Raw genomic sequence first — 53,783 nt, 5'->3', positions numbered from 1 at the left:
TCTCGTCGAGCGCCAGGGCGCCATCCAGATCATCCGCATGAACCGTCCCGACAAGAAGAACGCACTGACGCGCGCCATGTACGCGACAATGTCCAAGGCGCTGGCCGATGGCGATGCCGACCCGGCGGTTCGCGTCCATGTCTTCCTCGGTGTGCCTGGCGCCTTCTCTTCCGGCAACGATCTCGCCGATTTCCTGGTCATCGCCACCGGCGGTGAGGGCGGCAACGAGGTCTGGGACTTCCTGATGGCGCTGGCCAAAACGGAGAAGCCGATGGTCTCCGGCGTCGACGGCATTGCGGTCGGCATCGGCACCACGCTCAATTTGCATTGCGACCTGACTTTCGCCACGCCGCGCACGGTGTTCCGCACACCCTTCGTCGACCTTGGCCTGGTGCCGGAGGCGGGCTCCAGCCTGCTGGCGCCGCTCATCCTCGGCAGGCAGGGCGCCTTTGCGCTGCTTGGACTCGGCGAAGGTTTTTCCGCCGAACGCGCCAAGGCCGCCGGCCTGATCTATGAGGTGGTCGAGGAGGACGGGCTAGAAGCCGCGGCACTCGCCGCGGCCGGCGCGATCGCCGCCAAGCCGCCGCAGGCGCTGAAGATCGCTCGTGACCTGATGCGCGCCCCGCGCGACGAGCTTGTCGCCCGCATCAAGGTGGAGAGCGAGCGTTTCTCCGAGCGGCTGAAGTCCGACGAAGCGCGCGCCGCGTTGACGGCCTTCATGACGCGCAAGAAGGCCTGAACTTATCCTCAGGGATAAAGCCGTGTCTTGTCCCAGCCGCCTTCGGCGTTGCGCGAAAAGACCAGCCGATCGTGCAGCCGGAATGGCCGGTCGTGCCAGAACTCGATCGCCTGCGGCACGATGCGGAAGCCCGACCAGTGCTTTGGCCGCGGGATTTCGCCGATAGGGTAGCGCGCCGTGTATTCGGCCACCGCCTTCTCCAGGGCAAAGCGGCTTTCCAGCGGCCGCGACTGTTTCGAAGCCCATGCGCCGATCCGGCTGCCGCGCGGCCGCGTCGCGTAATAGGCGTCGGCTTCAGCGTCGCTGACGATCTCCACCGGACCGCGTATGCGCACCTGGCGGCGCAGCGATTTCCAGTGGAAGCACATCGCCGCCTTCATGCTGCCAAGAATCTCGCGGCCCTTGGCGCTCTCGAAATTCGTGTAGAAGACAAAGCCGCTTTCATCGAAACCCTTGAGCAGCACCATCCGCACATCCGGCATGCCGTCGGCATCGACGGTTGCAAGTGCTACGCCGTTGGCGTCGTTGATTTCGCTTTTCTTGGCGTCCTCCAGCCACTCGGCAAAGAGCCGGAACGGCTCGGCGGCTTCGGTAAAGTCACTACTTGTTAACTCAGTGTCACTCATAGTTTTTCTCAAATTGTATCGAGCTTCAGGAGGTTGCCGATTGTCGCGTATCGCGCAAGCTTTTGACAGCGGGCAATGGAGCGTTATCGCTTCGGCCAGTTCGAAAGCCGTGATCGTGATTATCGCACTGCCGCTTGCCGCCTGCGGCGCCGGCGGCTTCAGCCTGGAAAAGGCCGAGGTCGATCGTTCCATCGTCACCTCAAGCGCGCCGGCCAGGGTGACATCGACGGACGCCGACAGCGCTTCCGACCAGACCACGATCGGCAATGCGGTGTCTTCGGCCGACATCGAGGAGCTTCGCGGCCAGGCCGTGCCCTGGGCGAATGCCGACACCGGCTCGCGCGGCTCCATCACCGAACTCGCCGAAGTGCAGGACAACGGCCAAGACTGCCGCAGCTTTACCGCCTCGCGCGAAAGCTTCGACGGCGTCGCTTTGTTCAAGGGGCAATTGTGCATCGCCGCGGCCGGCGGCTGGCACATGCAGGACTTCAAACCGCTCTGATTTTTCGAGGTTTGCGGGCGCTGCAATTTCAACCCTCGATAAGCCTGTGCGCCACTGGAATTTCTTCCTATGGGAGCGCATATAAGGGCCAACGTGGATTTAACTCATTTTCCAGGGCAGGACGCATGCGCGACCCCTATGAGGTGCTGGGCGTGGCCAAGAACGCATCGGCCAAGGACATAAAATCGGCCTACCGCAAGCTCGCCAAGAAGTATCATCCGGACCAGAATCCGAATGATCCAAAGGCCAAGGACCGTTTTGCCGCCGCCAATCAGGCCTATGAGGTCGTCGGCGACGAGAAGAACCGTGCGGCCTTCGACCGCGGCGAGATCGACGCCGACGGCAAGCCGAAATTCCAGGGCTTCGAGGGCGCGGCCGGTGGCGGCGATCCGTTCGGTGGCTTCCGCCGCCAGCAGGGCGCCGGCGGCTCGCGCTTCGAATTCCGTTCGGGCCGCCCGGGCGGCGATCCTTTCGACGGCAACAGCGACATCTTCAGCCAGATCTTTGGCGACGCTTTTTCCGGTGCGCGCGGCGCTGGCGCCGGCGACCGCCGCCAGCAGGCGACAGCCGCCGATCTCAACGTCACGCTCGACGTCACCATCGAGGAGATAGCGACCGCCGAAAAGGTGACGGCGATGTTCCCCGACGGCCGCAAGATCGCGGTCAAGCTGCCGGTCTATGTCGAGGATGGCCAGACCATCCGGCTGAAGGGCCAGGGCGAGCAGGGGCCGGGACAGCCGGGCGATGCGCTGGTCAAGATCCGTATCCGCAGGCACCCGCGCTACCGCATCGAAGGCCGTGACCTGCATGCCGATCTGGAGGTAGCGTTGGCCGACGCGGTGCTGGGCGCCAAGGTGCCGGTCGACACGCCGACCGGCAGGCTGGCGGTCAACATTCCGGCCTGGTCGAGTTCCGATAAGGTGCTGCGCCTGAAGGGCAGGGGCTTGCCGGAAAAGGCCGGCGGCCATGGCGATCTCTACGCCCATGTCCGCATCATGCTGCCGGAAGGCGGCGACAGCGAACTCGAAGCGCTGATGCGCAGCCGCAAAGGCTGATGCGGCTCGACTTGGCTGGCTAGCTGCCGGGCGCCGCTTCCTCCATCCGCCGGATGGTTTCGCCGAAGCGGCGCAACGCCTGCCGCACCGGGACATGCGGGCTCTCGATCTCCAGCAGGATCATCGTCTCGCTGCCGAGGAATGCGGCGCTGACCAGGCTGGTTACTTCGGCGGCGGAGAATGGCCCGAGGCCGCCGAACCGACGCTCCGCCTCTTGCGCCAGTCCGTCCAGCAGTTCGAACCAGCCGCGCAGGTCGCGGCGCACCGCCTTGGCGATCTCGGGGCTCGACAGGCTTGCCGCGATCATCTCGTGCAGGATCCGGACATAGCCGGACGCCAGATCATCGTCGAGGAAATCGCAAGCGCGCTCCCAGCGTTGCCACAGCGGCATCGGTGCCGCAAAGGTCTCCGCCTGGCGCTTCAGCAGGCCCTCGTTCAGATGGTCCAGCAGGGCCAGGAACAGCCGTTCCTTGGAGCCGAAATGGTAATGGATCTGGCTGAGCGGAACGCCGGCGATCTCGGCAACGCGGCGCGTCGACAGATCGGCATAACCGCCTCGATGGAGGCATAACTCGGCGGCCGAAATCAGTTCGGCGCGCGTGTCGCGCTTTTGCTTGTTCTGCGGCGGGGTAACGGCTTCGGCAGCGTCCGTCATGCGGCGTGGCTGCCGCTGTTAGCGGTGCAATCTGGGCGGATCATAGCTTCTCCTGTCCGGGGCTGGACGTCCCTCCACTCTATCTCGGTCGAGCGACCGATCAAGTTGACTCGCTAGAAAATTTATGGTTTTTGACGCTGAATTCGGTCGACCGACCGAATCCTGATGCTTGCATGGAGGGCACTCATGGCGGGCGTAATCACCCTTATCTACGGCGTTGCCGCATACCTGATTTTTCTCGGTTCGTTTCTCTATGCGGTCGGTTTCGTCGGCAACATGGTCGTGCCGAAATCCATCGATTCCGGAGTCGCTGGAAGTCCGGTCGAAGCCGTCATCGTCAATGCGCTGCTGCTCGGCCTTTTCGCCGCCCAGCACAGCATCATGGCGCGGCCGGTTTTCAAGCGCTGGTGGACACGGATTGTCCCGCACGCGGCCGAACGCAGCACCTATGTGCTTTTGGCCAGCCTCATCCTGCTGCTGCTCTACTGGCAATGGCGGCCGATTCCCGGTCTCGTCTGGACGGTCGAGAACCCGGTCTGGGTCGCCGTCATCCATGGCGTGTTCTGGCTCGGCTGGGCGGTATTGTTGACCAGCACCTTTCTGATCAACCATTTCGAACTGTTCGGCCTGCGCCAGGTTCTCGCCGCTTTGCGCAAGAGCGAACCGGCGCCGCCCGTGTTCAGGACGCCGCTGTTCTACAAATGGGTCCGGCACCCGCTCTATGTCGGCTTTCTCCTGGCCTTCTGGGCGACGCCGTCGATGACATGGGGCCATCTTCTGTTCGCGGCGGGCAGCACCGGCTACATCCTGCTCGGCATCTTCCTCGAGGAACGCGATCTCGTCGCGATGTTTGGCGATCAGTACCGCCTCTACCGCAAGCAGGTGGGAATGCTCATTCCCTGGCGCAAAATGGCTGGATAGGGCCGATGCGGTGCCCACCTGCCTAGTGGGCTGGTCGGCCGGGCCTGGGCCATCAAGGCGCGCTGGCCGCAGTGAGGCGTCCAAATCTCACAACAACGTTATTATCCCCCATTCGTTGTCACGCCGAGTGTCTGAATTGAACGCGCGCCCCGTCTGTGCTTGATGCGCCTTTCTGCCTGTGCGATAGGCACTCCAAAGCAGAAAACCTTTCGGAGAGCGCTGACATGGCGGGTGGACAGGGCCTAATGGCCGGCAAGCGCGGGCTTATACTGGGCGTCGCCAACAACAGATCGATTGCCTACGGCATCGCCAAGGCCTGCGTCGACCATGGCGCCGAGATCGCGCTGACCTATCAGGGCGAGGCGTTCAAGAAGCGCGTCGAGCCGCTGGCTGCGGAATTGGGCGCCTTTGTCGCCGGTCATTGCGATGTCACTGATCCGGCGAGCCTCGACGAGGTGTTTGCCAATGTCGCCAGGCATTGGGGCGGCAAGCTCGACTTCCTCGTCCATGCCATCGCTTTTTCCGACAAGGACGAGCTGACCGGACGCTATGTCGAGACGACGCGCGACAATTTCCTGCGCACCATGGACATTTCGGTCTATTCCTTCACCACCATCGCCAAGCGCGCCGAAGCGTTGATGACCGATGGCGGCTCGCTGCTGACGCTGACCTATTACGGCGCCGAAAAGGTCATGCCGCATTACAACGTCATGGGTGTCGCCAAGGCCGCGCTCGAAGCCAGCGTGCGCTATCTCGCCGTCGACCTCGGCGGCAAGAAGATCCGCGTCAACGCTATCTCGGCCGGGCCGATCAAGACCTTGGCTGCTTCGGGCATCGGCGACTTCCGCTACATCCTCAAGTGGAACGAATACAATTCGCCGCTGAAGCAGACCGTCACCCAGGAAGAAGTCGGCGATTCCGCCGTCTATTTCCTGTCGGACCTGTCGCGTGGCGTCACCGGCGAGGTGCACCATGTCGATTCCGGCTATCACGTCGTCGGCATGAAGGCGGTCGACGCGCCGGATATTTCGACCGTCAAGGAATAGTTCTGCCGCGGTTTCCGCCCGCCTGTCCTGATTTCCGGAAGACCTGATGGTTCCGCTCGTCTACATCGTGCGCCATGGCCAGACGCAGTGGAATGCCGAGTCGCGGCTGCAGGGCCAGGCCGACACCGATCTCAACGCGCTCGGCCGCGAGCAGGCGACCCGCAATGGACGGCGGCTGGCCGAACTGATCCAGAATCCTGAGGATTTCGACTTTGTCGCCAGCCCGATGAAGCGGACGCGCGAGACGATGCAGCGGCTGCGCTTGGCGATGCAGCTCGATCCCGATGCCTACCGCATCGACCCGCGTCTGGTCGAGGTGCACTTTGGCGACTGGCAGGGCTTTACCTATGCCGAACTCGATGCGCGAATGCCGGGCTCGGCGAAGGCGCGACGGCGCAACAAATGGAATTTCCAGCCGCCGGGTGAGGGCGCCGAAAGCTACCAGATGCTGCTCGAACGGGTGAAGCCGTGGTTCGACGCGCTCGACCGCCAGACGGTCTGCGTCACGCATGGTGGCGTCGTGCGGACCCTGTTTCGGATGGTCAAGGGTGTTTCCGAACACGAAGCGGCAAACCTGGAAGTGCGGCAGGACCGGGTGCTCAGGCTGCAGGACGGGCGCCTGGATTGGCTTTAGATTCGAGCGGATAAACAGGACGACTGTCCTGTTTATCCGGGCAGGGCTCCGCCGAGCGGCAAGACCCTGTTCGGCGTCGGTCTTATTCGGTGTCGGGCAGTTCCATATCGGTGACGACGTTCTCGCCATTCGTCACGTCATAGGCAATGACGATATCCATGCCCGGCTTTAGCGAATCGAGATCGGTCTCGGCGTTGAGCTTGAAGGACTTGCCGTCCTCCAGCGTCAGCGTCAGCGCGTCCTTGTCGACCTTCTTGATCAGGCCTTCGGTCTGGCCGGCATAGGCGGCGGTGGAAATCAGCAACATGGCGGCAGCAGCGCCAATCAGGGTACGCATCGTCGTCCTCTTTGTCATTGCGCCTGCACGGATGGCGGCGAGCTTTCAACGGGCGGATGGAAGAGAGCAGAAACCAACCGAATGTGTCAAAACTAAAACCGCCGGATCACAGTTTGACCGCTGTGGAAAACGCCAATAGAACGCACCCTTGATCCGGCTCCGCTGCCGGGCAGGGCTAAAATTCATGTCTCACAACACGTTCGGCCATCTCTTCCGCGTCACCACCTGGGGCGAAAGCCATGGCCCGTCGCTCGGCTGTGTCGTCGACGGCTGCCCGCCCGGCATCCGCTTCACACGGGCCGAAATCCAGGCCGAACTCGACAAGCGCCGTCCCGGCCAGTCGCGTTTTGTGACCCAGCGCCGCGAGCCGGACGAGGTGAACGTGCTATCCGGCTTCATCCTCGACGAGGACGGCGAGACGATGATCACCACCGGCACGCCCGTCTCGATGCTGATCGAGAATGTCGACCAGCGCTCCAAGGACTATGGCGTGATCGCCCGCCAGTACCGGCCCGGCCACGCCGACTACACCTATGACGTCAAATACGGCCTGCGCGACCATCGCGGCGGCGGCCGCTCCTCGGCCCGCGAGACGGCCGCGCGCGTGGCCGCCGGCGCGCTCGCCCGTAAGGTGGTGCCCGGCATGGTGGTGCGCGGCGCGCTGGTGTCTATGGGCGAGAAATCGATCGACCGCGCCAACTGGAACTGGAATTTCATCGGTGACGCCGAAAACCCGTTCTTCACCCCCGATCCGGCCTCCGTTCCGGTCTTCACCAGCTATCTCGACGGCATCCGCAAATCCGGCTCCTCGGTCGGCGCGGTTATCGAGATCGTCGCCGACGGCGTGCCGGCCGGCCTTGGCGCGCCGATATACGCCAAGCTCGACCAGGACATCGCGTCCGGCCTGATGTCGATCAACGCCGTCAAGGGCGTCGAGATCGGCAACGGTTTCGAAGCCGCCCGCATCACCGGCGAACAGAATGCCGACGAGATGCGCATCGGCAATGACGGCAAGCCGGTCTTCTTGTCCAACAATGCCGGCGGCATTCTGGGCGGCATCTCGACCGGCCAGGCGATCGTCGCCCGCTTCGCCGTCAAGCCGACCTCGTCGATCCTGACGCCGCGCAAATCCATCGACAAGGACGGCAACGACGTCGACGTCATGACCAAGGGCCGCCACGACCCCTGCGTCGGCATCCGCGCCGTGCCGATCGGCGAAGCCATGGTTGCCTGCGCCATCGCCGACCATTATCTGCGGCACCGGGGACAGACAGGCCGGGGATTAGGCAGTAGGGATTAGGCAATAAGCCAGCCCGTACTTCCTTCCCTAACTCCTACTGCCCAACCCCTATTCCCTGCGAGCGAAGCGAGCCAATGCCATACGATCAGAAGAAAATCGTCGAAGCCATCCGCGCCTTCGAGCGCGGCGAGATCGTCGTCGTCATGGACGATGACGGGCGTGAGAACGAGGGCGACCTGATCGTTGCCGCCGTGCATTGCAGCCCGGAGAAAATGGCCTTCATCATCCGTCACACCTCCGGCATCGTCTGCACGCCGATGCCGCGCGAGGAGGCCAAGCGGCTCAATCTGCAGCCGATGGTCGCCGACAATGATTCCGCCCACACCACGGCCTTTACCGTCAGCGTCGATTTCAAGCATGGCACCACCACCGGCATTTCGGCCGAGGACCGCACGCTGACCGTGCGCAACCTGGCCAACGGCAATGTCGGCGGTTCGGATTTCGTCCGGCCCGGCCACATCTTCCCGCTGATCGCTAGGGAAGGCGGCGTGCTGATGCGCTCGGGCCATACCGAAGCCGCGGTTGACTTGTGCAAACTTGCCGGCCTGCCGCCGGTTGGCGTGATCTCGGAGTTGGTCAATGACGACGGCACCGTCAAGCGCGGCCCGCAGGTGGCGAGCTTTGCCGAGGAACACGGCCTCAAGCAGGTCTCGGTCGCCGACCTCATCGCCTACCGGCAGCGCAAGGAAACGCTGGTCGAACGCGTCGCCTGCTCCGAAATCGACACACTCGGCGGCAAGGCACAGGTCTTCACCTACACGCTGCCCTGGGACTCCATGCACCATGTCGCGGTCGTTTTCGGCGACATCCGTGACGGCGAGGACGTGCCGGTGCGGCTGCATTCGGAGGATGTGGTGACCGACGTGTTCGGCACCAGCCACCGGCTCGACGCCATTATGAAGGCGATGGGCGAACGCAAGCGCGGCGTCATCGTCTATCTCCGGGAGGGTTCGGTCGGCGTCGCCCATCAGGAGCGCAACCGGCCGATGAGTGCCGACCGTGAGGACCACGAAGAGGCCCGCCGCCGTGAGAACGAGTGGCGAGAAATCGGCCTCGGCGCCCAGATCCTGAAGGATCTCGGCATTTCCTCGATCAACCTGATCGCCTCGCGCGAGCGCCACTATGTCGGGCTTGAAGGCTTTGGGATTCACATCGCGAAAACTGAGATTATCTAGTTCGTCGCGCAAGAGCGACGCTGCCGAAAAAATTGCGCGGGCAGGTCGCCTGCTTCTGCGATTTGCTGAAGCCTCCACGCGTTCGTCATCCTATGGCGAAGCAAGGAGCGAAGCGACGCGGCGCAGACCATAGGATCCATGCCGCGACTTCGACGCGTTGCAACGGTGCAGAAGTCTGCTCCGCTGCACCCTTCGGTCAAGGTAACGGAATGGGTCCTCGGGTCTGCGCGGCCGCTTCGCTCCCGCTCGCGCGTGGATGACGACACCAGAGGCCTCACCTAATTCCGAACGTTTGCGATCGTCTCCAAAGCCAACGTCAGGCCATATCCTCACTCCGCGGGAACGGCGGCCGCGTCGCATCCGTCCAGCTCGCATGTGTGGGTGGCCAGGCTGCGCTGGCCCAGCAACACCGTCACCAATGCGATGACGCCGGCCGCCACCGAGACCCAGAACCCGTTGCGGGCGCCGAATTCATCCACCACCGCACCGGCGGCAAACGAACCGAGCGCCATGCCGATGCCGATGCCTGTCATCACCCAGGTGATGCCTTCGGTCAGCATCGCTTCCGGCACGTGGCGTTCGATCAGGCCGAAGGCGGTGATGAAGGTTGGCGAGATCGCCACGCCGCTGATGAAAACGGTCAGCGCCAGCAGCGGCACCGTGTCGGCGGTGAGCGGCAGCAGCGTGCCGAGCGCAACGAGGGCGACCGCGAGGGCCAACTGGCGCTGCAGCGGCGCTTTCAGGTTGAGCGCGCCGACGATAAGGCCGAGCACGAACGATCCCAGCGCATAGACGCCGATGACGAGGCTGGCGGCGCCCGGCTGGCCGAGTTCCTTGGTGATCGCCACCGTGCTCACTTCCGTCGTCGCGAAGGTGGCGCCGACGAAGATCAGGGCGAAGGTGATGATCTGCACCGGCCTGAGCCGGATTGCCGAGCCGCTCGAGACATGATTCACCGGCCGCACTTGTGGTTCGGTCGAACGCTGCAGGATGAAGGCTGCCGAGCCAAGGGCGAGGAATAGCGTGCTGACCAGGACACCGGCTTCCGGGAACAGAGCGGCACTCAAGCCCACCGACAGCGATGCGCCTGCAATGTAGACGAGTTCGTCCGCCGCCGATTCGAAGGCGAATGCGGTGTTCATCTGCGGCCGGCCGCGAAAAATCTCGGTCCAGCGCGCGCGCACCATCGCCGGCATGCTGGGCATGGCGGCGGCCGCCAGTGCCGACACAAACAGCGTCCACACCGGCCAGTCCTGATTGGCTGCGGCAATCAGCACCGCGAAGGCGAGCACGGTGAGGATGGTGGTCGGAATCACGATCCGCGTCTGGCCGAGGCGATCGACCAGCCGTGATATATTCGGCGCCACGAAAGCGTTGCTCAGCGCGAACGTCGCCGAGACAGCTCCCGCCAGCCAGTATTCGCCACGCGTCTGCGAGAGCATGGCCACGATGCCGATCGGCGCCATGGCGATCGGCAGCCGCGCGAGGAAGCCCGCGGCGGCAAACCCCTTGGCTCCAGGGGCACGAAAGATTTCCGAGTATGGGTTTTGCATGGCTGGTTCCTCGACAAAGGCCAATTCGACAATTACATACGATGCGTATGAATATAGGTAGTCGATACGCCGCGTATGTCAATTGGCATACGAAGCGTATGTGAATAAGGCCAGAACCATGCACAGACCCCGCAAGGAGATGATTGCCGAAACGCGCGCCAAGCTGATCACGGCGGCCCGCCACGCTTTCGGCACAATCGGCTATGCCGACGCGTCGATGGACGACTTCACCGCCTCGGCCGGGCTGACGCGCGGCGCGCTCTATCATCATTTCGGCGACAAGAAGGGCCTGCTGCAGGCCGTCATCGCCGAAATCGATGGCGAGATGGCCGTCCGCATCCATGAGATTGCGTCGCGGGCGCCAAGCCGTTGGCAGCGTTTTGTCGACGAATGCACGACCTATATCGAGATGGCGCTGGAGCCGGAAATCCAGCGCATCATGTTTCGCGACGGTCCGGCCGTGCTCGGCGATCCAGCGCAATGGCCGAACGCCAATGCCTGCGTCGGCTCAATGACCGATCATCTGACCAGGCTGCAGCAGGAGGAGGTGGTCGTCTCCGGCGTCGACCCGGAAACCGCCGCACGGCTGATCAACGGCGCCAGCAGCCAGGCAGCACAGCGGATCGCCAATTCGAACGACCCCGAAGCGACGTCGAAGACCGTGGTGGCGGCCTTCCAGCAACTGCTCGAAGGGCTGCTCAAGAAGCAGGGTCCGCAGCCGGTCTGAAGTCTCAACGGCCACCCGGCATTTGGTAGTGTCTCAGTTTGAAATCTTGTCAGCAGTGTAGCCACGGCGACCATTCCGGGCTGTGCTTGCCGCTAAGCATGTGGCAGCATACGCTCGAATCATGTCCAAAGACCTCAACCCCGAGAAAGCGCTCATTTTCCGTATTGTCCACAGGGACAATATCGGGCCAGTGCTGGCTGATGGTTGCCACTGCCGCGCAACCATGGAAGGTAAGAAATATATCGAGATCGGGAATCCTGAGCTGATCCAGAAGCGCACTGACAAGGTGGTCCCAATCGATCCGGGCGGCACTTTGAGCGACTACGTTCCGTTCTATTTCACGCCCTATAGCCCGATGCTCTATAACATCAAGACGGGCTACAACGGCATCAAGCAGCGCTCGATGCGAGATATCGTGATCCTCGTATCTTCGCTGCATCACCTTGCCAAGCTGGAAGTTCCGTTTGTGTTTACCGACCGGCATGCCTATCTGAAGTTGGCGCAGTTCTCGGACGATTTGGCCGATCTGAATTGGATTATCTGGCTGACCCTGCAAGCGCGCGATTTCACGAAAGATGACATTGACAAGTTCGAGAAATATCAGGCTGAAGCGCTTGTATATAAGCACGTTCCGCTCGCTGCCCTGCTTGGCATCGTTTGTTATGACGAAGAAGTGAAAGCCGAGATCGAGGCTGCCGCCGCGAAAGAAGGCGCCAAGGTGAAGGTCTTGGCAGAAAGGAGATGGTTCCTCTGATGGTCAAGTTTGTCCGTGGCAACCTACTCGAAGCTGACACAGAAGCTCTGGTGAACACCGTCAACACCGTCGGCGTGATGGGGAAGGGCGTCGCCTTGATGTTCAAAGAGGCATTTCCTGAAAACTTCAAGCTTTACGAAGCTGCTTGTGAGGATAAGCGCGTGCGGCTTGGCGAGATGTTCGTCACAGAGCGGAACGATCTCTATGGCCCGAAATGGATAATCAACTTTCCCACTAAGGCGCACTGGCGATATCCATCGAAGATTGAATGGATAGCAAAGGGCTTGGACGATCTTAAAGCCGTCGTGGAACGTAACAACATCAAATCGATAGCTGTTCCACCTTTGGGTGCTGGAAATGGCGGCTTAGAGTGGCCTGAAGTTCGCGAACTAATCCTTTCTAAGCTTGAGTCGCTAAAAAATGTCGAAGTAGTTGTTTATGAGCCGACTCACCAATACCAGAACGTGGCTAAGCGTACTGGCGTAGATAGGTTGACTCCAGCGCGAGCGTTGATAGCTGAACTTGTTAGGAGATATTGTATTCTTGGAATCCAGTGCTCGTTGCTCGAAGTTCAGAAACTTGGCTATTTCGTGGAGAGATTCGCGAACCGAGAGGGCTTGGATGCGATGAAATTCGAATTCGGAGCCAATAAATATGGCCCGTATTCGGACAAGATGAAGCACATGCTGAATGCTCTGGATGGGAGCTATTTACATTGCGATAAGCGACTTGGTGATGCCGGGCCCTTTGAGCCGATTCATTTTGATGATGAGCGTAAGGAACACGTCTCTGCCTACTTTTCTACCGCTGAAGCAAAGCCATATCGATCAGCTTTGGAGGCCACAAGCAAGCTTATCGACGGCTTCGAGTCTCCCCTAGGCATGGAGTTGCTTGCGACCGTCGATTGGTTGGTGCGCCACGAAAAGGTTGCCCCCCAAGCAGACGAGATCAGGGCTGCCCTCCCCAAGTGGCCCGGTGGCGAAGGGGCGGCTGAGCGCAAGTTGCGGCTGTTTGATGATCGTATCATCAAGATAGCCTTGGAAGCTTTGAAGGAAAACTCTTTGGTGCAGGCCAGCTAATGCCTACGGGATCTAAAGGCCAGAAGCGCCCCGCCGATGTGATCGGCAACGCCGTCGGCGTCATGGGCATTGCCACGGGCGAGGAAGCCGACGCCGTGCAGGACGACGGCAAGAACGCCGCCGCCAAAGAGCTTGGTTCGAAGGGTGGTAAGAAGCGCGCCGCCAACATGACGCCAGAGCGCCGCGTCGAGATCGCTCGGAAGGCGGCTGCAAGCCGTTGGAAAAACACGACGAAATAAGATCGGAATATTTTGCTTCCGTTTTGATAGGATTGGCGTATGCTAATCCCTGTCGAATCGATTGGACAAGACATGCCGCGTGACGAAGCATATAGCCGAGCGAAGCTCGAACGTTTTTTGCCCGTATTGTATAGCGCCGCCGCGGCTGGTGTTCGTTCAGTTTTTGACGAATATCCCGCGACTGGCCATATCCATAGCAAGAACACTCGGCGGCGCATCGCCCGAGATCACATCGTTGACAATCTCCGGGCCGACCTCATGGTCGATCCGGACGTGTCGATAAGAGACCGCAATCAAACCACCTACTTCGATATTTGTGGCGAATACCGGCTCCTTGCCAAAATGGCCAACGGAGCCGGCATGGTCGCGTTGAACCGCAATCAGACTTCCTTTGAGTTCCAGCACAACCGGCAAGCTGAGATTTTTGCGTCCAGCGAAATGCCTGGGCGCACCAATCTTTACCTTAGCTACGTTCCGAATGCGGTGGATCCGAAGGAGCCGTTTGTCTATCTGATCTGCCCCAAGGAAGATGGCTATCATTGGCGTATCGAATTGGAGCCGCCAGCGGCATCCTTGGCCGGCGAGATTGCCGGAACGCCTCCGCCTTCGGACGATCTCGGAACAGACTTGGTGCGTATCCCGCAGGAAAAGAAGCCCGACACTTCCGAGTAGTGCAATGCGCAGGACTTTTAACGCAGAGATGCTCGCCCTGGCGCGAGAATCGAGGGGATTCACGCAAGGCGATTTGATTGATCGCTTGGCTGAACCCATGTCGCAAGGAAAGTTGTCGAAGATCGAGAACGGTCTGATCCAGCCGACCGACGAGGACATCGACGCACTGGCGCAAGCGCTCGGCTACAAGCGCGAGTTTTTTTTCCATCCTCATCTAAGGCGGGCGGAGCCTGCCACCTATCATCGAAAGCGGCAGAAGCTCACCAAGGGCGATTGGGCGAAAATCTACGCCAAGGCCGAGATTTATCGCATCACCACTTCCATTTTTCTACGCTCTGTTGAACTGGCTCCAAGCAGGGCAACTCCTCCATATGTCGACCCCGATGAAGTCGGCGGCAGAGTTGACGAGATAGCCCGCGCCGTGCGTCAGGCGTGGTCGATGCCGCGCGGCCCGGTCGAAGACGTAACAGCACTTATGGAGAGTGCCGGCATCGTCGTCGTCCCCTTCGACTTCGGGACGGAACTCTGTGACGGCTTCTGTCAAAGTGCTTCGGAAGGAATGCCCCCTGTAGTGTTCATAAACACGCGGCAGCCAAAGGATAGGCTGCGGTATTCCCTGGCTCATGAACTTGGGCATCTGGTGATGCATAAAATCCCAAATCCGGAAATGGAGAGGCAGGCTAATCTATTTGCCGGTGAATTTTTGATGCCGACAGCCGATATCGCCAAGGACTTCTACAGCCTCTCTCTTGAGAAATTTATGGCGCTCAAAAAATATTGGAAGACCTCGATGGCTGCCCTCATGTTGAAGGCGCGGGATATTGGCCGACTGAGCGAAAGCGCTCACCGATACTACATGATCAATATGTCCAAGCGTGGCTGGCGAACTAAGGAACCAGTCGAGATCGAAGCGCGCGAAAGCCCGAAATTGATCTACCAATTGGTTCGCGCACATATGGGGCACCTGAATTACACTCTTGACGACCTTTCCACCCTAACCGGCCTCCCCACCGAAACATTCCAAGACTTTTTCGGCCTCGTAACCACACCGCGATTCCGCATCGTTAGTTGAACTTTTATGCTTGACACTAAGCATAAAAGTTCACGCATTAGGGGCATGAACAGGCTGCCCCTCAAGACCCGGGTCCAAATCCTCACCATGCTTTGCGAGGGTTCTTCGATGCGCTCGATCTCGCGCGTTGCCGACGTGTCGATCAACACAGTCTCGAAGCTGCTTGTCGATGCCGGCAAGTTCTGCGCCGACCTGCCTGGTAGGCGCGGTCCCTACAAAAAGTCAGCCGCCTAAATTTCAAACTGAGACACCACTCGGCATTTGCCGAGATTGACAATTCCCGGCCCAGGGTCATCCTCCGCCTCCATCTCTGAGGGGAAGAGTCGGACGCATGTGGGATTTCGAAATCGGCAGGGCGGTGTCCATCATGATCAGGACATGGCCGTTCATCGTCCTTCGCATGATCGTCTATTTCGGCATCACGCTCGCCTACATCGTGGCGACCGGCAGCGGCGCCTCCGTCGGCTATGGCGTTGGCCATATCTCCACCGATCCCGATGGGCCGCTTTCCTTTGCGCTCTGGGGCGGCATCGTCGGCATCGGCGTCGTTTCGATTGCGCTTTACTGGATCCGCGAATACATCCTCTATGTCGTCAAGGCCGGCCATATCGCCGTCATGGTCCATCTGATCGACGGCCGCGAGGTTCCCAATGGCCAGAACCAGATCGCCTACGCCAAGGATGTGGTGAAGGAGCGTTTTGCCGAGGCCAACATCCTTTTCGTGCTCGACCAGCTGGTCAAGGGCGCCATCCGCGCCATCACCGGCCTGATCGGCGGCATCGCCACTTTCCTGCCCATTCCGGGTCTCGGCGGCCTGGTCGCTTTCATCAATACGGTGATCCGCCTGTCGCTGACCTATGTCGACGAGATCATCCTCGGCTACAACATCCGCATCAATTCATCATCGCCCTTCGAGACAGCCCGGCAAGGCGTCGTGCTCTACGCCCAGAACGGCAAGACCATGGTCAAAAATGCCATCTGGCTGGCGGTCATCATGTGGGGCGTGTCCTTCGTCATCTTCCTGCTGATGCTGGCGCCGGCCGCCGCCATCATGTGGTTCATACCGGGGCAGCTCGGCGGCTGGGCCTTCGTGCTCGCCATCCTCCTTGCCTGGGCCTTCAAGGCGGCCTTCATCGAACCCTTCGCCATCGCCTGCCTTATGCAGGTTTATTTCAAGACCATCGAAGGCCAGGTGCCGAACGCCGAATGGGACCAGCGGCTGGCCGAGGCGTCGTCCAAGTTCAGGGAACTCAGGGATAAGGCGCTGGCCTCCTTCGGCGGCTCGCGTTGGGGCGCCGCGGGCGCGGCACGCTGATTAGCAGTGGTCGCTCGCGATCCAAACGACCAAGCCCGGCCCTCTGTCTCAAAAATTTTGAAGCGGTCTCATTCTCGGGTGCGGCAGCCTTATTGGGTGCCTTTTGAGCGTTGCCCGTCTTCTTGCCAGCAGTAATTGAGTGTGATCTACTTTACTTCTACTTTAGGTGGGAGGGTAATTTGCCAAAATTTCTAGTGACATACGATCTGAAGAATGCAACGCCGAGTCCATATGTGCCGTTTCGCGATGCGGCAATTAAACTTGGGTGGTCCGTGTGGCAGCTGATCTCGGATGGTAATTGGTATAGGCTACCCAACACGACCCTTATCGGAGAGTTTACAGATATGGCGACTGCCGATAAGTCATTCGATGCCATTAAGCCGGCAGCTGAGAAGGTACTTGGACACGCCATTACTCTTGAAAAGCAAATTCTTGTACTGTACACAAAGTCTCTGATACTGTCCGACCAGAAGCAGCCAGCCAAGAGTACCTAAGCAGCCTATGCGCTCCCCGCTGGCGGGCCTTGCTCTTTGCTCGGTCCGCCGCAAGGCGCGCAGCCTCCTCCTACTGGCAAAACAGGCGTGTCCTTCGTCATCTTCCTGCTGATGCTGGCGCCGGCCGCAGCCATCATGTGGTTCATTCCGGGCCAACTCGGCGGCTGGGCCTTCGTGCTCGCCATCCTCCTTGCCTGGGCCTTCAAGGCGGCCTTCATCGAACCCTTCGCCATAGCCTGCCTGATGCAGGTCTATTTCAAGACCATCGAACGCCAGGTGCCGAACGCCGAATGGGACCAGCGGCTGGCCAAGGGGTCGTCCAAGTTCAGGGAACTCAGGGACAAGGCGGTGGCTTCCTTCGGCGGCTCGCGCTGGACGCAGTCGGCGCCCGGGGTGTAATCCCTGTTGAACGTCGGGGCGGTGCGGCGTCAAACCATGGTCAAAGCGGCCGGGCGCGCCTATATCGGGTCATGGTCACCAGGCTCTACACCCATCCGATCTTCCTCGAACATCTGACGCCCCCCGGTCATCCGGAGCGGCCGGACCGCTTGCGCGCTATCGAGCGCGTGCTCGACGACGAGGCCTTCACCGCACTCGATCGGGTCACGGCGCCGCAAGGCGACGAGGCCACCATTCTCTACGCCCACCCCGAGGATTTCGTCGCCCGCGTCCGCGCCGCGATCCCTGAGAGCGGCATCGCCTCGATCGACGCCGACACCAGCGCCAGCCCGAAAAGCTGGCAGGCGGTGGTCACCGCCATCGGTGCGGCCAACGCCGCCGTCGACGACGTGTTCGAGGGCCGCGTCGCCAATGCCTTCGTCGCCGCACGTCCGCCAGGCCATCATGCCGAAAAGACCACGGCGATGGGCTTTTGCCTGTTCAACACCGCGGCGATTGCCGCGCGTTATGCGCAAAAGAAACACGGCGCCGAGCGCGTCGCCATCGTCGACTGGGACGTGCATCACGGCAACGGCACGCAGGACATCTTCTGGGACGATCCCTCGGTGCTCTATTGTTCGACGCACCAGATGCCGCTCTATCCCGGCACCGGCGCCAAGAGCGAAACCGGCGCCGGCAACATCGTCAACGCGCCGCTGGCGCCGCAGACCGGCTCGGACATGTTTCGCGATGCCTTGCTGTCGCGCGTCCTGCCGGCGCTCGACAATTTCGCGCCCGATCTGATCATCATTTCCGCAGGCTTCGACGCTCACCATCGCGACCCGCTGGCCGAGATCAACCTCAGCGAGGACGATTTCGACTGGGCGACAGGCCAGTTGCTGGAACGCGCCGGGCGCCACAGCGGCAACCGGCTCGTCAGCCTGCTTGAGGGCGGCTACGATCTGCAGGGACTGGCATTTTCGGTCGCCGCCCATGTCGGGCGGCTGATGAAGGGGTAAAGTATGGCTGGCGAAGCAAACGAAGACGTCAAGGCGATGAGCTTCGAGCAGGCACTCGACGCGCTGGAAAAGATTGTCGATGATCTGGAACGCGGCGACGTGCCGCTCGACCAGTCGATCAAGATCTATGAGCGCGGCGAGGCGCTGAAGGCCCATTGCGACCGGCTGCTGAAGGCCGCCGAAGACAAGGTCGAGAAGATCAGGCTGTCGCGTGATGGCAAACCGGTGGGAACGGAGCCGCTCGACGCGGAGTAGTGGAATGGGGCGGGCATAAAGCAGATAGGAGTTCAAGCATGTGCAGAAACATCAAGACCCTGTTCAATTTCGATCCGCCGGCAACCCATGACGAGATCCGCGACGCCGCGCTTCAATTCGTGCGCAAACTGAGCGGAACGACGCGCCCCTCGCAGCGCAACCAGGCGGCCTTCGACCGTGCCGTCGAGGCGATCGCCGAATCGGCGCACGAATTGCTGCATTCGCTGGAAACCACGCATCATCCGCGCAATCGCGAAGAGGTGGCGGCCAAGGCAAAAGCCAAATCGGCGCTCCGCTTCGCCTGAGGACATCCAGATGAGTTTCTTCCCCGGCAAGGACCCTGAGCCTGGCGATGCCTTCGCCAGCGACCAGATCGAGCTCATGGTCATTCCAAACGCCAAGGATATTGGCGGCTTCCAGGTTCGCCGCGCTCTGCCGACGGCAAAGCGGCGGCTGGTTGGTCCCTTCATCTTCTTCGACCGCATGGGGCCGGCCATCTTGCGCGCCGGGCAGGCGATGGATGTGCGCCCGCACCCGCATATCGGGCTTTCCACCGTCACCTATCTGTTCGACGGCAATATCAGGCACCGCGATTCGCTCGGCACCGAGATGGTCATCCAGCCGGGCGACGTGAATTTGATGACCGCCGGCCGCGGTATCGTCCATTCCGAGCGCACGCCCGAAGAACTGCGCGGCGCGCCGATGTCGGTCTCCGGCCTGCAGACATGGCTGGCTTTGCCCGACGGCAAGGAGGAAGTGGCGCCGGTGTTCGAGAACACGGCCGCGCTCCTTCTGCCCGAGATCGACGCCGAAGGTGTTTCCGGCCGCGTGGTGATCGGCGATTTCCAGGGACTGCGCTCGCCGGTAAGAGCCGACACCGAGACGCTCTACGCCGATCTGAGGCTGGCGCCCGGCGCCAGCGTCAAAATTCCCGCCGACGCCGAGGAACGCGCCATCTACACGCTGGATGGCGATGTCTCGATCTCGGGCGACCGCTTTCCGGCCGAACGGCTTTTGGTGTTCCGGCCTGGCGACGAGATCGTCGTGTCGTCGGAGCGTGGCGCCCATTTCATGCTCTTCGGCGGCGCTTCGCTCGGCTCCCCGCGCCACATCTGGTGGAACTTCGTCTCGTCGTCGAAGGAACGCATCGAACAGGCCAAGCAGGAATGGAAGACGGGCCGCTTCGATATCGTTCCCGGAGATGAGGAAGAGTTCATTCCGTTACCGGACAATTAACGTCAGCATCACCCGCGTCACTGACACGCATTTACATTCCGGCGACGCAGGCATATTTCGCCATGATCGACGCGCATTATAGCTGAGCAGGCCCTTTAACAGTGAACGCAACGCTGCATACGCCGCTTCTCGACAAGGTCCGCATTCCAGCCGACCTGAAGAAGCTTGACGAAAGCGAGCTGCCGCAGCTGGCCTCGGAGCTGCGCGCCGAGCTGATCGATGCCGTCTCGCATACGGGCGGGCATCTCGGCGCCGGCCTCGGTGTCGTCGAACTGACGGTGGCGCTGCACTATGTCTTCAACACGCCGGAAGACCGCGTGATCTGGGATGTCGGCCACCAGGCCTATCCACACAAGATCCTGACCGGCCGCCGCGACCGCATCCGAACGCTCAGGCAAGAAGGCGGCCTGTCTGGCTTCACCCGTCGCGCCGAGAGCGAATACGACCCGTTCGGCGCCGCGCACTCTTCGACCTCCATTTCCGCCGGCCTCGGCATGGCCATGGCGCGCGACCTCTCGGGCGGCCACAACAATGTCATTGCCGTCATCGGCGACGGCGCCATGTCCGCCGGCATGGCCTATGAAGCCATGAACAATGCCGGCGCGCTCGATGCTCGCCTGATCGTCATTCTCAACGACAACGACATGTCGATCGCGCCGCCGACCGGCGCCATGAGCGCCTATCTGGCGCGGCTTGCCTCTGGCAAGACCTATCTTGGCCTGCGCGACTTCGGCAAGAAACTGACCTCCTATCTCGGCAAGCGTGCCGATCGCGCCATCAAGCGGGCGGTCGAGCATGCGCGCGGCTACGTCACCGGCGGCACGCTGTTCGAGGAGCTTGGCTTCTACCATATCGGCCCGATCGACGGCCACAATCTCGAGCATCTGATCCCGGTGCTGAAGAACGTCCGCGACCATGCCGACGGTCCGGTGCTGATCCATGTCGTGACCCAGAAGGGCAAGGGCTACGCGCCGGCCGAGGCTGCGGCCGACAAATATCACGGCGTCAACAAGTTCGACGTCATCACCGGCGCGCAGACCAAGGCCCCGGCCAATGCGCCGGCCTACACCAAGGTGTTCGCCGAGAGCCTGGTCCAGGAGGCCCGCCTGGACGACCGCATCGTCGCCGTCACCGCCGCCATGCCGAACGGCACCGGCCTCGATTTGTTCGGCGAAGCGTTTCCGACCCGGACCTTCGATGTCGGCATTGCCGAGCAACATGCCGTGACCTTCGCCGCCGGCCTCGCCAGCGAGGGCTACAAGCCCTTCGCCGCCATCTATTCGACCTTCCTGCAGCGCGCCTACGATCAGGTCGTCCATGATGTGGCGATCCAGAAACTGCCCGTGCGTTTCCCGATCGACCGCGCCGGTTTCGTCGGCGCCGACGGCGCCACCCATTGCGGCGCCTTCGACACCACCTTCCTGGCGACGCTGCCGGGCTTCGTGGTGATGGCGGCCGCCGACGAGGCGGAGCTTCGCCACATGGTGCGCACCGCCGCCTATTATGACGAAGGCCCGATCGCCTTCCGCTATCCGCGCGGCAATGGCGTCGGCGTCGACATGCCGGAGCGCGGCTCGGTGCTCGAAATCGGCAAGGGCCGCATCGTCAGGGAAGGCACCAAGGTGGCGCTTCTGTCCTTCGGCACAAGACTGCAGGACTGTCTGCTGGCGGCCGAGGAACTCGGCGCGGCAGGGCTTTCGACGACGGTTGCGGACGCCCGTTTCGCCAAGCCGCTGGACGAGGATTTGATCCGCCGTCTCGCCCGCTCGCACGAAGTGCTGGTGACGGTGGAAGAGGGCGCTGTCGGCGGTTTCGCCAGCCACGTGCTGCAGTTCCTCGCCCATGAAGGCTTGCTGGAAAGCGGTCTGAAAGTTCGGCCGCTTGTGCTGCCGGACGAGTTCACCGACCACGCCAAGCCGGAAAAAATGTATACCGATGCCGGGCTCGACGCGGCCGGCATCGTGCGCACCGTGTTCGTCGCGCTCGGCCATTCCGCGCGCGCGCAACGCGCCTGAATCAAAACCTCACGGCTCTGAAGCGGTTGTCGGCAGCAACCCTATGTTAACGCTTCCTTTTGGCGTTTTGCTTACCGTGTCTTTTGGCCGTTTTTCAACGCCCCCCTGCTAGAACGAGAGCCAGGCAGGGAGTTAAAAACAATGCGAACGCTTCTGTGCGGCGCGGCCCTTTTGGCCGTCATCGCCGCGCCGGCCATGGCCGAGACGCGCTATGACCGCAAGCTCGAACAGGCGGTGGCAGGCATCGTTGCCGGCAAGATGGGCGATATCAGGGGCGCTTTTTCCTACAAGCAGGTGCCGCAGCTTGTCGTCATGCCGGACGCACCAGTCGTTGCTGTCGAGCGCCCTCGCAAGCAGGCTTCAGATGACGGAAGCGACGGCCTGATGCCGGCCGTTGAACGGCAGGTCTCACGGACGATCTTCTAAAACCACATATCGCGCACGCAGCGCCCATCGCGCGGCAGGTCGTCATAAGTGTCCAGCCCGTCGAAATGGTCGATCGGCAGGTCGGCGACCGCCTCCGGCGGTGCCAGCCTGACATTGACGGCGATCCGCGTGCGGCCGCTGTCGCTGCGGCGCAAACCGCGCCAGGCAAGCACACCAGGCACATGTCGGGCAAAACAGTATTTCCAGCGACGGCGTCTCCTTGCCAGCGCGGGTGTAGGACTGCACAGGCCCCACAAGCCGGATACGCTCGTCGACAAAGTCATAGGCCCAGAGTGTGCCATAGCGGCGGCAAAGCGTGCAATTGCAGGCCGTGATCGGGCCGGGATCGCCTTCCAGCGTCCAGTGGGCGGCGCCGCAATGGCAGGTTCCCGTCAGCATTCGTCTTCCTCCGCATTGCCTGAGCCTCTACATCTTGCCGGACTGGCTGCGCTATTCAACCGGGCGGACTGGCTTGCGGCCCGGGTCTCGACGTCCTCCCATGCCAATGTCCTTGCCTTCGCGGCCGGCTTTCGCCATGAAGGCCGATGAACTCCCCTCTGCCAGCCAGCACACGCCAGCGGCTCGACGAATTGCTCGTCCAGCGCGGCCTGTTTGCGAGCCGCTCGCGCGCCCGCGACGCGGTCGAGCGCGGCACCGTGATGGTCGACGGCGTGGTCGCCCGCAAGCCCGGCCAGACGGTTCTGCCGCACTGTCTCATCGTCATCGACGACCCGGCGCAGGGTTATGTCTCACGCGCGGCGCTGAAGCTGATCGCCGGGCTCGACCATTTCAGTCTCGATCCCGCGGGCAGTGAAGCTCTCGATATCGGCGCCTCGACAGGCGGCTTCACCCAGGTGCTGCTCGAACGCGGCGCGGCCCATGTCACGGCCATCGATGTCGGCCACGGCCAGATGCATCCCGACATTGCGGGCGACCCGCGCGTGACGGTTATCGAGGGCCTCAACGCTCGCGAGCTCGCGGCTGCCGATCTCGGCGGCCGCATCCCGGATTTCATCGTCTCCGACGTCAGCTTCATCTCGTTGAAACTGGCGTCGCCACCGGCGTTGGCATTGGCACGGGACGGCGCTCGTGCGGTGTTTCTGGTCAAGCCGCAATTCGAGGCCGGCCGCGAGGCAATCGGCAAGGGCGGTCTGTTGAAAGACCCTTATGACGCCGCCCGTGTGGCCGGCTTGCTGCAGGAATGGCTCGAAGGCGTCCCTGGCTGGCGTACATTGGGTCTGCACATGTCGCCGATCGAAGGCGGCGACGGCAACCGCGAATTCCTGCTTGCCGGGATCAAGGATGCCGGGATCAAGGATGCCGGGATCAAGGACCGATGAGCACGGGCTTCACCATCAAGAGACTGGGTTCGCAGGGCGACGGCGTCGCCGAGACGGAAACCGGCGAGCTGTTCATTCCCTTCACCCTGCCCGGCGAGACCGTCACCGCCGCGCGCGAGAGGGATCGCGCCATGCTGATGGCGGTATTGGAGACGTCGCCGCTGCGTATCGATCCGGCCTGCCGGCATTTCACCGAATGTGGCGGCTGCGCCGTCCAGCATCTGCAAGCCGACGCTTACCAGCAATGGAAACGCGACAAGGTCGTGCATGCCTTGAAAGGCATTGCCGGCGACATCGGCGCCCTGGTGCCGTGTGCGCCACACACACGCCGCCGCGTCGTGCTTGCCGCCAGGCGCGCCGACACAGGCATGCTGCTTGGCTTCCATCGCCATCTGTCGCCGGAAATCATCCCCATCGAGGAATGTCCGATCTCGCTGCCGGAGATCGTTGCCGCGCTCGATCGCTTGAGGTCGGTCGCCGACCTGGTTTGCGCCACCACCAAATCGTTCCGGATGGCGGTCACTGTGACGGGCTCGGGGCTTGACGTCGCTGTCTATGAGTCGGGCAAGCTGGGCGAGAACCAGCGCCGGGTCGCCTCCAACTTCATCATGGCCAATGGCTTTGCCCGGCTTTCGATCGACGACGAGATTGTCATCGAGCCGAAAAAGCCGGTGGTCATGTTCGGCACCGTCGCTGTCGCCATACCGCCTGGCGCCTTCCTGCAGGCAACGCAAGCCGCCGAACAGACGATGGCCGATCTCGTTGGCGGACATCTGAAGCGTGCCAGGAAAGTCGCGGATCTTTTCGCCGGCTGCGGCAGCTTTGCGCTTCGGCTGGCGGCCAAATCCGAAGTCCACGCGGTCGAAGGCGACGCGGCAGCCCTTTCGGCGCTCGACCGCGGATCCCGCTTCGCCACCGGCCTGAAGCGGGTAACCGGCGAACGCCGCGACCTGTTCCGGCGGCCGCTGACGTTCAAGGAGCTGAATGCTTTCGATGGCGTCGTCTTCGACCCGCCGCGCGCCGGCGCCGAGGACCAGTCGAAGCAGATCGCCCGCTCGGATGTGCCGTTCGTCGCCGCCGTCTCCTGCAATCCGGTGACGCTGGCACGAGACCTGCGCATCCTGATTGACGGCGGCTACATCTTGAAGAGCGTCACGCCCATCGACCAGTTCCTGTGGTCGCCGCATGTCGAGGCCGTGGCGCTGCTGGAGAAGCCGAAACGGCGACGTTAATCCGCCGATTTTCACAAGGCCGTGCTTGAGTTTGCCGCCCCCCGCAAGACGTAGCCGGCTGGCAAACTAGCCTTCGCGAACGCTTTCGTACCCGGCCGCTTGTGCGGCCTTGATGAACTTACGGTCGAAGGACACAAATGCTGAGCAGTGCGAGGACTTGCCCAGATGGAGCGCATCGGCGAAATCCATTCCCGTCTCGGCTAGATCGACCGCGGAAGAGACCATCGCAGCATCCTCTATCTCGACAGTGGGAAGCCCGCCGAACACCCGCAGTGCATTGACGATCGAGGCCTGATCATAACCATAGCCGCTGCGCAGCACCCACTCAGCCTCCAGGATCACCGTGACGGCGACGAAAACGGGCTGATCGTCGATCAGCCGCCGGGCTCGCGGGGACTGCTCGGGATCGTCGTTCGTCAGATACCTGACGACAACGTTGGTATCAATCGCGAGCATGGCGCCGCCGTGCTTCAGCAAGGACGGCCGCGTCCATCTCCTCCAAGGTCTTCGGTCTGCCACTGTGCGGCAGGACACCAAAGACATCTTCTGGTCGTGTCGGGGCAAAGGCAGGCGCCGGTCTCAAAAGTACACCGTCTGGTGTGTCTTCGACCTGCAGGCGCGTGCCCGCGCCCCAGTCCCTCCGTTTGCGGATAGCGCTGGGCAGGATGACTTGTCCCTTGGTCGAGACGGTCGTTATAAGCTTTTCTATTGCACCCATTGCGGTATTACCCTTGTGTAAGACAAAGGTAAGATATCCCTGTGAGGGGAACTATTCAAGCCCGCCGACGTCTCCTCGCTCAAACCCTGGTGCCGCCGACCGTCATCTGGTTCATCCTGAGATGCGGCTGGCCGACGCCGACCGGCACGCCTTGTCCGGCCTTGCCGCACATGCCGATGCCGGTGTCGAGTTTCATGTCGTTGCCGATCATCGACACACGGTGCATGGCGTCCGGTCCGTTGCCGATCAGCATGGCGCCCTTGATCGGCTGCGTCACCTTGCCGTTTTCGATCATGTAGGCCTCGGTGCAGCCGAACACGAACTTGCCTGAGGTGATGTCGACCTGGCCGCCGCCGAAGGATACGGCATAGATGCCGTTCTTGACCGAGGCGATGATCTCGTCCGGCTCCATGTCGCCCGCCGTCATATAGGTGTTGGTCATGCGCGGCATCGGCTGGTGCGCATAGCCTTCGCGCCGGCCGTTTCCCGTGGCTTTCATGCCCATCAGCCGGGCGTTCTGGCGGTCCTGCATGTAGCCGACAAGCTTGCCGTCCTCGATCAGCACATTGCGGGCCGAAGGCGTGCCTTCATCGTCGACGGTCAGCGAACCCCGCCGCTCCGGCATGGTGCCGTCATCGACCACGGTAACGCCCTTGGCGGCGACCTGCTGGCCGAGCAGGCCGGCAAAGGCGGAGGTCTTCTTGCGGTTGAAGTCGCCCTCCAGCCCATGGCCGACGGCTTCGTGCAGCATCACGCCTGGCCAGCCGCTGGACAAAACGATGTCGAACGTTCCGGCCGGCGCGGGAATGGCTTCGAGATTGACCAGCGCCTGCCTGAGCGCCTCCCTGGCCGCATGCTTCCAGGCGTCCTCGACCAGGAACTCGCCGAACGCCTTGCGCCCGCCCATGCCATAGGAGCCGCTTTCCTGGCGGTCGCCGTCGCCGACGACGACGGAAACGTTGATGCGGACCAGCGGGCGGATGTCGCGCACGATCTGGCCGTCGGCGCGCACGATCTCGACATGCTGCCAGGACGCCGCGAGCGAGGCCGTCACCTGGCGCACGCGCGGGTCCTCGGCGCGCAGCCATGCGTCGATTTCCTGCAACAGCTTGGCCTTGACCTCGAAGGAGGGCGAGGGGATCGGGTTCTCCTCGCCATAGAGATAGCGGTTGGTGCGCGCGGGTGCCGCGGCAAGCGTGCCGGAATAGCCGCCCCTGACTGTCGAGACGGCGTCGGCGGCGCGCAGCAGCGACGCCTCCGAAAGATCGCTGGAATGAGCGTAGCCGCTGGCCTCGCCGGCCACGGCGCGCAGGCCAAAACCCTGGTCGGTGTTGAAATTGGCGGTCTTCAGCCTGCCATTGTCGAACATCAGCGCTTCGCTCTCGCTGTATTCGAGGAAGAGTTCGCCGTCATCGGCGCCGTTCAGTGTGTCGGCGACGATCCGCTTGATGCGATCATCTGAAATGTCGAATTGGCCGGTCAGGCTGTTCATGGCAGGTCCGCTCACAGGAGGAATGGTGTTGCCACGATGTAGGCGCGAAGACGCGCCTGCACAATCCGCAATGACGATCCGCAGCAGGTGGAGCGGGTAACCCCGCCCCTGAACATGACATCCATCTTGAAGTTCGACCCGTCACCCGAAAAGGCCTTCACCCAGCGATATTTCTTGTTCCATTCATTGGCCTGGTCGGCCGTGAAGGGGTTGGTATAGCCCGAGGAGAACTGGATCGACTTGCACTTCTCATGGTTTTCGCAGCCATAGAAGTAGATGACATATTTCATGCCCTGAAGCCGACCCGAGACCATCGGATCGCCCCGTCGTCCTTGTCCATCTTGGCCGAGCCATAGCCTTTCGCAAGCTCGAAAATGACGGCCGGATCGGGCGCCGTGATGATTTCGGTATCCTCGGCAAAGGCGACGGAAACGGCGCCGGTCAGGATCAGACCGGTCGAAAAAAGCAAAGAAAAAGCACGCATGATGACCCCCACAGCCAACAATCAAACCCGTGGGAATTGTGCGTCAGGAAACGGTTTCGCAAGCATCAAGCTCAGGGCAGGGCGGCAAAACCGTCGGCGAAGCCCTTGAGGTCGACGGGGATGCCGATGCCTTCTTCCGGCGTCTGGAAGACGATGAAGGTGGCCGACGTCCCGGTCTTCAGCGTATCGAGCAGCGGCTTTTCGAGAATGACCTCGGCATAGCAGCCGTCCTGGAAGCAGCGCACGAAATAGGCGCGGCCAATATCCTTGCCGTCGACATTGAGGCCCAGGCCATTGGGCAGCAGAACGCCGAGCGGGGCCAGCACGCGCAGGATCTCGGCCTTGTTGTCGGCGGTGCGCAACACGACGACGGACAGTCCCATTTCCGGGCGATCCTCGGCAACGACGTTCTGCATCATCACGCATTGTTCCGAGGTGGCGCCGGCCGGCGTGTCGCAGATGATCGACCACGCGCCATGCGTCGACTTGACCGTGCCGCTGGGCTGCGCTGCATTGGCGACGCCGGTTGCGGACGAGCCGACACCGATCAGGGCGGCGAGAAAAACGACCTTCGCCCCGCTTCTCGAAAGCCAAGCGCTTTTCGAATGCCAGGCGCTCTTCGAATGCCAGGCGTTTCTCGAAAGCCAAGAGGTCATGACGGCTCCATTGCGAATCACGGCACTTTAAGCCGCGCCAAGGCCAAGTAAAGGATAGGGCGACCGCCGGTCAGCCCCGGCAGGCGCAATAATGCGCTTTTCCCTAGCAAATTCGCCCGAATTGCGACCGTCGGGCGCATTCCGGACACAAGCCCGCATAGCCTGTCTGTCGACGACCCGCGCGGGCCACGAGGCCGTCGAAACAGCGCGGCAGCACTTGCGCGCAAAAATGCCGCACGGTTTCGCCCGCTCCTTTCTTGCGGAGGGAAATAGAGTATGGTTTGAACCACCCTTGGGACTGTCCGGGATTCCCATCCCGGCATTGTTCGATATTCTTGCGTCGCGATCGCGAGGAACCGGGAGATGAAGAGGGCGATGAGAAAATTCCCAGCAAGCGCCAAATTGATGGCAACGGCAGGCGCCGCCGCCGCATTTTTCGCCGGTGCCTCCGCCCATGCGGCCCAGCCGCAGCCGTGGGAGATGACATTTCAGCCGCCGGCGACAGACATGATGCGGCAGATCGAGTGGTTCGGGAACTACACGATGTGGTTCGTCGTCCCGATCACCGCTTTGGTTCTGGCGCTTCTCGCCTGGTGCATCTTCAGGTTCCGCGCCAGCAAAAACCCGGTTCCGTCCAAGACCAGCCACAACACGCTGATCGAGATCATCTGGACAGTCGGGCCGGTCGTCGTCCTGCTGTTCATCGCCATTCCCTCGTTCCAGCTGCTGACGGCGCAGTACACGCCGCCGGAAGAGGCCAAGCTGACCGTCAAGGTAACGGGCAATCAGTGGAACTGGGACTATGAGTACCAGACCGAGAACACGCTCTCCTTCAACTCGGCCATCCTGCAGGACGCCGACCGCGCCGCGATCGGCAAGGAAGACCGCAAGGTCTATCCGCGCCTGCTGGCGGTCGACAACGAGCTGGTCGTGCCGGTCAACACCATGACGCGCGTCCTGGTTACCGCAGCCGACGTGATCCATTCCTTTGCCGTTCCGGCCTTCGGCATCAAGATGGACGCGGTTCCCGGCCGCACCAACGAGACGTGGTTCAAGGCGGAAAAGGAAGGCATCTATTACGGCCAGTGCTCGCAGCTCTGCGGCAAGGACCATGCCTTCATGCCGATCGCCGTCCGCGTCGTATCCGATGCGCAGTACAAGACCTGGCTGGCAGCAGCCAAGACCGACCTCCCCGGCGCCAACAAGGCGCTGATGGCCGAGGTCGACGGTACCAACAAGGTAGCGGCCGCCGGCAATTGATGCCGCGGGTTAGCAAGAATTAGGGAACGGAGCCGACCATGGCAGAAGCTGCAGCTCACGACGACCACGACCACAAGCCCTATCATGGCTGGGTCCGGTGGGTGTACTCCACCAACCACAAGGACATCGGCACGCTCTACCTGATCTTCGCGATCTTCGCGGGCATCGTCGGCGGCGCGCTTTCGGTCGTCATCCGCATGGAGCTGCAGGAGCCGGGCATCCAGATCTTCACCGGTCTGGCGCAGATGGTCTATGGCATGAACGGCGATGCCGCCATCGACGGCGGCAAGAGCATGTACAACGCCTTCGGCACCGCGCACGCGCTGATCATGATCTTCTTCATGGTCATGCCGGCGCTGATCGGCGGCTTCGCCAACTGGATGGTGCCGATCATGATCGGCGCGCCTGACATGGCCTTCCCGCGCATGAACAACATCTCGTTCTGGCTGCTGCCGCCGGCCTTCCTGCTGCTCATCGCTTCGGCTTTCATGCCGAGCGCGCCCGGCGCCTATGGCGTTGGCGGCGGCTGGACGCTCTATCCGCCGCTGTCGACCTCCGGCCAGCCCGGGCCGGCCATGGATCTGGCGATCCTGTCGATCCACATTGCCGGCGCGTCCTCGATCCTCGGCGCCATCAACTTCATCACCACCATTTTCAACATGCGCGCGCCGGGCATGACGCTGCACAAAATGCCGCTATTTGCCTGGTCGGTTCTGATCACCGCCTTCCTGCTGCTCTTGTCGCTTCCGGTTCTGGCCGGTGGCATCACCATGCTGCTTACCGACCGCAATTTCGGCACCACCTTCTTCGCCCCGGATGGCGGCGGCGATCCGATCCTGTTCCAGCATCTGTTCTGGTTCTTTGGTCACCCCGAAGTGTACATCCTGATCCTGCCGGGCTTCGGCATCATCAGCCACATCGTCTCGACCTTCTCGAAGAAGCCGGTGTTCGGCTATCTCGGCATGGCCTACGCCATGGTCGCGATCGGCGCCGTCGGCTTCATCGTCTGGGCGCACCACATGTACACGACCGGCCTGTCGCTCGACACGCAGCGCTACTTCGTCTTCGCCACCATGGTCATCGCCGTGCCGACAGGCGTGAAGATCTTCTCCTGGATCGCGACGATGTGGGGCGGCTCGATCTCGTTCAAGACGCCGATGCTGTGGGCGCTGGGCTTCATCTTCCTGTTCACGGTCGGCGGCGTCACCGGCGTCCAGCTCGCCAACGCCGGCCTCGACCGCTCGCTGCATGACACCTATTTCGTCATTGCCCACTTCCACTATGTGCTGTCGCTGGGTGCGGTCTTCGCCATCTTCGCCGGCTGGTACTACTGGTTCCCCAAGATGACCGGCTACATGTACTCGCCGGTGATCGCCAACACCCACTTTTGGGTCACCTTCGTCGGCGTCAATTTGATCTTCTTCCCGCAGCATTTCCTCGGCCTGGCCGGCATGCCGCGCCGCACCATCGACTATCCCGACGCGTTCGCCGGCTGGAACATGGTGTCGTCCTACGGCTCCTATATATCGGCCGTCGGCGTGGTGATCTTCCTCTATGGCGTGTTCGAGGCCTTCCAGAAGAAGCGCGTCGCCGGCGCCAACCCGTGGGGCGAGGGTGCAACGACGCTCGAATGGCAGCTGCCTTCGCCGCCGCCTTTCCACCAGTGGGAACAGCTGCCGAAGATCAAGTAAGGCAGCCCGAATACGAAACCGCCGGCCCGCCGGCGGTTTTCGGCCAACGGAATGATTGGACTTATGTACGCATGGCCCTTGTCGACGACCCAATGATTGACGAAGCGGGCTTTCGCATGTCGGAAGCCACGTCGGGCGATTTCTTCGCCCTGCTGAAGCCGCGCGTCATGTCGCTGGTGGTGTTCACGGCCTTTGTCGGCATGGTCGCTGCGCCCGTGACCATCAACCCGCTGCTGGCGGTGATCGCCATCCTGGCCATTGCCATCGGCGCCGGCGCCTCGGGTGCGCTCAACATGTGGTACGACGCCGACATCGACGCGGTGATGAGCCGGACCGCCGGCCGCCCGGTACCGTCCGGCCGTATCCTGCCCGGCGAAGCCCTGAGCTTCGGCCTTGTGCTTTCGGTGCTGTCGGTGATGACGCTGGGCGTGCTGGTCAACTGGCTGTCGGCGGCGCTGCTTGCCTTCACCATCTTCTTCTACGCCGTCGTCTACACGATGTGGCTGAAGCGCTCGACGCCGCAGAATATCGTCATCGGCGGCGCCGCCGGCGCCATCCCGCCGGTCATCGGCTGGGCCGCGGTGACCGGAACGGTGAGCCTGGAAAGCCTCGTCCTGTTCCTGATCATCTTCCTGTGGACGCCGCCGCACTTCTGGGCGCTGGCGCTGTTCAAGTCCGACGACTACGCCAAGGCCGGCATCCCGATGATGCCGAACGTTGCCGGCCAGGCCTCGACCCGCCGGCAGATCTTTGCCTACGCCCTGATCCTGGCGCCGATCGGCGTGCTGCCCTGGGTGCTCGGTTTCGCCACCGCCTTCTATGGCGTCGCGTCAGTCGCTCTCGGCGCCGGCTTCGTCTGGTATGCCTGGAAAGTGCTGTGCATGACCGATAGCGACCGCGTCATGAAGCCGGCCAAGGCTCTGTTCGCCTATTCGCTGCTCTACCTCTTCGCCATCTTCGCCATCTATCTTGCCGACTGTGTCGTCGGTCGCGCTTTGGCCATCGGTGGAGCATGACCATGATCGACAAGAAGCTTGAACTGGTCACGCTGACCGAAAGCCAGAAGAAGGCGCGGCGCAACCGTTCGGCGGCGATCGGCGTCGCGCTGGCGATTCTGGTCGTCATCTTCTACGTCGCGACCATCGTGAAATTCGGCCATACCGGATGAGGCCGATGATGACCCGCCAGACCGTGACCGATCCCAGGAAGAAGAACACCAACCGCGTCGTCGCCGCCGTCTGCGTCGCCTTCTTCGGCGGCATGATCGGCATGGCCTACGCCGCGGTGCCGCTCTACAAGATGTTCTGCCAGGCCACCGGCTATGGCGGCACGACGCAGCGCGCCGAAAAGCAATATGCCGGCCGCATCCTCGACCGCGACATCACCGTGCGCTTCGACGCCAACACCAACGGCATTCCCTGGCAGTTCCAGCCGGTCGCCCGTTCGGTCACCATCAAGATCGGCGAGACCACGCAGGCGCATTACAGCGCCACCAATAAGTTCGACCGCGCCGTTACCGGCCGCGCCACCTTCAACGTGCAGCCGGAACTGGCGGGCCCCTACTTCAACAAGGTCGAGTGTTTCTGCTTCACCGACACGACGCTGAAGCCCGGCGAGACGCTGGACATGCCGGTCGTGTTCTATGTGGATCCCGATATCGTCAACGTGCCGGAACTGAAGGACTTGAAGACGATCACCCTGTCCTACACCATGTTCCCGGTCCAAAAGAACAAGCCGGTGGCGTCATCGACGCCGAACAGCAGCAGCAAAGTTTCAGATACCGAAGCAAATCTCGGGGGTTGATATGGCAGACGCGCACGCAAAACCACAACACGACTACCATCTCGTCAACCCGAGCCCGTGGCCCTTCCTGGGGTCGATCGGCGCGCTGGTGACTGCAGTCGGCGGCGTCGCCCTGATGCAGTATCTCAAGAACGGCGATTTTCCGATTTTCGGCCACAACATCGCCAATCCGTGGCTGTTCTTCATCGGCCTGGTCATCGTCCTCTACACGATGTTTGCCTGGTGGTCGGACACCATCAAGGAAGCGCATGAGGGCCACCACACGCGCGTCGTGTCGCTGCATCTGCGCTACGGCATGATCATGTTCATCGCTTCGGAAGTGATGTTCTTCGTTGCCTGGTTCTGGGCCTATTTCGATGCCAGCCTGTTTCCGAGCGAAGTGCAGAATTACGCCCGCACCGCTTTCACTGGCGGCGTCTGGCCGCCGAAGGGTCTCGAAGTCCTCGATCCCTTCCATCTGCCGCTCTACAACACCATCATCCTGCTTCTGTCGGGCACCACGGTGACATGGGCGCACCATTCGCTCATCCATGGCGACCGCAAGGGCCTGATCAACGGCCTGGTGCTGACCGTCGGCCTCGGCATGCTGTTCACCATGGTGCAGGCCTACGAGTACATGCACGCTCCGTTCGGCTTCAAGGATTCCATCTACGGCGCCACCTTCTTCATGGCGACCGGCTTCCATGGCTTCCACGTCATCATCGGCACCATCTTCCTGCTGGTCTGCCTGATCCGCGCCTGGAAAGGCGACTTCACGCCCAAGCAGCATTTCGGCTTCGAGGCGGCTGCCTGGTACTGGCACTTCGTCGACGTGGTCTGGCTGTTCCTGTTCGCATCGATCTACGTCTGGGGATCGGTCGGCGCGGTGATCGAAGGCCACTGACGGCTTTCACCGAACCGACAAATCAGAAGGGCGGTCGCGGCAACGCGGTCGCCTTTCTTCTTTTCGGCGCCCCATCAATGGCCAACGGATTCGGCTGGTCGGGCTGGCTGCTTCAATTGGTCGACTGGACCGATGGCTGCATTGGGGTTACCGACTGCGACATGGACGAAATCTGGACTATGGTGCCGGATGGAACGCTGATCGAAATCGAGCCGTAAAGCATGACTATCCATGAGTGAAGACAGGGCGATCTGGCCACCCATCGAGCCGATCTCGGCCGGCCTGCACGGACGCTGCCCGCGCTGCGGCGAAGGACGGCTGTTTTCCGGCTTCCTCACCGTCGGCAAGCGCTGCAACAATTGCGGCCTCGACTATTCCTACGCCGATGCCGGCGACGGCCCGGCGGTGTTCGTCATCCTGATCATCGGCTTCATCGTCGTGGGGCTGGCGCTGTGGGTGGAGGTCACGCTGAGCCCGCCGCTCTGGCTGCATTTCATCATCTGGATACCGCTGGCCGTGGGACTGTGCCTGACGGCGCTGAGGTTGATCAAGGGGGTGCTGCTGACGCTTCAATACGCCAACAAGGCGGCCGAAGGCCGCCTGGACCAAGGGCAATGAGCGAGGCGCTGACCAAGCCCGCCGGCCGCTCGCGGCCGAAGACGGCATTGCTGCTCGGCCTCGGCCTGGTGGTGTTCGTCATCCTGCTCGGGCTTGGCACATGGCAGGTGCAGCGCCTGTACTGGAAGGAAGCCCTTCTGCAGACCATCGACCAGCGCACCCATTCAGCGCCGCAGCCGCTGGCGGACGTCGAGAAGGAATTCGCCGCCACCGGTGATGTCGACTACACGCCGGTCACCGTCAGCGGGACGTTCCTGCACTCCGGCGAGCGGCATTTCTACGCCACATGGGACGGCGACGCCGGCTTCAACGTCTATACCCCGCTGGCCCTCGACGATGGCCGCTATGTCCTGATCAACCGCGGCTTCGTTCCCTATGATGTCAAGGATGCCGCCAAGCGCCCGCAAGGGCAGGTGACCGGCAAGGTCACGGTCACCGGCCTGGCGCGCAACCCGCTGCCGGCCAAGCCGTCGATGATGCTGCCCGACAATGACGTGGCCAAGAACATCTTCTATTGGAAGGATCGTGATGTCATGGCGGCGAGTGCCGGCCTGCCGGCCGGTGCCGTGCTGGTGCCGATCTTCATCGACGCCGACAAGACGCCGAACCCGGGCGGGCTGCCGGTCGGCGGCGTCACCATCATCGACCTGCCGAATTCTCATCTGCAATATGCCTTCACCTGGTATGGCCTGGCGGCGGCTCTTGCCGCGGTTCTGATCGTCAGGCTGCGCGGTCCGGCAAAGACTGAATGATCCAGAGCATCACCCCGAAAAGTGGGAACCGGTTTCGGACAAGATCATGCTCCAACAAAGAGTTAGATCAGGTTGACCATTCAACCTGATCTCAACTGCCCTTGACAGGGCAGGGGTGCACACCTCATTTCGCGTCACGATACGATCAACCGATCTGGAATCATGCTGCAGACCGCCACAAAACCACCGCTGACGATCCGGCTCTGCCAGCCGCGCGGCTTTTGCGCCGGTGTCGACCGCGCCATCCAGATCGTCGTGCTGGCGTTGAAGAAATACGGCGCGCCGGTCTATGTCCGCCACGAGATCGTGCACAACCGCTATGTCGTCGAGGGCCTGCAAAGCCTTGGCGCGGTTTTCATCGAGGAACTCTCGGAAATCCCGGCCGAGCACCGCAAGTCGCCGGTTGTCTTCTCGGCCCACGGCGTGCCGAAATCGGTGCCGGCCGACGCCAAGGCACGCGAGCTCTTCTATCTCGACGCCACCTGCCCGCTGGTGTCCAAGGTGCACAAGCAGGCGATGCGCCATCAGCGGCTCGGCCGCCATGTGCTTCTGATCGGCCATGCCGGCCATCCCGAAGTGATCGGCACCATGGGCCAACTGGCTGAAGGCGCCGTCACGCTGATCGAGACCGAAGCCGACGCTGGGACCTTTGCCCCCGCCGACCCGGAAGCGCTCGGCTTCGTAAGCCAGACAACGTTGTCGGTCGAAGACACTGCCGGCATATTGCGGGTGCTGCAGGAGCGCTTCCCGCAACTGCATGCACCGGCCGCCGAATCGATCTGCTACGCCACCACCAACCGCCAGGAAGCGGTCAAGGAAACCGCCGCCGGCGCCGATCTCTATCTGATCGTCGGTGCGCCCAATTCCTCCAATTCGCGCCGTCTTGTCGAAGTGGCGGAGCGCGCCGGCGCCACCATGTCGCTTCTCGTACAGCGCGCCGCCGAAATTCCGTGGAATGACATCACAAATATCTCGACGCTCGGCCTGTCTGCCGGCGCGTCGGCGCCGGAGATCATCGTCGACGAGATCATCGACGCCTTCCGCCAGCGCTTCGAGGTGACCATCGACCTGGCGATCACGGCCACCGAAACGGAGGATTTTCCAGTCATGCGGGTTCTGCGCGATGTCGAACTGACACGGGCCGACATGGCCTTCGTCAACGGAGCCGCGTGAACAGCCCATGGCGGTCTACACCGACGTCAATGAGGGCGAACTCGGCGCGTTCCTGAGGGCATATCCGGTCGGCGAACTCTTGTCCTACAAGGGTATCGCCGAAGGCACGGAGAATTCGAATTTCCTGCTGCACACCTCAAGCGGCTCTTACATACTGACGCTCTACGAGAAGCGCGTCGACAAGGCCGACCTGCCGTTCTTCCTCGGCCTGATGGGCCATCTCGCCCGCAAAGGCATTTCCTGCCCGTTGCCGGTGACCGCGCATGACGGCACCGTCATCGGCACGCTGGCCGGCCGTCCCGCGGTCATCATCACCTTCCTCGAAGGCCTGTCGCTCCGGCGGCCGACAGCGGCGCATTGCGCGGAGGTCGGCAAGGCGCTCGCCGCCCTGCATCTCGCCGGCCAGGATTTTGCGATGACGCGTGACAACGCACTGGCCATCGAGGGCTGGCGCAAATTGTGGAACGCCTCGCGCGACCGAGCCGACGAGGTCGAGCCGGGACTGGCGGCCGAGGTCGACGCCGATTTCGCGGATTTCGAACGCCATTGGCCGCAGGGCCTTCCTGCCGGCATCATCCATGCCGATCTGTTTCCCGACAATGTCTTCTTCCTCGGCGAGAAACTGTCCGGCCTCATCGACTTCTATTTCGCCTGCCACGACCTCTACGCCTATGATGTCGCCACCTGTCTCAACGCCTGGTGTTTCGAGAAGGATTTCTCCTTCAACCTGACCAAAGGCACGGCGCTGCTGGCCGGCTATCAGAGCGTGCGGCCTTTGAGCGATGGCGAGAAAGCAGCGCTGCCGATGCTTTCGCGCGGTTCGGCGCTGCGCTTCATGCTGACCCGGCTCTATGACTGGCTGACGGTTCCAGAGGGCGGGCTGGTCATGAAGCGCGATCCGACCGAATATATCCGCCGCATGCGCTTCCACCGCGCGATCAGGTCGCCTTCGGAATACGGACTGACATGACCAAGCAGGTTGAAATCTTCACCGACGGCGCCTGCTCGGGCAATCCCGGTCCCGGCGGCTGGGGCGCCATCCTGCGCTTCAACGGCAAGACCAGGGAATTGTCGGGCGGCGAGGCCGAGACGACCAATAACCGCATGGAGCTGCTGGCCGCCATCTCGGCGCTGAATGCGCTGAAGGAGCCGTGCGCCGTCGAGCTTCACACCGACAGCAAATATGTCATGGACGGTATCTCCAAATGGATCCACGGCTGGAAGAAAAACGGCTGGAGGACCGCTGACAAGAAGCCGGTCAAGAACGGTGAACTGTGGCAGGCGCTGGATGAGGCCAATCGGCGCCACAAGGTGACCTGGAACTGGGTCAAGGGCCATGCCGGCCACACCGAGAACGAACGCGCCGACGAACTCGCAAGGGAAGGCATGGCGCCGTTCAAGAGGGGCTCAGCCAAACCTGCGGCGCCGAAAGTGGCGCTGAAGCCGGGGGCATCCGAGAAGCAGCCGGCGCCACGGGCACGGCGCTCGACCCAAAGCTATTGAGCTCAAGCTATCGGCAGGGGATCTCACTCATGCCGATCGTATACTACATCACCCATCCCCAGGTTCAGATCGATGCCAACGTTCCCGTGCCGCACTGGGGGCTGTCCGAGATCGGACGAGCGCGAGCATCAGCTATGCTCGATCAGCCATGGGTCGGATCGATCCGCCGTGTCGTCTCGTCGGCCGAGCGCAAGGCGATCGAAACCGCCGAGATCCTTGGCAAACACCTCGGCCTCGCGGTCGAGGTGAAGGAGCGCATGCATGAGAACGATCGGTCGGCAACCGGCTTCCTGCCGCCGCCGGAGTTCGAGGCGGTCGCCGACCAGTTCTTCGCCGACCCGCACAAAAGCATCCGCGGCTGGGAACGGGCCATCGACGCCCAGCAACGCATTGTCAGCGAGGTCGAAACGGTGCTGGGTGCTGCCGACGGCGGCGACATTGCCTTCGTCGGCCATGGCGGCGTCGGAACGCTCTTGCTGCTCTCGCTCAGCGGCCGCGCAATCAGCCGCGCGGCGGATCAGCCGGCCGGCGGCGGCAATTACTTCGCCTATGATGTCGGCACGCGCCGCGTCGTCCACGGATGGCGGCCGATAGACAGTCTGGCGCCGCGCTAAAGCGGATGTCAGGAGATCATCGATACCGTAGCCGCGATGAAGCCGCTGGCGACCAGCGGATAGAACCTGTCCTCAGCGGATCAGCAGGGCCGTGCCGTAGAGGCCGAGCGCGAACACCGTGTGCGAGATCACGTTGAAGGCGCGGATCTGCATCGCGTTGGGGCGCTTTGACGCAGCCCAGCCGGCGCCCATGCCGGGCGCCAGCAGGAACCAGCCGGCGCCGATGGTGACCATGCCGAGGATGAAGGCCGGCAGGAAGGTCGGCGCGTCCAGCCATGCCGTGCCCGCCAGCGCCACCAGGATGAAGCCGTAGACGATGCCGGTGACATAATGGAAGGCCCAGCCCAGCGCCTGCTCATGCGCATAGGGTGCGGCATGGGCGATATCGTCGTGGAAAACCTTGCCTTCCCTAAGGTGCCAGACCCAGCGGCCGGGCGGCCCCCAGTTCGGCCGCGGCTGGCTGAGCGCCAGATGCAGGAACAGCGCCCAAAGATCCATCAGCACCGTGGCGCCGATGCCGATCGCAACGCTGCGCCAGATGATGTCAAACATCGTCGATGTCCCCCAAAGCAGGCAATCCGGCTGGAAGCGCGTCGTCGTCAGGCCATGGCGCTCATGAGCCGACGCGGCCGCCGCGGTTTAGAGCTGGCTCAGAATGTGAGCGGCACCCGATGTGTCGACTCCTGGCTTGGTCTCGACATTGAGCGCCGTGACCTTGCCGTTGTCGACGATCATCGAGAAGCGCTTCGAGCGCAATCCCATGCCGCCGCTGGAATAGTCGGAGTCGAGGCCGATCGACCTGGCGAAGTCGCCATTGCCGTCGGCGAGATAGAGGATCTTGCCTTGACCGCCGGTGAAATTGGCCCAGGCGCCCATGACATGGACATCGTTGACGGAGACGACGGCGATGGTGTCGACGCCGCGGGCCAGGATGGCATCGTGGTTCTCGAGATAGCCCGGCAGATGATTGTTGCTGCAGGTCGGCGTGAAGGCGCCTGGAACGCCGAACAGCACGACCTTCTTGCCCGCGAAAATCTCGGCCGAGGTGATCACCTTGGCGCCGTCGGCGGTCATTTCCTTGAAGGTCGCATCGGGCAGTTTGTCGCCAACGGCAATCGTCATGATGGTCCTCGTGTGAAAAGCAGGGAAGGTTTCTTGCGATAGCGAAATCGGGCATCTCCCGCAACCGCCGACAAGGCCTGGATCAAGGGAAAGCCCTGATCGGGTTCGGTATCAGGGGAACGGCAGAACGCCCTCGACCGCGCCTTCGGCACTTGTCAGGGTGTAATACAACCCGCCATCGGTCGGTGTCGTCGACGGCCGGTCGAGGATCGGAATGGTAAATACCAGCCGGCCGTCCTTTTCGCTGCGTGCAGGCGCCCCGAACATATAATCGCGTCCCCCGGCGACGAATAAATCCGCCGCCTCCGGATCTCCGGGAAAAGTCGCCTCGACCATCAGCGTCTCATGGTCGCCCGGCAGCACCTTGATCCCGAAATCGGGCTTGGCAGGCGCGGGCAAGGTGGCGAGTGCAGCCTTCACCAGCGCCGCATCCTCGGCATTGTCGGGATCGGCGGCGGGATCGACGCTCAGCCGCGTCTGCACCGGAATACAGATCGTCTCGCAGATGCCGAGAAAGATGTCGGCATCGATGACGGCCGCATCCCCAGGCGACGACAAAGTGAATGTCACCGGCAGCGAGACCGGATGGTTGTAGCCGGCCCATTTGCCGTAGCCGTCGTCATGGCGCTGCGGCGGCGGGAAGGAAAACGCCGCATCGGTGATGTTGGTGCTGGCCGAAACGTCGATCTGCGGCGGCACGCCGGCGTCGCCCGGATCGCGCCAATAAGTTTTCCAGCCGGGCTTGAGCGCGATGTCGAGCACGCCCTGTATGCGACCGGCCTCGTCGGCCTTGCCTGTTGTCACCAGCCGCACCTTGCCGCCTTCGCTGTTGTACCATTCCGACGAGGAGGCGGCGGCGGGCAGGACTGCTCCGCATCCGATAGCAATACCGAGCAGCAGGATTTTCAAGCTTTGCATGGCGTTGATTTGATCGTCAGTTCATGGCCGCGCAATGTTTTCATGGCGCTCTGCGTATCATATTTGCGTGACCTTCGGGCAAGGAACAGTTGGCTTCAAGCAATCGGCCGAGTGAAGTTCGCAGTCAAGATTCCGTTGTTCCAACCGTTGGGCTTTGGCCGAATCGCACGCGGCGCATCTTTTCGGCGTCCCGGAAACGCGTTACGCTCCAGTCCATGGACTTGTTGCGCCACAAAAAGACAGCCGGTGGACGCGGCTTTCTTGACGACCAGTTTCTGATTGCCATGCCCGGCATGAAGGACGATCGCTTCACGCGCTCGGTCATCTACATCTGTGCGCACAGCGATGAAGGCGCCATGGGCCTGATCATCAACCAGACGCAACAGATGCTGTTTCCCGATCTTCTGGTGCAGCTCGGCATCATGAACGAACAGGAGGCGATCAGGCTGCCTGCGCAGGCCCGCGACTTCGTGGTGCGCAATGGCGGCCCGGTGGACCGCAGCCGCGGCTTCGTCCTTCACTCGGGCGACTACCGGGTGGAATCCTCGCTCACCGTCTCCGACGATATCTGCCTGACCGCGACGGTCGACATATTGCGCGCCATCTCGTCCGGCCGCGGCCCGCGGCGCGCTTTGATGGCGCTCGGCTATTCCGGCTGGGGCGCCGGCCAGCTGGAAACCGAGATCGCCGAGAATGGCTGGCTGACCTGTCCGGCCACGCCGGAGCTGCTGTTCGACGCCGACATCGAGCGGAAGTACGACCGCATCCTGGCATCGATCGGGATTGATCTGGCGCATTTGAGCCTGGCCGCGGGGCACGCCTGAAGCCTCGCCTTCGCCGACGTTCCGCCGAACCTTCGCGACTAGCCGAAGCCGCCCGCCACTTTCGTCATCCTAGGGTCTGCGCCGCGTCGCTGCGCTCCTTGCTTCGCCCTAGGATGACGAAGGCGCGGTCGCTTCAGCTAATTTTCGGGGTTCATTCCAATGTAACCACGCGCCTGCACGACGCATGCCTCACCCATCACGCCTGCGTCATCGGGTACTGTTCTTTCAACGCCTTCAGCACCTGGTCGCCTGGCATCGGCGCGCCGAACATGAAGCTTTGCACATATTCGCAGCCCATCTGGCGCAATTCCAGCGCATCGCTTTCGTCGGAAATGCCCTCGGCCACCACCGACAGGCCGAGTTCATGCGCCATGTTGACCATGGATTTGAGCAGCACCGCCCGCTTCGGCGTCGCGTCGTCGACGAAGCTCTTGTCGATCTTGATGGTGTCGAAGGGGAAGCGGGTCAGATAGGCGAGCGAGGAATAGCCGGTGCCGAAATCGTCCAGCGACAGGCCGATGCCGAGCTGCTTGAGTTTGGTCAGCACATGCGAGGTCTGCTCTGGATTGTCCATGACCAGCGATTCGGTAAGTTCGAGCCGGAAGCAGCGCGGCTTCAGATTGGCGCGGGCGATGACCGAGCGGACATCGCTGACCAGGTCGCGGCGGATCAGCTGGCGGCTGGACAGATTGACCGACACCGACAGCGGGGTGTCGCCGATCTGCTTTTGCCAGCCGGCGAGGTCTTCGGCCGCCTGCTGCATGGCAAACAGCCCAAGCTGCACGATCAGGCCACAGCTTTCGGCGACCGGGATGAAATCGCCCGGCGGGATCATGCCGCGGCGCGGATGGTCCCAACGCAGCAGCGCTTCGAAGCCGGCAATGCTGCCGTCCTCCAGCCGCACGATCGGCTGGTAGGCAAGGGTGAATTCGCGCCGCTCGATGGCGCGGCGCAGATCGGATTCGAATTGCAGCCGGTCGGTGCCGACGGTGCGGAAGGCCGGCCGGAACGGCTCGATCCTGTCGCCGCCGAAGCGCTTGGCCTGGTGCATGGCAAGCTCGGCGTCCTTGACCATGTCTTCTGCCGAAGTCTGCGCCGAGGTCCAGGTGATCAGGCCGATCGAGGCAGTCAGCACGATCTCGCGCTTGGCGAAGGTGATCGGGTTGTTGATGGCGTGCTTGATGGCGTCTGCCACCGCCGCGATGCGGGAGGGTTCCTGTTCGGAGAGCAGCATCAGGGCGAACTGGTCACCGGCAAAGCGCGACAGCGAATCCTTAGGTTTCAACAGCCGGTGCAAGCGGCGCGCAATGGTGAGCAGGATGGTGTCGCCGGCCGAGATGCCAAGCCCGTCATTGACCTGCTTGAAACGGTCGATGTCGATGACGAAGACGGTGGGGCGCACCTTCTCTTCGGTGCGCGCGATCGAGATGATGGCTTCCAGCCGGTTCATCAGAAGTTCGCGGTTGGGCAGGCCGGTCAGATTGTCGTGAACGGCATCGTGCAGCAGCCTTTCCTCGGACTTTTTCTGCTCGGTAACGTCGACCATGGTGCCGACGCAGCGAATCACTTCGCCATCCGAGCCGATCACCGGCCGCGCCCGAAGCAAGAACCAGTGGTAGTGCCCGTCGGCGCCGCGCAGGCGGAAATTCTGCGAGACCCGGCCGCGCCGATGTTCGAGCACCACGTCGAGGGTGGTGCGGAACGTGTCGCGGTCGTCGGCATGCAGCACCGGCAGCCAGTTGCGGGCCGCACCCCCCAGGCTGTTGGGCGCCAGGCCAAGCTGGATGCTGACGTCGGGCTTGGTGACGACGCGGTCGCGCAGCACGTCCCAGTCCCACACCGTGTCGCCGGAGCCGGCGACGGCCAGCGCCTGGCGCTCAAGATCGGAGAACAGGCCCTGATGCAGCGCGCCGCCGGCAAAGGCATGCTGCATGACGGTGAAGCCGATCAAAAGGATGATCAGGATCAGCCCGCCGCCCAATGCCGGCTGGGCGATGTCGTTGTCGAGCATGCCGGTGATCGCCATCCACGACCCGCACAGCCATAGCAGCACCATCACCCAACTGGGCACCAGCATGATCGCACGGTCGTAACCACGAAGACCGAGCAGGATGATGAGGCCGAGCCCGGTCAGCGCGGTGGCGGCAAAGGACAGCCGGGCAATACCGGCGGCGACGGCCGGATCGATGATGGCCACACCCGCAATCAGCACCAGACCGAGGATCCAGACCAGCGCGCCATAGCTGAAATGGCCGTGCCACCGGTTGAGGTTGAGATAGGCGAACAGGAACACCACGAAGGTCGCCGCAAGCGCCACCTCCGTTCCCGCCCGCCACATCTGCTCGTTCCCGGGCGATATCTCTATGATCTTGTTTAGAAAGCCGAAATCGACGCAGATATAGGCAAGTACCGCCCACGCAAGTGCGGCTGTCGCCGGAAACATCGAGGTTCCCTTGACGACGAAAAGGATGGTCAGGAAGAGCGCCAGCAGCCCGGCGATGCCGATGACGATGCCGCGGAACAGCGTATAGGAATTGACCGAGTCCTTGTAGGCTTCCGGCTCCCATAGATAGACCTGCGGCAGCTTCGGCGAGGCGAGTTCGGCGATGAAGGTGATCACCGTTCCCGGGTTCAGCGTCACCCGGAACACGTCGGCGTCGGAGCTTGACTGGCGGTCGAGCGCGAAGCCCTCGCTGGGGGTGATCGCGGCGATGCGGGTGGCGCCGAGATCGGGCCAGAAGATGCCGGAATTCACCAGCCGGAAATGCGGCGCCACGATCAGCCGGTCGAGCTGCTGGTCGGTGGTGTTGGCGAGCGCGAACACCGCCCAGTCGCCGCTCGAGCGCGCGTCATTGGCCTCGACCTCGATGCGCCGGACGATGCCGTCGGGACCGGGCGCGGTCGACACCTGGAAGTTTTCGCCCTGATTGACGTAGATCTGGACGGCGCGCGACAGGTCGAGCGCGACATCGTCGCGGGCAATCTTGATTGGTTCGACGGCGAAGGCCGGGAGCGCCGCGCAAAGCGTGACGACAACCGCCAGAACAAAGGCCAACAGCGACCCGTTTCGCAGGAAATTCGTCAAAAATCAGTCCTTCGTTCCAGCGCCCGGCGGATCGTCCGCGATCCGGGCGTAGAGGTAGTGGTCCTGCCAGATGCCGTTGATCCTGAGGTAGGATCGCAGAAGTCCTTCGCGCCGGAATCCGGCTTTTTCAAGCACGCGGATCGACCGGACATTGTCGGGAATACAGGCAGCTTCGATCCGGTGCAACCTCAGCGTATCGAAGGCGAAGCGGCAGACCACCTTGACCGCGTCGGTCATCAGGCCGCGGCCGCCAAACCGCTCCCCGATCCAGTACCCGACATGGCCGCTTTGCGAGACGCCGTGGCGGATATTGCCGAGCGTAATGCCGCCGGCAAGCTTGCCGCTCGCCTTCTCGAAGATGAAGAAGGCGATGGCTGTCCCCTGCGCATAGTCTTCGCGGTAGCGGCCGATGCGCAGCCGCCAGGCGGTGCGGTCGAGTTCATCGGGCGTCCAGCGCGGCTCCCACGGTTCGAGGAAGGCACGGCTTTCGCCGCGCACCGCTGACCATTCGCGATAGTCGTTGGTGTAGGGCACGCGCAGCATGACCCGGTCGCCTTTCAGTGCCGGCAGGTCACGGCGAAAGAAAGGGAGCGCGAACACCGGCGCTTGAAGGCTTAGACGGCGAGCTTGCGGGCCGTGGTGTGCGTGCCCGCAAGCGAATCGAGAATCGCCTCATAGGGCGCGAGCGTACCCACCGGTCCAACCGCGGTCAGCGTCGGCTTGGTCGAAAACAGCCGGGACGAAAGGTCGGTCAGCCGCTCGACGGTCAGCGCCGACAGCCGTTCCATCAATTCCTCCTTGGCGATCGGCCGACCGAACAGAAGCAGCTGCCTGGCGATCTGCGAGGCGCGGCTGGCCGGGCTTTCAGCCGACATGATCAGGCCGGCGCGATATTGCGCGCGGGCGCGGTCGAGCTCTTCCTGAAGGATATTCTCGCCGGCCTTCTGCAGCTCGTCGATAATGACCGGCACCAGTTCGGCAATGTCGCTCTGCCCGGTCGCGGCATGAACGCCGAAGATGCCGGTATCGGAAAAACCCCAGTGGAAGGCATAGACCGAATAGCACAGGCCACGCTTTTCGCGGACCTCCTGGAACAGCCGGGACGACATGCCGCCGCCGAGGATCATCGACAGCACCTGCGAAGCGTAGAAATCGCGCACATGATAGGCTCGGCCTTCGAAGCCGAGCACGATCTGCGCGTCCATCAGGTCGCGATCCTCGCGGAAATCGCCGCCGACATACTGCGCATATTGCGGCATCGTGCTGTCGGACTTGCTGCGGAAACCGCCGAGCTGCTTTTCGACCTCGCACACGAAATTGTCGTGCTTGATGTCGCCTGCCGCCACGATCACCATCTTCTCGGCGCCATACTGGCGCTCGATGAAATCATGCAGCTGTTTGGAGGTGAAGGATTTGACGGTTTCCGGCGTGCCGAGGATCGAGCGGCCGATCGTCTGGTGGCGGAAGGCGGTCTCGGTGAAACGGTCGAAGACGATGTCGTCGGGCGTGTCGTGCGCGGCGCCGATCTCCTGCAGGATCACATGCTGCTCGCGCTCCAGTTCCTCTGGGTCGAATTCGGACTCCTGCAGGATATCGGCAAGGATATCCACCGCCAGCGGCACATCGTCGGACAGCACCCTGGCGTAATAGGACGTCGTCTCGACTGATGTGGCGGCATTGATCTCGCCGCCGACATCCTCGATTTCCGAGGCGATCTCGAAGGCCGTCCGCCTTTTCGTACCCTTGAAGGCCATATGCTCGAGCAGATGGGCCATTCCGTGCTCGTCGTCACGCTCATTGCGGGCGCCGGACTTGACCCAGGCGCCAAGGGCAACGGATTCGAGGCTTGGAAGGGTTTCGGTGGCGACTGTCAGGCCGTTCGACAGACGGCTTACCTCAACACCCATATGGCAAGTACTCCCTAACGCGCTGCCCTTGAGTGGCGGCTCACGTAATCTTCCACCATTTTCAGGTCGGATGGAAGTACCGTGTACTTTTCGTCGGCTGACATCAAGGACCCCAGCCATGCGGGCAGGGCCGGCGACACGCCGCAGGCGGCTTCGACCGCGGCCGGGAACTTGGCCGGGTGCGCCGTGCCCAGCACCACCATCGGCACTGCACCGTCAGCCTTGCCGGCGGCGACATGCACGGCCGCGGCCGTGTGCGGATCGAGCAGATAATTGCTGGATTCGAGCGTTGAACGGATGGTGGCGGCAACCTCGTCCATATCAGCGCGTCCGGCGTCGAATTCGGACCGCATCCGGTCGATTTCTGCGGTTTCGATGGTGAAGGCGCCGGATTGCTTGAGGCCGGCCATGTAACGCCGCACCGTCTCTGCGTTACGGTCGCAGGCCTCGAACAGCAGTCGCTCGAAGTTCGACGATACCTGGATGTCCATCGATGGCGACGTCGTCGCAAACACACCCTTGGTGCGGTATTCACCGGTCGCGAAAGTGCGCGCCAATATGTCGTTGTCGTTGGTGGCGACGATCAGCCGCTCGATCGGCAGGCCCATCTTCTTGGCGGCGTAACCGGCGAAAATATCGCCGAAATTGCCGGTCGGCACGGTAAAGGAGACCGGCCTGTCCGGCGCGCCGAGCGAAAGCGCCGAGGAAAAATAATAGACGATCTGGGCCATGATGCGGGCCCAGTTGATCGAATTGACGCCCGACAGCGACACGCGATCACGAAAACCATGATCGTTGAACATATCCTTCAGCAGGCCCTGGCAATCGTCGAAATTGCCTTCGATGGCCAGCGCCTGGACGTTGGTGGCCGTCGATGTCGTCATCTGCCGCTGCTGCACCGGCGAGACGCGGCCATGCGGAAACATCACGAAAATGTCAGTTCGGTCGCGGCCGGCGAAGGCATCGATGGCGGCGCCACCAGTGTCACCCGAGGTCGCGCCGACGATGGTTGCGCGCTGGCCGCGCTCAGTCAGTACATGGTCCATCAGCCGGGCAAGCAGCTGCATGGCAACGTCCTTGAAGGCCAGCGTCGGACCGTGGAAGAGTTCAAGGATGAACGTGTTGGCGCCGGTCTGCACCAGCGGGCAGACGGCCTGGTGGCGGAAGGTGGCATAGGCTTCTCGCACCAGGCGCTCGAAGACGGGTGCGGCGATCTCGCCGCCGAGGAACGGCGTCAGCACGCGGATGGCGAGGTCCGCATAGGGCAGGCCGCGCATGGCGCGGATCTCGGCTGCCGAAAACTGCGGCCATGTCTGCGGCACATAAAGCCCGCCGTCGCGGGCCAGCCCCGCCAGCACCGCGTCGGCAAATCCAAGCACGGGTGCATCCCCGCGGGTACTCACATAGCGCATCGTCAAGGTCCATTGCTGCCGCCGGTTCATCCACGGCAATTGGTTAATTTTCCGAGCCGGCTCAGTCGCATTTTTGCCGTGGCGTTGCTATACGTCACCAACTTTGCGAGAGGGAAGTGCAGTTTCATGGCGTTTCACAAGTTCAACCGTCGCTTTGTCGCGGGTCTGGCGCTCACCGGCTTTATGCTTGCCGCCGCCGGTTGCCAATCGAGCGACAATGGCATCCTCAATCTCGGTTTCGGCAAGAAGACCGACCCGAATGCGCCAATACCGCCGCAGGATCCCAAGGTTCTCGCCAGCCAGTTGCAGGCCTACTGCCCGAAAGTGACGGTGCGCGATGGCACCGCCTACTTCAATACCTACGCCAAGGGCGCGCCGCAGCCGAGAAAGAAAAAGGCTGATGCGGCACAGGATGCCGAGGCCGCTGCCGCCGCGCAGACGGCGCCTGACGGCTCCATCGTCGATCCGAACAAGGATCCGGCCAAGATCATCTACCAGGCCTCGATCAGCGATGTGAGCCGCGATTGCAGCCGTGCCAACGGCCAGTTGACGATGAAGGTTGGCGTTGCCGGCAAGATCGTGCCGGGACCGCTGTTCGCCCCCGGCACCATCACCATGCCGATCCGCATTGCCGTCATGCACGGCCCCGACGTGCTTTATTCGCAAATTCACCCCTATCAGATCCAGGTCAGCGATCCCTCGACCGCCACCCAGTTCGTGTTCACCGATCCCAACGTCGTCGTGCCCGAACCCTCCGCCCGGGATTACACTGTCTATGCCGGCTATGACGACACCGCGCCGGCGGCGGTGGACAAGAAGTCCGGCAAGAAAAAGAAGCGCGCTCCGGCGACGAACTAAGCGCCTGGGCGCCGTCGCTGCTGCGACGGTGCCGGTCAACTCTTTGAAAGATCCAAACGATCCGATCGTAATCCTGCAGGCGTGCGCCTGCGGCAGGTCGCGTCTGCGCTTTAATCTCGATCCATTCCGCCAGCGCACTTGACTCATCCATATCCCGACGGTTATACGTCAATCAATAGCTCGCAGGTTATTGATCCCGATGCCGGACGCCCACGATACTTTGTTCAGAACGCTTGCCGACCCGACCCGGCGGGCCATCTTCGAGCGCTTGTGCCGCCAAGGTGAGCAGACCGTGGGGGCGCTGACGGCGCAGTCCGGGGTCTCGCAACCGGCGGTGTCGAAGCATCTCGGCGTCCTGAAGCTGGCCGGCCTGGTGCGTGACCGCCACGCCGGACGCCAGACCCACTACAGCGCGCAGCCCGAGGCACTTGGTCCGCTGACCAACTGGACAGTTCAAATGACAGGATTCTGGGAGAGCCGCTTCGATGATCTCGAGAACCTGCTGAAAAGGATGGACCAGTGAGCAATCCCGAGCTGCGCACCGTCGTCGTCGAACGTGAAATATCCTGGCCGGCGGAGAAGATCTGGCGCGCGTTGACGCAGCCGCATCTGATGGAGAAATGGCTCATGAAGAACGATTTCAAGCCTGTCGTCGGCCACAGCTTCAATCTTCGCGGCGACTGGGGCGGCGTGCTCGACTGCGAGGTGCTGGCCATCGAGCAAAACAGGACGCTGTCCTACAGCTGGGATTTTGCGCATGAGGATGCCGCCTACAATCTGAAGAGCGTGGTGACGTTCACGCTCACACCCACGAGCTCGGGAACCCATCTGCGCGTCGAGCAGTCGGGCTTCCATCCGAGCCAGAAGCAGGCCTATGGCGGCGCCAGGGCCGGGTGGCAGCAATTCCTCACCAAGCTGGAGCAGGTCCTGGCGAAGCCGGATTGAAGCCTGCCGGTACCATGCCCTGATCGCGGGGCACCGAATGCAAAAAGGAGGAAATCGATGAAGATCAAGCTGACCAGCGTCTATGTGGACAACCAGGACAACGCACTGCGCTTCTACACCGACGTGCTGGGCTTTGCCGTGAAGGTCGACTTCAGCAATGGGCCTTTTCGTTGGCTGACCGTCATCTCACCCGATGAGCCCGAGGGAGCCGAGCTACAGCTGGCGCTCAACGACAACCCGGCCGCCAAGGCCTACCAGCAGGCCATCTTCAAGCAGGGGCAGCCCGCGCTCATGCTGTTCACCGACGACGTCAAGGGTGATTACGAGCGCATCAAGGGACGCGGCGGTGCGTTCGCCATGGCGCCGACAGAAGTGACCGGCTCGACTATCGCCCAGCTCAACGACAGCTGCGGCAATCTCATCCAGATCACCCAACTGGCGCGTTGGTAGGCGCTGGTTTCAAGAGGAAGTTGCAATGAACTTGAGCAAATGGATACGTCAAACCCATCGTTGGCTGTCGATCATCTTCACGCTGACCGTGGCAGCCAATTTCATCACCATGGCGTTCGGGCAACCTCCGGCCTGGGTGGTCTATTCGCCGCTGCTGCCGCTATTCCTGCTGCTGTTCAGCGGCCTCTATATGTTCGTGCTGCCTTACGTCGCGAGATCGCGTGGCGAGCAGGGCGCGCAAGGGTAGGACATGGCCAAGGCGCCGGGAAAATCGAAGGTCGCAAAACCGGCCCCAGACAAGCCGGAAAAGCCGGTCCTGCTTTCGGGCGGCAACCCGCAGATCCCGAAGGCCTATGGGGACGCTCCGGTGCAGGCATATATTGCTGCCATGCCGGGCTGGAAAAGCGATGTCGGGCGCTGGATCGACGCACTTATCGTCAGCGCCGTCCCCGGCGTCTACAAGGCGGTGAAGTGGAACTCACCGTTCTATGGCATCGAGGGCGAGGGTTGGTTCCTCAGCCTGCATTGCTTCACCAGATACGTCAAAGTCGCCTTCTTTCGCGGCACGTCGCTCGATCCTGTGCCTCCCGGCGTTCCAGGCAAAAGGAAGTGCGCTATCTCGACATCCATGAAGGCGAAGAGATCGACGAAGCCCGCTTCGCCTCCTGGGTGAAGCAGGCCAGCCGATTGCCCGGCGAGAAGATGTGAACGGAGGCAGACCATGAAGATCAGCATGTCGAGCAAGGACGAGGGAGGCGCCTCCGCCTCCGAGCGGATAGATGCCCGAATCCGGGAGCTGGACGATTGGCGGGGCAAGACGTTGGCCAGCCTGCGCAATACCATCCTCGACGCCGACCCGGAAATCACCGAGGAGTGGAAGTGGATGGGCAGCCCGGTATGGTCGCGCGACGGCATGATCGCCGTCGGCAACGCTCACAAGGACAAGGTGAAGCTGACCTTTTCTCACGGCGCCAGCCTGCCGGATCCCGACAGGCTGTTCAACAACGGGCTCAACGGCAAGGTGTGGCGCGCCATCGATGTGTCGGAGGGCGACGAGATCGATGCGGATGCGCTGAAAGCGCTCGTCCGCGCCGCGATTGCCTACAACAGGGCTAAGAAGAAACCGGCCAGGTCGGCCAAAGCCAAGGACTGATCGGTTCAGGCGTCCGACCACTCCGACAGAGCGGCAATCACACTTTTCAGTTCGGCCCAGCGGCGGATGACGGTTTCGGCTCCGGCTTCGGTCAGCACATCGGCATGGCCGGGATAGCTGTGCGCGGCGCCGGTGAAGCCGATCACGCGCATGCCGGCGGCCCTGGCGCCGGTGACGCCGTGCACCGAATCCTCGATGACGAAGGTGTTTGCCGGATTGGCGTTGAGTTGCTCCGCCGCGATCAGGAACACATCCGGCGCGGGCTTGGTTTTCTTGCTTGGTACTTCCAGCGCTGAAAAAATCCGGCCGGCGAAGAACGGCAGCAGGCCCACTTTCTCGAGCATGAACTCGATCCGCTCCAAGCGTGAGTTCGAGCAGACGCAGCGCGGCGCGGTGACCGCGGCGACCGCCTCGCGCACGCCGTCGATGGCGCGCACGTCGCTGCGCAGTTTGCGGTCGACCAGCTCTTCGGCCCGGTCGATCATCGAGGCCTGGAACGGGATGGCGGATTTTTGCTCGACCCGCATCATGATGTCCTTGAAGGTCAGTCCGGCATAGGTTTCGGCGTATTCCTCAGCCGAAATTTCATATCCGGCCAAGGTCAGCAATTCGGCCTCGACGCGGGCTGCGATGATTTCGGAATCGACGAGCACGCCGTCGCAATCGAAGATGACAAGATCTGGCTGGGGCATGGCAATCCGAACGAGGAGGGTGATGGAGGCCCGGCAAGGCTCAAGCGGCGCGACATACACCAACGGGCCGGGCTGCGCAAATTGACGACGTCAGGGCTGCCTGGACCGTTGCGTCCTTCACCGAATATTTACGCTGATCGGTAACCATAACGGGGAGTAAACAGTAACGCGTGCCTTGGGTGTAAAAATGTCTGCCGTGCGTCTTCTCGCCGACCTCTCCCACGCCCCCCAGCAATCCGAGTGGCTGGACACGATCCTCAAGGGCGATTGTGTCGCCGCGCTCGACCGGCTGCCGGAAAAATCCATCGACGTCATCTTCGCCGATCCGCCTTACAATCTGCAGCTCGACGGCGATTTGCACCGGCCCGACCAGTCCAAGGTCGACGCCGTCGACGATGACTGGGACCAGTTCGAGAGTTTCGAGGCCTATGACGCCTTCACCCGCGCCTGGCTCCTGGCGGCACGCCGCGTGCTGAAGCCGAATGGCACCATCTGGGTCATCGGCTCCTACCACAACATCTTCCGCGTCGGCGCCAAGATGCAGGATCTCGGCTTCTGGATCCTCAACGATGTCGTCTGGCGCAAGACCAACCCAATGCCTAATTTCCGCGGTCGCCGCTTCCAGAACGCGCATGAGACCATGATCTGGGCTTCGCGCGACCAGAAGGGCAAGGGCTATACCTTCAATTACGAAGCCATGAAGGCATCGAACGACGACATCCAGATGCGCTCCGACTGGCTGTTCCCGATCTGCACTGGCGGCGAGCGGCTGAAGAACGACAATGGCGACAAGCTGCATCCGACGCAGAAGCCGGAAGCGCTGCTCGCCCGCATCATGATGGCCTCGACCAAGCCGGGCGACATCGTGCTCGACCCGTTCTTCGGATCCGGCACAACCGGCGCCGTGGCCAAGCGGCTTGGCCGCCATTTCGTCGGCATCGAGCGCGAGCAGGCCTATATCGACGCCGCCAATGAGCGCATCGATGCCGTGCGGCCGCTGGAAACCGCCGATCTCACCGTGCTCACCGGCAAGCGCGCCGAGCCGCGCGTCGCCTTTGTCAGCCTCATCGATACCGGGCTTATGCAGCCCGGCGCCACGCTTTACGATGCCAAGAAGCGCTGGTCGGCCAAGGTACGCGCCGACGGCACGGTGGCGATCGGCGACAGCGCCGGCTCGATCCACAAGATCGGCGCCGAAGTGCAGGGCCTGGACGCCTGCAATGGCTGGACCTTCTGGCACTATGAGCGCTCGGGCGGCCTGACCCCGATCGACGAACTGCGCCGCATCGCCAGGCTCGGCATGGAGCGGGCAGGGGCCTGACGCTACCACATAAAGGTCGGCGCCCTACGGCGCCCCCCTCTGGCCTGCCGGCCATCTCCCCCACGAGGGGGGAGATCGCGCGCTTCATTGTTTTCGCCAACCTTCAACGTTGTAAGAAAGAGCCGTCGGCGAGGCTGCCAAGGTAGTGTGCTGAGAGTTCTGCAAATTCGCTGAGAGGGGGCGGTCATGGCAGGCTGGTGATGTTCAACGTCACCGATTCCCTGGAAGGAACGCCACCATGACCAAGACAGAAGGTAAATCGACCAGCGCTGCCGTCAAAGACATTCTGCTTTCGAACCCGGAGGGGCTGCACGAAGTGATCCGTGCGGTAATGCAGGAGGTTCTCGAGGCCGAGATGGAGGAGGCGCTGGGTGCTTCGAAGGGCGAACGCACGCCTGAGCGCCTTGGGTATCGCTCGGGCTATTACGGCCGTACCCTTGTAACGCGGGTCGGCAAGCTCGAGCTGCGGGTTCCGCAGGACCGGGCCGGGCGCTTCTCCACCGAGCTGTTCGAGCGCTACCAGCGTTCCGAGCGGGCCTTGGTGGCGACGCTGGCGGAGATGTATGTCCAGGGCGTGTCGACCCGCAAGGTGAAGGCGATCACGGAAGAACTGTGCGGCCATGCCTTCTCGGCCTCGTCGATCTCGGCCATCA

63 protein-coding genes and 4 pseudogenes (1 of these 67 running past the window's edge) are annotated in these 53,783 nt (G+C 62.4%); 48 read left to right on the top strand and 19 right to left on the bottom strand.

The window, feature by feature from the left end:
- On the top strand, positions 1 to 739 hold the 3' portion of the coding sequence (locus NKJ75_RS28070; RefSeq protein ID WP_023738480.1) for a crotonase/enoyl-CoA hydratase family protein. Its footprint begins 14 nt before the window's first position; the window shows 739 of its 753 coding nt (coding positions 15-753); its start codon lies off the left edge, out of view; the stop codon is at positions 737 to 739.
- Positions 740 to 747: 8 nt separating this feature from the next.
- Here the strand turns inward: NKJ75_RS28070 and pdxH are convergent, their stop codons facing one another.
- A complete protein-coding gene (gene pdxH / locus NKJ75_RS28065; protein WP_023668448.1) occupies positions 748 to 1,365 on the bottom strand; it encodes a pyridoxamine 5'-phosphate oxidase in 618 nt (205 codons plus the stop codon).
- Positions 1,366 to 1,405: 40 nt separating this feature from the next.
- On the opposite strand from pdxH, the gene NKJ75_RS28060 reads away from it, so the two are divergent.
- A complete protein-coding gene (locus NKJ75_RS28060; RefSeq protein ID WP_023698503.1) occupies positions 1,406 to 1,867 on the top strand; it encodes an RT0821/Lpp0805 family surface protein in 462 nt (153 codons plus the stop codon).
- 125 nt (positions 1,868 to 1,992) lie between these two features.
- Positions 1,993 to 2,922, top strand: a complete 930-nt coding sequence (locus NKJ75_RS28055; RefSeq protein WP_023687130.1) for a DnaJ C-terminal domain-containing protein — start codon at positions 1,993 to 1,995, stop codon at positions 2,920 to 2,922.
- A 19-nt stretch (positions 2,923 to 2,941) separates the two neighbouring features.
- On the opposite strand, the gene NKJ75_RS28050 is transcribed toward NKJ75_RS28055, so the two are convergent.
- A complete protein-coding gene (locus NKJ75_RS28050) occupies positions 2,942 to 3,577 on the bottom strand; it encodes a TetR/AcrR family transcriptional regulator (RefSeq protein WP_023692089.1) in 636 nt (211 codons plus the stop codon).
- A gap of 186 nt (positions 3,578 to 3,763) precedes the next feature.
- Between NKJ75_RS28050 and mddA the strand changes: the two genes are divergently transcribed.
- The 3 genes from mddA to NKJ75_RS28035 all read left to right on the top strand — a co-directional run bounded on the left by mddA (position 3,764) and on the right by NKJ75_RS28035 (position 6,178).
- Complete coding sequence (gene mddA / locus NKJ75_RS28045; protein WP_023834474.1) at positions 3,764 to 4,498, top strand: methanethiol S-methyltransferase; 735 nt, start codon at positions 3,764 to 3,766, stop codon at positions 4,496 to 4,498.
- 224 nt (positions 4,499 to 4,722) lie between these two features.
- Entirely contained in the window at positions 4,723 to 5,544 is an 822-nt protein-coding gene (gene fabI / locus NKJ75_RS28040) for an enoyl-ACP reductase FabI (RefSeq protein ID WP_023692087.1), read from the top strand.
- Positions 5,545 to 5,590: 46 nt separating this feature from the next.
- Entirely contained in the window at positions 5,591 to 6,178 is a 588-nt protein-coding gene (locus NKJ75_RS28035; RefSeq protein ID WP_023668442.1) for a histidine phosphatase family protein, read from the top strand.
- Positions 6,179 to 6,260: 82 nt separating this feature from the next.
- Here NKJ75_RS28035 and NKJ75_RS28030 read toward each other — a convergent pair whose 3' ends face one another.
- A complete protein-coding gene (locus NKJ75_RS28030; RefSeq protein WP_023685405.1) occupies positions 6,261 to 6,515 on the bottom strand; it encodes a DUF1344 domain-containing protein in 255 nt (84 codons plus the stop codon).
- 184 nt (positions 6,516 to 6,699) lie between these two features.
- On the opposite strand from NKJ75_RS28030, the gene aroC reads away from it, so the two are divergent.
- Positions 6,700 to 7,815: a chorismate synthase gene (aroC, locus tag NKJ75_RS28025; protein WP_352500443.1), complete on the top strand. Its 1,116-nt coding sequence runs from the start codon at positions 6,700 to 6,702 to the stop codon at positions 7,813 to 7,815.
- Positions 7,816 to 7,889: 74 nt separating this feature from the next.
- Positions 7,890 to 8,990 carry a 3,4-dihydroxy-2-butanone-4-phosphate synthase gene (gene ribB / locus NKJ75_RS28020; protein ID WP_023668438.1) on the top strand — a complete coding sequence of 367 codons (1,101 nt, stop codon included), beginning with the start codon at positions 7,890 to 7,892 and terminating at the stop codon, positions 8,988 to 8,990.
- Between the two features lie 329 nt (positions 8,991 to 9,319).
- Here the strand turns inward: ribB and NKJ75_RS28015 are convergent, their stop codons facing one another.
- Positions 9,320 to 10,543 (bottom strand): MFS transporter, encoded by a 1,224-nt coding sequence (locus tag NKJ75_RS28015; RefSeq protein WP_352500442.1) that lies wholly within the window; start codon positions 10,541 to 10,543, stop codon positions 9,320 to 9,322.
- 118 nt (positions 10,544 to 10,661) lie between these two features.
- Here NKJ75_RS28015 and NKJ75_RS28010 point away from each other — a divergent pair, with 118 nt between their 5' ends.
- The 15 genes and pseudogenes from NKJ75_RS28010 to NKJ75_RS27940 all read left to right on the top strand — a co-directional run bounded on the left by NKJ75_RS28010 (position 10,662) and on the right by NKJ75_RS27940 (position 22,224).
- Positions 10,662 to 11,270, top strand: a complete 609-nt coding sequence (locus NKJ75_RS28010) for a TetR/AcrR family transcriptional regulator (protein WP_352500441.1) — start codon at positions 10,662 to 10,664, stop codon at positions 11,268 to 11,270.
- A 121-nt stretch (positions 11,271 to 11,391) separates the two neighbouring features.
- Positions 11,392 to 12,024, top strand: coding sequence for a type II toxin-antitoxin system toxin DNA ADP-ribosyl transferase DarT (darT, locus tag NKJ75_RS28005; RefSeq protein ID WP_352500440.1), 633 nt, complete (start codon positions 11,392 to 11,394; stop codon positions 12,022 to 12,024).
- Positions 12,024 to 13,103 carry a type II toxin-antitoxin system antitoxin DNA ADP-ribosyl glycohydrolase DarG gene (gene darG / locus NKJ75_RS28000; RefSeq protein WP_352500439.1) on the top strand — a complete coding sequence of 360 codons (1,080 nt, stop codon included), beginning with the start codon at positions 12,024 to 12,026 and terminating at the stop codon, positions 13,101 to 13,103. Before darT ends, darG begins: the two co-directional genes overlap by 1 nt.
- Positions 13,103 to 13,342 (top strand): RNA-binding protein, encoded by a 240-nt coding sequence (locus tag NKJ75_RS27995; protein ID WP_352500438.1) that lies wholly within the window; start codon positions 13,103 to 13,105, stop codon positions 13,340 to 13,342. The genes darG and NKJ75_RS27995 overlap by 1 nt, the downstream gene beginning before the upstream one ends.
- Before the next feature lie 72 nt (positions 13,343 to 13,414).
- Complete coding sequence (locus NKJ75_RS27990; protein ID WP_352500437.1) at positions 13,415 to 14,014, top strand: hypothetical protein; 600 nt, start codon at positions 13,415 to 13,417, stop codon at positions 14,012 to 14,014.
- A 4-nt stretch (positions 14,015 to 14,018) separates the two neighbouring features.
- Positions 14,019 to 15,086, top strand: a complete 1,068-nt coding sequence (locus NKJ75_RS27985; RefSeq protein WP_352500436.1) for an ImmA/IrrE family metallo-endopeptidase — start codon at positions 14,019 to 14,021, stop codon at positions 15,084 to 15,086.
- Between the two features lie 45 nt (positions 15,087 to 15,131).
- Positions 15,132 to 15,275, top strand: a pseudogene (locus tag NKJ75_RS27980) (IS1 family transposase); the annotation flags it as partial.
- A gap of 142 nt (positions 15,276 to 15,417) precedes the next feature.
- Positions 15,418 to 16,401 (top strand): hypothetical protein, encoded by a 984-nt coding sequence (locus tag NKJ75_RS27975; RefSeq protein WP_352500434.1) that lies wholly within the window; start codon positions 15,418 to 15,420, stop codon positions 16,399 to 16,401.
- Between the two features lie 578 nt (positions 16,402 to 16,979).
- Positions 16,980 to 17,294: pseudogene (locus NKJ75_RS27970) on the top strand (hypothetical protein); the annotation flags it as partial.
- 71 nt (positions 17,295 to 17,365) lie between these two features.
- Positions 17,366 to 18,292, top strand: a complete 927-nt coding sequence (locus NKJ75_RS27965) for a histone deacetylase family protein (RefSeq protein ID WP_352500433.1) — start codon at positions 17,366 to 17,368, stop codon at positions 18,290 to 18,292.
- A gap of 3 nt (positions 18,293 to 18,295) precedes the next feature.
- A complete protein-coding gene (locus NKJ75_RS27960) occupies positions 18,296 to 18,547 on the top strand; it encodes an exodeoxyribonuclease VII small subunit (RefSeq protein ID WP_023668433.1) in 252 nt (83 codons plus the stop codon).
- A 38-nt stretch (positions 18,548 to 18,585) separates the two neighbouring features.
- Positions 18,586 to 18,852, top strand: coding sequence for a DUF2277 domain-containing protein (locus NKJ75_RS27955; RefSeq protein WP_181058335.1), 267 nt, complete (start codon positions 18,586 to 18,588; stop codon positions 18,850 to 18,852).
- A 10-nt stretch (positions 18,853 to 18,862) separates the two neighbouring features.
- Positions 18,863 to 19,783 carry a pirin family protein gene (locus tag NKJ75_RS27950; protein WP_023685413.1) on the top strand — a complete coding sequence of 307 codons (921 nt, stop codon included), beginning with the start codon at positions 18,863 to 18,865 and terminating at the stop codon, positions 19,781 to 19,783.
- 101 nt (positions 19,784 to 19,884) lie between these two features.
- Positions 19,885 to 21,798 carry a 1-deoxy-D-xylulose-5-phosphate synthase gene (gene dxs / locus NKJ75_RS27945; RefSeq protein ID WP_023816790.1) on the top strand — a complete coding sequence of 638 codons (1,914 nt, stop codon included), beginning with the start codon at positions 19,885 to 19,887 and terminating at the stop codon, positions 21,796 to 21,798.
- A 141-nt stretch (positions 21,799 to 21,939) separates the two neighbouring features.
- On the top strand, positions 21,940 to 22,224 hold the full coding sequence (locus tag NKJ75_RS27940; protein ID WP_031206164.1) for a hypothetical protein: 285 nt from the start codon (positions 21,940 to 21,942) through the stop codon (positions 22,222 to 22,224).
- Here the strand turns inward: NKJ75_RS27940 and NKJ75_RS27935 are convergent.
- Positions 22,221 to 22,623, bottom strand: a pseudogene (locus NKJ75_RS27935) (GFA family protein). The gene NKJ75_RS27940 and the pseudogene NKJ75_RS27935 sit on opposite strands and share 4 nt — an antisense overlap.
- A 146-nt stretch (positions 22,624 to 22,769) precedes the next feature.
- On the opposite strand from NKJ75_RS27935, the gene NKJ75_RS27930 reads away from it, so the two are divergent.
- Both NKJ75_RS27930 and NKJ75_RS27925 read left to right on the top strand, forming a co-directional pair.
- Entirely contained in the window at positions 22,770 to 23,564 is a 795-nt protein-coding gene (locus tag NKJ75_RS27930; protein WP_023834472.1) for a TlyA family RNA methyltransferase, read from the top strand.
- Positions 23,561 to 24,796, top strand: coding sequence for a class I SAM-dependent RNA methyltransferase (locus tag NKJ75_RS27925; protein WP_023668426.1), 1,236 nt, complete (start codon positions 23,561 to 23,563; stop codon positions 24,794 to 24,796). Before NKJ75_RS27930 ends, NKJ75_RS27925 begins: the two co-directional genes overlap by 4 nt.
- Before the next feature lie 66 nt (positions 24,797 to 24,862).
- On the opposite strand, the gene NKJ75_RS27920 is transcribed toward NKJ75_RS27925, so the two are convergent.
- From NKJ75_RS27920 to NKJ75_RS27895, 6 genes are all read right to left on the bottom strand, one after another.
- Positions 24,863 to 25,252 carry a type II toxin-antitoxin system VapC family toxin gene (locus tag NKJ75_RS27920; protein ID WP_352500453.1) on the bottom strand — a complete coding sequence of 130 codons (390 nt, stop codon included), beginning with the start codon at positions 25,250 to 25,252 and terminating at the stop codon, positions 24,863 to 24,865.
- Positions 25,239 to 25,514 (bottom strand): AbrB/MazE/SpoVT family DNA-binding domain-containing protein, encoded by a 276-nt coding sequence (locus NKJ75_RS27915; RefSeq protein ID WP_081725433.1) that lies wholly within the window; start codon positions 25,512 to 25,514, stop codon positions 25,239 to 25,241. Before NKJ75_RS27915 ends, NKJ75_RS27920 begins: the two co-directional genes overlap by 14 nt.
- Before the next feature lie 79 nt (positions 25,515 to 25,593).
- Entirely contained in the window at positions 25,594 to 27,006 is a 1,413-nt protein-coding gene (tldD, locus tag NKJ75_RS27910; RefSeq protein ID WP_352500432.1) for a metalloprotease TldD, read from the bottom strand.
- A gap of 11 nt (positions 27,007 to 27,017) precedes the next feature.
- Positions 27,018 to 27,296: a YbjN domain-containing protein gene (locus NKJ75_RS27905; RefSeq protein WP_198037284.1), complete on the bottom strand. Its 279-nt coding sequence runs from the start codon at positions 27,294 to 27,296 to the stop codon at positions 27,018 to 27,020.
- Positions 27,293 to 27,490 carry a hypothetical protein gene (locus tag NKJ75_RS27900; RefSeq protein ID WP_352500431.1) on the bottom strand — a complete coding sequence of 66 codons (198 nt, stop codon included), beginning with the start codon at positions 27,488 to 27,490 and terminating at the stop codon, positions 27,293 to 27,295. Before NKJ75_RS27900 ends, NKJ75_RS27905 begins: the two co-directional genes overlap by 4 nt.
- Before the next feature lie 71 nt (positions 27,491 to 27,561).
- Positions 27,562 to 28,146 (bottom strand): invasion associated locus B family protein, encoded by a 585-nt coding sequence (locus NKJ75_RS27895; protein ID WP_023749721.1) that lies wholly within the window; start codon positions 28,144 to 28,146, stop codon positions 27,562 to 27,564.
- Positions 28,147 to 28,509: 363 nt separating this feature from the next.
- On the opposite strand from NKJ75_RS27895, the gene coxB reads away from it, so the two are divergent.
- The 13 genes from coxB (at position 28,510) to NKJ75_RS27830 (ending at position 38,443) form a co-directional block, all read left to right on the top strand.
- The gene (gene coxB, locus NKJ75_RS27890) at positions 28,510 to 29,406 is read left to right on the top strand and encodes a cytochrome c oxidase subunit II (RefSeq protein WP_050485823.1); all 897 of its coding nucleotides are present in this window, start codon (positions 28,510 to 28,512) and stop codon (positions 29,404 to 29,406) included.
- 38 nt (positions 29,407 to 29,444) lie between these two features.
- Entirely contained in the window at positions 29,445 to 31,097 is a 1,653-nt protein-coding gene (gene ctaD, locus NKJ75_RS27885) for a cytochrome c oxidase subunit I (RefSeq protein WP_023668420.1), read from the top strand.
- A gap of 71 nt (positions 31,098 to 31,168) precedes the next feature.
- Positions 31,169 to 32,113: a heme o synthase gene (locus tag NKJ75_RS27880; protein ID WP_023827469.1), complete on the top strand. Its 945-nt coding sequence runs from the start codon at positions 31,169 to 31,171 to the stop codon at positions 32,111 to 32,113.
- The gene (locus NKJ75_RS27875; RefSeq protein WP_023668418.1) at positions 32,110 to 32,265 is read left to right on the top strand and encodes a cytochrome c oxidase system small membrane protein; all 156 of its coding nucleotides are present in this window, start codon (positions 32,110 to 32,112) and stop codon (positions 32,263 to 32,265) included. The genes NKJ75_RS27880 and NKJ75_RS27875 overlap by 4 nt, the downstream gene beginning before the upstream one ends.
- Positions 32,266 to 32,273: 8 nt before the next feature.
- Positions 32,274 to 32,900: a cytochrome c oxidase assembly protein gene (locus tag NKJ75_RS27870; protein WP_023727487.1), complete on the top strand. Its 627-nt coding sequence runs from the start codon at positions 32,274 to 32,276 to the stop codon at positions 32,898 to 32,900.
- Between the two features lies 1 nt (position 32,901).
- A complete protein-coding gene (locus NKJ75_RS27865) occupies positions 32,902 to 33,783 on the top strand; it encodes a cytochrome c oxidase subunit 3 (protein ID WP_023668416.1) in 882 nt (293 codons plus the stop codon).
- Positions 33,784 to 33,860: 77 nt separating this feature from the next.
- Positions 33,861 to 34,001: a L,D-transpeptidase family protein gene (locus tag NKJ75_RS27860; protein ID WP_023668415.1), complete on the top strand. Its 141-nt coding sequence runs from the start codon at positions 33,861 to 33,863 to the stop codon at positions 33,999 to 34,001.
- 13 nt (positions 34,002 to 34,014) lie between these two features.
- Positions 34,015 to 34,401, top strand: a complete 387-nt coding sequence (locus tag NKJ75_RS27855) for a DUF983 domain-containing protein (protein WP_023685423.1) — start codon at positions 34,015 to 34,017, stop codon at positions 34,399 to 34,401.
- Positions 34,398 to 35,153 (top strand): SURF1 family protein, encoded by a 756-nt coding sequence (locus NKJ75_RS27850; protein WP_023685424.1) that lies wholly within the window; start codon positions 34,398 to 34,400, stop codon positions 35,151 to 35,153. The genes NKJ75_RS27855 and NKJ75_RS27850 overlap by 4 nt, the downstream gene beginning before the upstream one ends.
- A 162-nt stretch (positions 35,154 to 35,315) precedes the next feature.
- On the top strand, positions 35,316 to 36,326 hold the full coding sequence (ispH, locus tag NKJ75_RS27845; RefSeq protein ID WP_023685425.1) for a 4-hydroxy-3-methylbut-2-enyl diphosphate reductase: 1,011 nt from the start codon (positions 35,316 to 35,318) through the stop codon (positions 36,324 to 36,326).
- A gap of 7 nt (positions 36,327 to 36,333) precedes the next feature.
- A complete protein-coding gene (locus NKJ75_RS27840) occupies positions 36,334 to 37,296 on the top strand; it encodes a homoserine kinase (protein WP_023668411.1) in 963 nt (320 codons plus the stop codon).
- Positions 37,293 to 37,829: a ribonuclease HI gene (gene rnhA / locus NKJ75_RS27835; RefSeq protein WP_352500430.1), complete on the top strand. Its 537-nt coding sequence runs from the start codon at positions 37,293 to 37,295 to the stop codon at positions 37,827 to 37,829. Before NKJ75_RS27840 ends, rnhA begins: the two co-directional genes overlap by 4 nt.
- 29 nt (positions 37,830 to 37,858) lie before the next feature.
- A complete protein-coding gene (locus tag NKJ75_RS27830) occupies positions 37,859 to 38,443 on the top strand; it encodes a histidine phosphatase family protein (protein ID WP_352500429.1) in 585 nt (194 codons plus the stop codon).
- A 72-nt stretch (positions 38,444 to 38,515) separates the two neighbouring features.
- On the opposite strand, the gene NKJ75_RS27825 is transcribed toward NKJ75_RS27830, so the two are convergent.
- The 3 genes from NKJ75_RS27825 to NKJ75_RS27815 form a co-directional block, all read right to left on the bottom strand.
- Positions 38,516 to 38,995 carry a DUF2938 domain-containing protein gene (locus NKJ75_RS27825; RefSeq protein ID WP_023732091.1) on the bottom strand — a complete coding sequence of 160 codons (480 nt, stop codon included), beginning with the start codon at positions 38,993 to 38,995 and terminating at the stop codon, positions 38,516 to 38,518.
- Positions 38,996 to 39,082: 87 nt separating this feature from the next.
- The gene (locus NKJ75_RS27820) at positions 39,083 to 39,565 is read right to left on the bottom strand and encodes a peroxiredoxin (RefSeq protein WP_023698522.1); all 483 of its coding nucleotides are present in this window, start codon (positions 39,563 to 39,565) and stop codon (positions 39,083 to 39,085) included.
- A gap of 111 nt (positions 39,566 to 39,676) precedes the next feature.
- The gene (locus NKJ75_RS27815; RefSeq protein ID WP_023706670.1) at positions 39,677 to 40,483 is read right to left on the bottom strand and encodes a protein-disulfide reductase DsbD domain-containing protein; all 807 of its coding nucleotides are present in this window, start codon (positions 40,481 to 40,483) and stop codon (positions 39,677 to 39,679) included.
- 215 nt (positions 40,484 to 40,698) lie between these two features.
- On the opposite strand from NKJ75_RS27815, the gene NKJ75_RS27810 reads away from it, so the two are divergent.
- Positions 40,699 to 41,307 carry a YqgE/AlgH family protein gene (locus tag NKJ75_RS27810; protein WP_023668405.1) on the top strand — a complete coding sequence of 203 codons (609 nt, stop codon included), beginning with the start codon at positions 40,699 to 40,701 and terminating at the stop codon, positions 41,305 to 41,307.
- Between the two features lie 196 nt (positions 41,308 to 41,503).
- Here NKJ75_RS27810 and NKJ75_RS27805 read toward each other — a convergent pair whose 3' ends face one another.
- From NKJ75_RS27805 to thrC, 4 genes are read right to left on the bottom strand one after another with little or no spacing between them, the layout of a single operon-like run.
- Positions 41,504 to 44,392 (bottom strand): EAL domain-containing protein, encoded by a 2,889-nt coding sequence (locus NKJ75_RS27805; RefSeq protein WP_023706671.1) that lies wholly within the window; start codon positions 44,390 to 44,392, stop codon positions 41,504 to 41,506.
- A gap of 3 nt (positions 44,393 to 44,395) precedes the next feature.
- Positions 44,396 to 44,992 (bottom strand): GNAT family N-acetyltransferase, encoded by a 597-nt coding sequence (locus tag NKJ75_RS27800; RefSeq protein ID WP_023668403.1) that lies wholly within the window; start codon positions 44,990 to 44,992, stop codon positions 44,396 to 44,398.
- Positions 44,993 to 45,006: 14 nt separating this feature from the next.
- A complete protein-coding gene (locus NKJ75_RS27795) occupies positions 45,007 to 46,299 on the bottom strand; it encodes a M16 family metallopeptidase (protein WP_352500428.1) in 1,293 nt (430 codons plus the stop codon).
- A gap of 14 nt (positions 46,300 to 46,313) precedes the next feature.
- Positions 46,314 to 47,711 (bottom strand): threonine synthase, encoded by a 1,398-nt coding sequence (thrC, locus tag NKJ75_RS27790; protein WP_023709657.1) that lies wholly within the window; start codon positions 47,709 to 47,711, stop codon positions 46,314 to 46,316.
- A gap of 126 nt (positions 47,712 to 47,837) precedes the next feature.
- Here thrC and NKJ75_RS27785 point away from each other — a divergent pair, with 126 nt between their 5' ends.
- The 7 genes and pseudogenes from NKJ75_RS27785 to NKJ75_RS27755 all read left to right on the top strand — a co-directional run bounded on the left by NKJ75_RS27785 (position 47,838) and on the right by NKJ75_RS27755 (position 51,117).
- Positions 47,838 to 48,569, top strand: coding sequence for a hypothetical protein (locus NKJ75_RS27785; RefSeq protein WP_352500427.1), 732 nt, complete (start codon positions 47,838 to 47,840; stop codon positions 48,567 to 48,569).
- A 199-nt stretch (positions 48,570 to 48,768) separates the two neighbouring features.
- Positions 48,769 to 49,092, top strand: coding sequence for an ArsR/SmtB family transcription factor (locus NKJ75_RS27780; RefSeq protein ID WP_023698528.1), 324 nt, complete (start codon positions 48,769 to 48,771; stop codon positions 49,090 to 49,092).
- Positions 49,089 to 49,514, top strand: a complete 426-nt coding sequence (locus tag NKJ75_RS27775; RefSeq protein WP_352500426.1) for an SRPBCC family protein — start codon at positions 49,089 to 49,091, stop codon at positions 49,512 to 49,514. The genes NKJ75_RS27780 and NKJ75_RS27775 overlap by 4 nt, the downstream gene beginning before the upstream one ends.
- Before the next feature lie 57 nt (positions 49,515 to 49,571).
- The gene (locus NKJ75_RS27770; RefSeq protein WP_023716120.1) at positions 49,572 to 49,964 is read left to right on the top strand and encodes a VOC family protein; all 393 of its coding nucleotides are present in this window, start codon (positions 49,572 to 49,574) and stop codon (positions 49,962 to 49,964) included.
- Between the two features lie 25 nt (positions 49,965 to 49,989).
- Positions 49,990 to 50,211 carry a hypothetical protein gene (locus NKJ75_RS27765; protein ID WP_023668396.1) on the top strand — a complete coding sequence of 74 codons (222 nt, stop codon included), beginning with the start codon at positions 49,990 to 49,992 and terminating at the stop codon, positions 50,209 to 50,211.
- A gap of 3 nt (positions 50,212 to 50,214) precedes the next feature.
- A pseudogene (locus tag NKJ75_RS27760) lies at positions 50,215 to 50,672 on the top strand (DUF1801 domain-containing protein).
- A gap of 13 nt (positions 50,673 to 50,685) precedes the next feature.
- Entirely contained in the window at positions 50,686 to 51,117 is a 432-nt protein-coding gene (locus NKJ75_RS27755; RefSeq protein ID WP_023716122.1) for a DUF1801 domain-containing protein, read from the top strand.
- A 5-nt stretch (positions 51,118 to 51,122) separates the two neighbouring features.
- Here the strand turns inward: NKJ75_RS27755 and NKJ75_RS27750 are convergent, their stop codons facing one another.
- Positions 51,123 to 51,809 carry an HAD family hydrolase gene (locus NKJ75_RS27750; protein WP_023687164.1) on the bottom strand — a complete coding sequence of 229 codons (687 nt, stop codon included), beginning with the start codon at positions 51,807 to 51,809 and terminating at the stop codon, positions 51,123 to 51,125.
- Between the two features lie 187 nt (positions 51,810 to 51,996).
- Here NKJ75_RS27750 and NKJ75_RS27745 point away from each other — a divergent pair, with 187 nt between their 5' ends.
- Both NKJ75_RS27745 and NKJ75_RS27740 read left to right on the top strand, forming a co-directional pair.
- Positions 51,997 to 53,130 carry a site-specific DNA-methyltransferase gene (locus NKJ75_RS27745; RefSeq protein ID WP_023668392.1) on the top strand — a complete coding sequence of 378 codons (1,134 nt, stop codon included), beginning with the start codon at positions 51,997 to 51,999 and terminating at the stop codon, positions 53,128 to 53,130.
- A gap of 238 nt (positions 53,131 to 53,368) precedes the next feature.
- The coding region (locus NKJ75_RS27740) for a transposase (RefSeq protein ID WP_352500425.1) at positions 53,369 to 53,783 on the top strand (415 nt) is incomplete at its 3' end.

Origin of the sequence: Mesorhizobium sp. M0058 (assembly GCF_040323095.1) — a bacterium.
GTDB lineage: Bacteria > Pseudomonadota > Alphaproteobacteria > Rhizobiales > Rhizobiaceae > Mesorhizobium.
This window is presented reverse-complemented; position numbering and strand designations above follow the sequence as displayed.

Coding starts and splice junctions, on each gene's coding strand:
- pdxH (WP_023668448.1), bottom strand. CDS start 1,365: ATGAGTGACACTGAGTTAACAAGTAGTGACTTTACCGAAGCCGCCGAG.
- NKJ75_RS28055 (WP_023687130.1), top strand. CDS start 1,993: ATGCGCGACCCCTATGAGGTGCTGGGCGTGGCCAAGAACGCATCGGCC.
- NKJ75_RS28050 (WP_023692089.1), bottom strand. CDS start 3,577: ATGACGGACGCTGCCGAAGCCGTTACCCCGCCGCAGAACAAGCAAAAG.
- mddA (WP_023834474.1), top strand. CDS start 3,764: ATGGCGGGCGTAATCACCCTTATCTACGGCGTTGCCGCATACCTGATT.
- fabI (WP_023692087.1), top strand. CDS start 4,723: ATGGCGGGTGGACAGGGCCTAATGGCCGGCAAGCGCGGGCTTATACTG.
- NKJ75_RS28035 (WP_023668442.1), top strand. CDS start 5,591: ATGGTTCCGCTCGTCTACATCGTGCGCCATGGCCAGACGCAGTGGAAT.
- NKJ75_RS28030 (WP_023685405.1), bottom strand. CDS start 6,515: ATGCGTACCCTGATTGGCGCTGCTGCCGCCATGTTGCTGATTTCCACC.
- aroC (WP_352500443.1), top strand. CDS start 6,700: ATGTCTCACAACACGTTCGGCCATCTCTTCCGCGTCACCACCTGGGGC.
- ribB (WP_023668438.1), top strand. CDS start 7,890: ATGCCATACGATCAGAAGAAAATCGTCGAAGCCATCCGCGCCTTCGAG.
- NKJ75_RS28015 (WP_352500442.1), bottom strand. CDS start 10,543: ATGCAAAACCCATACTCGGAAATCTTTCGTGCCCCTGGAGCCAAGGGG.
- NKJ75_RS28010 (WP_352500441.1), top strand. CDS start 10,662: ATGCACAGACCCCGCAAGGAGATGATTGCCGAAACGCGCGCCAAGCTG.
- darT (WP_352500440.1), top strand. CDS start 11,392: ATGTCCAAAGACCTCAACCCCGAGAAAGCGCTCATTTTCCGTATTGTC.
- darG (WP_352500439.1), top strand. CDS start 12,024: ATGGTCAAGTTTGTCCGTGGCAACCTACTCGAAGCTGACACAGAAGCT.
- NKJ75_RS27995 (WP_352500438.1), top strand. CDS start 13,103: ATGCCTACGGGATCTAAAGGCCAGAAGCGCCCCGCCGATGTGATCGGC.
- NKJ75_RS27990 (WP_352500437.1), top strand. CDS start 13,415: ATGCCGCGTGACGAAGCATATAGCCGAGCGAAGCTCGAACGTTTTTTG.
- NKJ75_RS27985 (WP_352500436.1), top strand. CDS start 14,019: ATGCGCAGGACTTTTAACGCAGAGATGCTCGCCCTGGCGCGAGAATCG.
- NKJ75_RS27975 (WP_352500434.1), top strand. CDS start 15,418: ATGTGGGATTTCGAAATCGGCAGGGCGGTGTCCATCATGATCAGGACA.
- NKJ75_RS27965 (WP_352500433.1), top strand. CDS start 17,366: ATGGTCACCAGGCTCTACACCCATCCGATCTTCCTCGAACATCTGACG.
- NKJ75_RS27960 (WP_023668433.1), top strand. CDS start 18,296: ATGGCTGGCGAAGCAAACGAAGACGTCAAGGCGATGAGCTTCGAGCAG.
- NKJ75_RS27955 (WP_181058335.1), top strand. CDS start 18,586: ATGTGCAGAAACATCAAGACCCTGTTCAATTTCGATCCGCCGGCAACC.
- NKJ75_RS27950 (WP_023685413.1), top strand. CDS start 18,863: ATGAGTTTCTTCCCCGGCAAGGACCCTGAGCCTGGCGATGCCTTCGCC.
- NKJ75_RS27940 (WP_031206164.1), top strand. CDS start 21,940: ATGCGAACGCTTCTGTGCGGCGCGGCCCTTTTGGCCGTCATCGCCGCG.
- NKJ75_RS27930 (WP_023834472.1), top strand. CDS start 22,770: ATGAACTCCCCTCTGCCAGCCAGCACACGCCAGCGGCTCGACGAATTG.
- NKJ75_RS27925 (WP_023668426.1), top strand. CDS start 23,561: ATGAGCACGGGCTTCACCATCAAGAGACTGGGTTCGCAGGGCGACGGC.
- NKJ75_RS27920 (WP_352500453.1), bottom strand. CDS start 25,252: ATGCTCGCGATTGATACCAACGTTGTCGTCAGGTATCTGACGAACGAC.
- NKJ75_RS27915 (WP_081725433.1), bottom strand. CDS start 25,514: ATGGGTGCAATAGAAAAGCTTATAACGACCGTCTCGACCAAGGGACAA.
- tldD (WP_352500432.1), bottom strand. CDS start 27,006: ATGAACAGCCTGACCGGCCAATTCGACATTTCAGATGATCGCATCAAG.
- NKJ75_RS27905 (WP_198037284.1), bottom strand. CDS start 27,296: ATGAAATATGTCATCTACTTCTATGGCTGCGAAAACCATGAGAAGTGC.
- NKJ75_RS27900 (WP_352500431.1), bottom strand. CDS start 27,490: ATGCGTGCTTTTTCTTTGCTTTTTTCGACCGGTCTGATCCTGACCGGC.
- NKJ75_RS27895 (WP_023749721.1), bottom strand. CDS start 28,146: ATGACCTCTTGGCTTTCGAGAAACGCCTGGCATTCGAAGAGCGCCTGG.
- coxB (WP_050485823.1), top strand. CDS start 28,510: ATGAAGAGGGCGATGAGAAAATTCCCAGCAAGCGCCAAATTGATGGCA.
- ctaD (WP_023668420.1), top strand. CDS start 29,445: ATGGCAGAAGCTGCAGCTCACGACGACCACGACCACAAGCCCTATCAT.
- NKJ75_RS27880 (WP_023827469.1), top strand. CDS start 31,169: ATGGCCCTTGTCGACGACCCAATGATTGACGAAGCGGGCTTTCGCATG.
- NKJ75_RS27875 (WP_023668418.1), top strand. CDS start 32,110: ATGACCATGATCGACAAGAAGCTTGAACTGGTCACGCTGACCGAAAGC.
- NKJ75_RS27870 (WP_023727487.1), top strand. CDS start 32,274: ATGACCCGCCAGACCGTGACCGATCCCAGGAAGAAGAACACCAACCGC.
- NKJ75_RS27865 (WP_023668416.1), top strand. CDS start 32,902: ATGGCAGACGCGCACGCAAAACCACAACACGACTACCATCTCGTCAAC.
- NKJ75_RS27860 (WP_023668415.1), top strand. CDS start 33,861: ATGGCCAACGGATTCGGCTGGTCGGGCTGGCTGCTTCAATTGGTCGAC.
- NKJ75_RS27855 (WP_023685423.1), top strand. CDS start 34,015: ATGAGTGAAGACAGGGCGATCTGGCCACCCATCGAGCCGATCTCGGCC.
- NKJ75_RS27850 (WP_023685424.1), top strand. CDS start 34,398: ATGAGCGAGGCGCTGACCAAGCCCGCCGGCCGCTCGCGGCCGAAGACG.
- ispH (WP_023685425.1), top strand. CDS start 35,316: ATGCTGCAGACCGCCACAAAACCACCGCTGACGATCCGGCTCTGCCAG.
- NKJ75_RS27840 (WP_023668411.1), top strand. CDS start 36,334: ATGGCGGTCTACACCGACGTCAATGAGGGCGAACTCGGCGCGTTCCTG.
- rnhA (WP_352500430.1), top strand. CDS start 37,293: ATGACCAAGCAGGTTGAAATCTTCACCGACGGCGCCTGCTCGGGCAAT.
- NKJ75_RS27830 (WP_352500429.1), top strand. CDS start 37,859: ATGCCGATCGTATACTACATCACCCATCCCCAGGTTCAGATCGATGCC.
- NKJ75_RS27825 (WP_023732091.1), bottom strand. CDS start 38,995: ATGTTTGACATCATCTGGCGCAGCGTTGCGATCGGCATCGGCGCCACG.
- NKJ75_RS27820 (WP_023698522.1), bottom strand. CDS start 39,565: ATGACGATTGCCGTTGGCGACAAACTGCCCGATGCGACCTTCAAGGAA.
- NKJ75_RS27815 (WP_023706670.1), bottom strand. CDS start 40,483: ATGCAAAGCTTGAAAATCCTGCTGCTCGGTATTGCTATCGGATGCGGA.
- NKJ75_RS27810 (WP_023668405.1), top strand. CDS start 40,699: ATGGACTTGTTGCGCCACAAAAAGACAGCCGGTGGACGCGGCTTTCTT.
- NKJ75_RS27795 (WP_352500428.1), bottom strand. CDS start 46,299: ATGGGTGTTGAGGTAAGCCGTCTGTCGAACGGCCTGACAGTCGCCACC.
- thrC (WP_023709657.1), bottom strand. CDS start 47,711: ATGCGCTATGTGAGTACCCGCGGGGATGCACCCGTGCTTGGATTTGCC.
- NKJ75_RS27785 (WP_352500427.1), top strand. CDS start 47,838: ATGGCGTTTCACAAGTTCAACCGTCGCTTTGTCGCGGGTCTGGCGCTC.
- NKJ75_RS27780 (WP_023698528.1), top strand. CDS start 48,769: ATGCCGGACGCCCACGATACTTTGTTCAGAACGCTTGCCGACCCGACC.
- NKJ75_RS27770 (WP_023716120.1), top strand. CDS start 49,572: ATGAAGATCAAGCTGACCAGCGTCTATGTGGACAACCAGGACAACGCA.
- NKJ75_RS27765 (WP_023668396.1), top strand. CDS start 49,990: ATGAACTTGAGCAAATGGATACGTCAAACCCATCGTTGGCTGTCGATC.
- NKJ75_RS27755 (WP_023716122.1), top strand. CDS start 50,686: ATGAAGATCAGCATGTCGAGCAAGGACGAGGGAGGCGCCTCCGCCTCC.
- NKJ75_RS27750 (WP_023687164.1), bottom strand. CDS start 51,809: ATGCCCCAGCCAGATCTTGTCATCTTCGATTGCGACGGCGTGCTCGTC.
- NKJ75_RS27745 (WP_023668392.1), top strand. CDS start 51,997: ATGTCTGCCGTGCGTCTTCTCGCCGACCTCTCCCACGCCCCCCAGCAA.